Here is a 47,316-nt window from a genome sequence, read left to right on the forward strand (position 1 = left end):
CCCATCGCACCCAATGTCACCCGGACCGAGGCCGGGCATTAAATCGGGCAAGTCCACACTCCCCAACGCCGGTTTGATCAAAGCAAGGCCACAAGATGAAAACCGGAGGGCGGACTTTCGGCGACAGCTCCGCGCACAGCGCTCTAATCCGTCGAGGATCTTCGGGAACGACGGACGGCGGTGCATCGCCCGGCAATCCGACGGAGCTGGCCCTCGCGGTTCGCGGGCCCATTCAAAGCGGTCGTAGTCCCACCGACTGCACGCTTCTCCCCACGCCCGCCACCAAGGCATCTCGACCACTCTCGACGACCTTATTTTGGTGGTTACAACCCTGGCGCTGCACGCCACGAACTCCGCCGCGCGCATCGAACAGATGCGTGCCAATGGATTCATCTTCGTTGCGGCGAATTCCTTTTCCTTGTCGCGATCGTAAACCGCTTTGAGGCCGTGGCTTCGGCCTTTCTGACTCGCTCTCGTAGCTCGATGAGCTGACGGTACTCGGCTTCCAGCGGGTCGCGATAGGAGAACTGCGCGGCTGGTGCACGATAGTTCGAATTTCCATACGACGAATATCGAATCATGGAAATCGATGCCTGTTCTCAGGCAACCCCCGCTAACTGGTGGTTCGGGAACAAAAATGCCCGATCGATGCGACGATATTCCGTCTCGGCAAGTTGGCAACGAATGTCACTCGTTAAGCTTGATGCTACCGAGATGCGTTAAACCTGGAACTGCTGACCAGAAATGGATCTGCACGTGAGGCCGGCTAGCTATACGAACACGCGAGATCGAAAAGCTCCGAATACTGACGACGCCAAACCACGAACATAATACCGCAAATATCCGTTGCGAGTTGCGGCCACTTCTGTTTGAGCTGTGGAGAATAGTGAAAACCAGAAGAAATAAGAGCGCAGCTCGCATTTAATCCGACGCAGTGAGTCGGAGTCCCTGAAGTGCCGGACATTTGGTTTCCACTTCTCGCGACCGCCATCGTCGGCACACTCCTTTTCCTGGCGTTCCGACGATAGCCCGCCGTGTGGCAATGAATCCTCAGCGGCCGCTGAAATCGCGGTTCCCTACGTGATGCCTTTGACTGTGCATAAACAGGAAGGTTCACTTCCAAGACAGGAGGTGGACGTGAGTACCTGGTTGCTCATTTTTCTAGTTATTTTGAGCGTGGGCATTTTAACCGCCCACGCTATCGACGCGATGCGCTCCTGAATCGCCGGACGTCACTTGCCATTTAATTGGATTTTCGTGAAGAAGACCAAAATCGCGCACTTGTCTAATCGTAAGCGCTGCTCCGGCTCGAAATAGAGCGGCTGAGGGCTGAGTCTTCCCGCATCGGTCGTCAAGGCGAGGCAGACTGGTGAGTCGAGAAGCAAGACAAAGGAATGCATGTTGTTTTGGCACTAACGAGGCGAAGGCTGCCTTCGCGCAGCTATGCAAGTCGCAAAGCGTTCATTGTTCAGACGCCTAGCGGCCAAGTTTGCTCTCTCAAGAGAGAAGAAACCCCGTGGATCACCAGCCGGAGAGCGAGACCGACATCCGGCTGCGCCTTACGCAATCGAAGTACTGCTACCAGAAAGAGGGAGAACCACCGCATGAAAGCCGCGCAGATCGGCCGTTATTCGCAATGCTCAGCAGACGCCCTGAAACTAACCTCCTGCGAAACGATCAACCGCCCGATGGCAAAGAGCCGCGCGAGCCGATATTCGGCGCCGGAGACAGCCCCGTGTTGAGATCCACGCTCCTCCGCTTCCCCGCGCCAGCGTTTCGCGGCGCTCGCTTCCAGCTGTCGAACCGCGGGACCTTTCGAGACTAGGTAGCCAAGGCCAAGCAGAGATCTCGTCGTCATCGGCCGAAACGCGCGATCTGCCGATTTTCCTTGGCGCGGGATACTACATCCGGCTGATCCAAGCTAACGCGCGCAGATCGCGGCGGTGCCGGGGCCGTAGACGGTGCTGGCGGGCGGTGTTTTGTGTGATCGCGAGATCCAAGGCCCGGCCTTGTCTGCGGGCGGCAGTCGCCTGGAAGCCGTCCATTTTGCGAACTCGAAAACCGTGAGGCGCGAGCGGCGGGCCAGCAGCAATATCTTGCTTGCCGCTCGCAGCAACTCGACGCGTGGCGATCCACCGAGGGAAAGCATACAGCGAATGTGCGAAAGCGAACAGACCTGATGGGTCAATTTGACTAGTCTCGCGGTGGTCCCAATTGCGGGCCACGTCTTCTGGGGCAGTACCATAGAGGGGCGTGCAATGGACGCTCGTGCGCGACTGGATGGTTGGCATTTCGCTCTGCACCAACATTATGAGGCACTCGCCTCTCAAGTATCCGAACTTGAGACCCTTAGAGACCGAGTAGCCAAGGCCGAGCGCAGAATCGTCGGTGCGACACGCGAAACTAGAGCTGGGAAGGCGGTTTATGAGGGCAGCGCGGTCGGCCCGGCCAGCAACGCGATCATCTGATCAGCGTAAGGGTCCGGGCTTTCAAGACTGACTTCGCTGCTACCCGCCCCAGCCGGGGGCCGGACTGTGGACATTCGTGATTACCAACCGCAATTTGAGCAGATGTCCCTCGATGAGTTGTGGGCTCTCTACACCGACGTCGATCAGATTCTCGCCGCGAGGATCGTTGCCAAAAAGCAAGAACTCGACAGGCGGCTCGAACAGCTCCACCATACCAACGGACCTGGCGGTTCATCAGAGCTCACTAAGCGCGCATCATCGTCGGGTCGCGACCGGCTGTGACAAGGGCGCCGCGCTTGCCGCAAACCCAGCGCGCGAGCGAGGCTCCCCACCTAAGGTGATCGGGCCATCGATCAATGTCTGCCGGCGGTTGCTTCAGCTTGTGGCTGCACCTGTCGTCCTGGCAACAGACCAAGAGACCGCGGCCGCCGAGCCAGCTGATGTCCATAACCGGGAACAATGAAAATGCAACACCACAGCATCGCCGACGTCAGCTGCGTCATTCTTCAATGCCTGGATGCATATCAAGCCGCTGACGTTGAACCACTCGTGCTGAAGTGTTTCCCGGATCTCGACCGGCACACGCTTTGGCAAGCATACAACTTAGCCTTGGTGGCATACACGTCAGGCACAGGGCTCCACCACCAACGACAGCAAGCGGCAGCCGCGCAATAACCGAATTTGGAAAAACGCTCGTGCCTGCGACGTGCTAAGCACCGCAGGACCGAGCCGCATCACAGATCAACAGGTGGCGTACCAGCGATCCGGAAACGGTAGTAGAGGCCAGGTGCCTGCGTTATCATTCGCGACCGCAGGCATGACGTCGATGGTTGTCCGCCCACTCGAGGCACGCACCAGGCGCACGCCCGCGACGATGGGAGCATTGACCGGAAGGCGTCCGGCTCAGATCACGCCCACAATGATCAAAACTCCGACCTCGACCAATAGGAGCGTACCCGTTGCTGCGGAGATGAAAAACAAATCACCCAATGACAGGAACTGCATGATTCCCCTCCCAATTTGCCAAAGAAGCGGCCCCTACATCCTTTGGACGGCGTGAGCAGGGGGCAGGATGATGGGGGCCGCTTCCAAGGAGGTCCTTGACGCGTGCGTCCGGCGCCAAGCATTCGCATCCTAATCCAAATTTAAATCTCGTCCATTATTTAATTCATTTAATTTTATTTTATTACATAATATTTAGTCGCGCGGCGAGCTATCTCTCTGCTCGGCCACGCTAGTCGAGCGGAGGGCTCGGGCCTGACCTTATCGGGCGGCTGCCGCATGGGGTTGGAGGGGTTGGTATCGCACTGGGTCAAGGTCAAGAACGACAACACCCCCGATGTGCAGAGCGCCTTGAGCCTTCGAAGATCAGCGCTGTCGCCGAGCCCACGCGCTGGCTGGTTCGGTTGACTTACCGCGGCATGTCCGCTCAACCCGGAACAGCGTGAGGGAGCGTCCGTTGATCGACGTCGAAGAGCCCATCAACCGACGGAAAGCTGATTCGCGCGGAAGCGAAGGGCCCACACAACCTCATCGCGTACTCGCTTCAGCACTAGATTTTCGCGGCGCCTTCGCTGGCGTAGTTGATCCAACAATCGGCTTGGGATTTGCTCATGGTCGAGATCGGCCACGGGTTAGGGCGCACGCCAGCGCTTCCGCAAGCAGCAAGGTCGAGTAGGCCGCATTTGCGGACGTGTCTTCGCGCAAGGGGCGGGTTGGTCGTAGGTGCGCGGACAGCCCTGCCTGGTGTGCCAGCAAACCCCGTGCGATGCCCATCATCTGAAATTCGCCCAACCCAGAGCACTCGGCCGCAAAGTCGGTGACGAAATTTACCGTGCCATTGTGCCGCGCCCATCACGAGGAGCTGCATCGACACGGCAACGAGGGGGCTTGGTGGGCCAACCTGCAGATCGCGCCGTTGCCGGTCGCGCAGGAGCTGTGGGCGGCGAGCCCCCTCCACGGTCCGGCCGACACCGCGATCGGCACCGCGCCGTTTCCGGTCAACCTTGGATCGGAGGCCTCAGTCCGATGAACGGCCTCGTCCAAACGGCGCGCGAGCTGACCGCGACCGCGCTGCCGACCGAGTTTGAGGCCTTGGCGCCGCCGCCCCTGCTGCTGCCCGGCGAACACCTCGACCAATACCACGCGGTGCGGCAGGCGATCTTCGCCGACCTAGCGCCGCGCTCCGCCATCGAATGGCTGCTCGCCATCGACATTGCCGAGCTGTCCTGGGACATCCGCGCCTCCCTCTCGACCGATAGCGCACAGGCACGGGTCGGTCGTCCGCTGACACCGGTGAGCGTTGCGGGTGTTGCACGCCGACAAAACCGGCGGGCTGCATACGGATACGGGGCGGGCGTTGTCGGTGCGGGCGTTGGTGCGGCGGCGGTTGCACGGCAGCCGCGGTCGCGGCCACCCAACCCCGGAACTGGGGTGGTACCGGATACTATGGCAGGCCATACGTGGGTAGCGGCGCATTGGCGGCCAACGCCTCTTATGGCGGTCCCATCGAGACCCAACCCTTCTATCTCCAGAGGGCTTACCCCGCGGATGGCCCCTGGTATGGCCATAGCGGATGGGCCGAGTACAAGGCGCGCGGCGGCATTGTCTGCGATCTCGGCACCAGCGATCTGATTGTTTGGATGGCTGCCGTCTGATCAATATATGTGACTCCGGCCAATCGAAGCTTGCAACACATTTAGAATAACTGGCTTAAGCGGGCGCTCGGCGGTGTTTCCTAGCGGCTGGCGGAGAAGGTTCGAACCCAGTCCTCTCCCTCCGCCACCCAGCAAAAACAAGCGGTTGCTTCAGCTTGTGGCTGCACCTGTCGTCCTGGCAACAGACCAAGAGACCCCGGCCGCCGAACCAGCTGATGTCCATAACCGGGAGCAATGAAAATGCAACACCACAGCATCGCCGACGTCAGCTGCGTCATTCTTCAATGCTTGGATGCATATCAAGCCGCTGACGTTGAATCACTGGTGTTGAAGTGTTTCCCGGATCTCGACCGGCACACGCTTTGGCAAGCATACAACTTAGCCTTGGTGGCATACACGTCAGGCACCGGCCTCGAACACCAACAAAAGGAAGCGGCAACCGCGCGATAATTGAATTTGGAAATGCACGGGTCGATCCCAAAGGACATTGCGATGACCAGCGCATCGCCAGATATCGTAGTTGTGGTCGGAGGCATTGGCGGCGGTGCGCTGGTGACCGTGTGGCTCGAACCTAAGCTCCTGCTTTCTCTTGACCACCTGCTCAAGCGCAACAGCCGCTATGGCGCGCTGATCTGCCAGGCGTCCCGACAGTTCACGCTTTTCAGCGTCGCTTGCCGGCCTGCGCATCAGGGCGAATCTGCGGTCGCCCACGAGTGCGGAATGACGCTCGCGTTTCACGCGCACTAAAGGGCGCCGGGATTGGCCAACGGAGCCGCGCCGTGAACGGCCGCAGCTGTTCGAGCGGCTCGATGAGACCTTGAAGACCGGCGTCCAGCAACGGGCGTCAATTGATCCCACGCGTCAGGAATGGCCCTTAGCATTCAAACGCCGGCGCCGCCGGCTTTCCGCGACGGAGCCCGAGGCTGGACCGATCCCGCAGCGACGGAGACCTCTCGGAATCTTGAGCGCGCAGCGACGAATGTCTGTGAGCACCGCAATCCAACGTTGTTGAGAAACCAAGGGCCCGAACGGACGTGGCGTCTCAGGGTCCGCCGGCACGAATATGCGGGGGTGGAAGGTGGGGCGGGCCGAGTCAGCACTCGCCGCTTCACCGTCGACGGGCTCCGGTCGGGCAACCACTCTATTAGAGGCCCAGAATGTCCCGATTCGAATAGATGGAAGCGGCCATCCCGTGTCGCGAACTCCGCTCAGCACGCACGATCGTCAGCACGTTGTCCATCCCGAATGGACAGGCCCATTGAAACTTTATATCATATTTCAATGAACGCATACAAGCGCAATCAGGTCGAGGACGCTATTGTGGCCAGGTTTGGCGCGCATGACGCCAAATCAAAGACGGCCGTGCTGACGCGCCTGAAACGGTTATTAGACACCGACCGCGCGCTTGACGTGCGTCCCCAGTCGGACAAGGCCGAGCTAACAAACTACGCTTTTTTCAGCGGCGACGCTCCGGGAAAGGGCGGCGAGACCCAGTTTTCCGACTATCAGAGCTTTGCCCTGCTGATTGGCTTGCAGATGCTCAATCATAAATGGCCACAGAAGTTTGTCGTCGAATCGCTCCGGCGCATCAGGCCGGCGCTGGAACGCCAACATAAAAAGATAATGCGGCGCGATCCGAGCAAGTTCGATCCGGATCAAATCCGGCTTCAAGCCAAACCTGGAAATCCGGCCGGGCTGGACTCATCACTGGTCTTTTTGCTGATCTGGTCGGACCAAAGGACGGCTGAAGACCCCGCCCCAACCGTCGAGATTTTCGAGGACTCTCGCGCGGCATTCCTGCGTAGCCTCGAAAAGCCGGGCCGTTCCACCACTTGGGTCGAACTCGCGCGATCAGCTCATGCGTTGTCTGAACAGTTGTCCAAGGCGCTGCCGCGCAAGCGAGGGCGCAGCTGAATGACCGTACAGAAGGAAAAATGGGATGCGCTCACGCTTAATTGAAACCTCTGTCGATACTTCAAAAGACAATTGCGCTACTCTACGACTATGCGGCGCCGAAAGCTCCGCTCAAGCGCGCAAACGAGCATGGCTGAACTAGCCGAGCCAGAAGAACAACAAGATGCATTCACGTTAATTTGAAACCCATATACATGTTTCAAAAGTACGCGCGGCTAAACGTTCGCGCCGTGTACAAGATTAACAAAGGAGTCAACAATGACGGCAACATCGAAACACAACGAAATCTTCACGGAACTGGGACCGGTCGAGCGTCTCGCAATCAACGCAATTTCGCCGCCTGCGCGATCACTTCGCAAGCACACCGATCGCCATAAGAAACAGTATGCAAAATGCATCGAGGTATTGGGCTTGCTCAGCCCTATTATCATCGATTCTTCAGGGGTCATCGTGGCCGGCCTGATCTGGTACTTCGGCGCGCGCCAGCTCGGGTTACCTGAACTCCCCGTCATCAGGGTAACGCACCTCACTCCTGAAAAACTCGAGCTCTACCGCATTGCAGAGCAGCGGCTGAGCGAGCTCGCCCCTTGGGACGACCGGGCCGTGGCGGTAACCTTCAAAGAGCTCTCGCAGCTCGACCTTGGGTTCAGTCTGGAGGTCACAGGCTTTTCCCAAGGAGAGATTGATTTTCGGATCGAGAATCTAGAGTCTCTGCAGGTTGAGCCGTCTCCTGACCCTGCCGACCTTGTTCCTGCGCTTCTTCCAACCAAGGTTTCGGCTGTCAACGACCTTTGGCAAGCAGGTCACCATCGGATCCTGTGCGGAAGCGCGCTGCAAGCTGATTCATTCTCCGCCCTGATGGCAGGCGAGCGGGCCCGGGCCGTGATTACGGATCCGCCGTTCAACGTTCCAATCCAAGGGAACGTCTCCGGCAAGGGACGCATTTGCCACGGCGAATTTGCGATGGCGTCCGGCGAAATGTCCAATGAGGAATTCACCGGTTTTCTGAGCGGCTTTTTTCGCCGCGCGATAGAGCACCTCACCCCGGGCGCCCTACTCTATCTGTTTATGGATTGGCGTCACTCCGCTGAGATTCTTGCCGCCGCGAGGGAAGTCGGACTCGAACTCAAGAACATCTGCGCCTGGGTGAAATCGAACGCTGGTATGGGATCATTCTATCGCAGCCAGCACGAACTCGTCTTTGTCTTCAAGTACGGCAAAGCGTCCCATCGCAATAACGTAGAGTTGGGTCGACATGGTCGATTCAGAACCAACGTCTGGCAATATCCGGGGTGCAATAGCTTCGAGCGCAAAGGCGAAGAAGGCAACCTGCTTGCCTTGCATCCAACTGTAAAGCCGGTTCAGTTGCTTGCTGACGCAATTCTCGACTGCACCGAGCGCAATGACATTGTTTTGGACAACTTCCTGGGCAGCGGGTCGACGTTGCTGGCGGCCGAACGAGTCGGCCGGCGCGTTTTTGCGACGGAGCTAGACCCGCTTTACGTCGACGTCGCGATCAGGCGCTGGCAACGCCACACCGGCCAAAAGGCGGTTCACGTCCAAACCGGACGCCTGTTCGACGAAATCGCCGCAGATCCGGATCGGGAGGGGGTGGAATGACCAAGCGCAAATCCGGAAACTATCAAGTTGGCTACGGAAAACCTCCGAGAGAGCGACGCTTCAAACCCGGCCAGTCCGGCAATCCACGGGGCAGGCCGAAAAAATGTCCGACTATGCTCGAGCTTTTTGCCCACGAGTTGAAGCGGACGCGAACCATTGTCGAAGACGGCCAACGGCTGCGCATCCAGACGGACAAGATACTCGTCAAGCGAATAGTCGATCTCGCTCTCAAGGCCAATGTGTGGGCCTTGAGGACGAGCATGGCAGTGATAGAGCAGGTTCGCGAAATTGAAGGTGCAAAACTCGAACGCGATTGTCACGCCATGACAAGGGAGGAGCTAATCACGTATTACAATCGACTGCGGGAGATAAGGCCGGCAGACCACGCCCGCATCAAGAAGATCAAGGGTTCTTTTCCGTAACTTGGTCAAACTTCATGCTGTCCAGCTTAGTTCCTGTGCAACAGCAAAAGGATCTCGGTCGTCCCAACAGGAGCTAGTGCTGCCGGAGCTAACCCATACTGACCGAACGAGCCCAGTACGGCTGGGATGAGGTCGAGCGACTTAGGATGTCGACGGCAATTTCCATGCTCGTTCTGACAGCCACTCACCAACCCATCAACGATGACGGATATTCGCTCCGGACCGTACATGTCGGCCCATCGCTGCAAGGCACCCGCAATAACATGAACCGAGCGGGGCAGCGCTGTCGAGGCGCTTTGAAGCGAAACTGCAGAACGAAGCCAAGTGACCGTGCATCAAGCTCGCTCGAGGCTTAGCAGTCGAAGCGCCCGCTTTTGCTGCACCAAAGCGGCGCGCTCGTAGCGCTCAAAACCTTTAAGGTGTTTTAAGTCTACCGGAATTGGGCCGGTCAAAAGTGCGGCCAACGTGTCCTGCCGCAAGCTGCGGATGCGCAGCAGCGCGAGCTTGGAACGTGCGAGCCCCATCGCCGAAGCCGGTGTAACCTGATGCTCGAGTCCCAACGCAATCGCCGCTGCAAAGTTCTCGATCTCGGCAGGATCGCTGATAACGCTCCGCGCCAGCCCATGGCGCACCGCATTCTGGCTGGACCTTGCCTTTCCGGCCGTCGTGTTCGGGCCGGTGCTGCGCTTGGCGTTGGCGCGATTGGCTTTGATTTGTCGAATTGACGCCATCTGCGAGCTCCTTGTCCGAGCCTGGTTGCGGCACTCGGAAACATCGCTCTAACATCTTGGTTCATCAAGATTTTTCGGGCTAAAAAACAGCAACATTGCTGCAGAAAGGACTGGCATTCCCGCGCCAAAGGAGCGTTAATAATGGCAACCGGGCCTTCGCCGTTGGCCCCGGTCTCCTTCCTCGCCAGTGCGGGGCTTTTGGTGGTGCGGCGCCAAGCCGCGTTTGCCAAACCAAGGAGAGACCGGTGATCCCGATTGCAACCAACGGCGCCGAGGCGCCACATCGCATCATCAAGTTCGACCCTATTGATCGGCGCGCCTTTGTCGGCGGCTCGGACGCCCGCATCATCATGGGCCATGACCAAGACGACCTCACGCGGCTGTGGCGGGAAAAGCGCGGCGAGATGGCCCCGCAAGATCTGTCGCAAAACCTGATCGTGCAGCTCGGCAGCGTGACCGAAGACCTCAACCGCAGCTGGTACCAGCGCGCGTCGGGCGTAACAATTACGGATATTCAGAAGCGGATTCGCCATCCGGTCCACAGCTGGATGGCCGCCACGCTCGATGGCATTGTCGCAGAAACCGGCGCGGTGTTCGAGGCCAAGTTCATGCTGCCCTGGGCCTTCACCGAGGAAGCCGCGGCCGACAAGCACATGGCGCAGCTCCAGCACAACATGTGGGTGGTCGCAGCCCGTTCGGCGGTGCTGTCGATCATCACCGGCGGCGGCAAATGGGTCGAGCTCACCGTGCATGCCGATCCGCTCTACCAGCACCTGCTGCTCACGGCCGAAAAGAAGTTCTGGCGCTGCGTGCAGAGCGGCGAGCCGCCGCTGCTGTTTGGGATCGAGGCGCCGCGGCCGCGGCTGGCCGCGGTCAAGGTCGTCGACATGAGCGCCTCCAATCTATGGGCCGCATGCGCAGCGACCTATCTGCGCACCCGTGAGGCCCATGGCGAGCACGAACTGGCCAAGACCGAGCTCAAGAAGCTGCTACCCGAGGACGCCAAGGAGGCGTTCGGCCACGGTCTTCGTGCCAAGCGCTCCAAAGCCGGCGCGATCAGCTTTGATCCGGTTGAGATGGAGCGCGTCCATGCACCAGGCCAGTGAGCACATCGGGGCGATCGCGGCGGCGCTGGCCCGCGCCCAAGCCGAACTGACCAACCCGGAAAAGACCCTGACCGCGCAGATCCGCTCGCCGTTCCTGCGCGATGACGACCACACCTTTCGTTATGCCTCGCTGGCGAGCGGCCTCGACATCGTGCGCAAGACCTTGAGCCAGCAGGAGATCGCCGCCATCCAGAGCACCCGGGTCGAGGCCAGCACCGGCCACATCCACCTCACCACCCTGCTCGCCCATTCCTCCGGCGAGTGGATCTCCTCGGACTGGCCGGTCTGCGCCTCAAGGGACATTGAGGCGCCGCACCGCATGGGCGCGGCGCTCACCTACGCCCGACGCTATGCCCTGTTCGCGCTGGTCGGGATTGCCGGCGAGGATGATCTTGACGCCCCGGATGCGGCCGCTGGTCCCGCCGCACCACCTAACCCCAAGGCCTCGCCCGGCAAGGGCGCTCTCAACCGTGCCCCGGTGCTGCGGCCGGGCGAGTCCGCCGCACTCCGGGAGCAGCTATTGCGCCAGCTCGAAGCGCTGCCCGCCAGCACCGATCTGCTCAGCTGGGCCATGGCGAGCCTCCCGCTCAAGAACAGCCTGCAGGAGCCGGATGCCCGGCACGTCGAGGCAGCTTATCAGGCCAAGCTTGAGGACGCTGGCCGTGCTCAGGCCGAGCAGACGGCCGACTTGAATGGTACGCCAAGCCTGTCAGCAGCGCCTGCTGCTGACGCCGAGGCCGCGCTGCAGCCAACGCTACCCGAGGCCGGGCTCACCTATCCCAAGGAGCCGTCCCGCAAACGCAGCAAGACACACCTGTTGTTTGTTAGGGGGCAGCCCTGCCTGGTGTGCCGGCAAACCCCGTGCGACGCCCATCATCTGAAATTCGCTCAAGCCCGGGCGCTCGGCCGCAAGGTCAGCGATGAGTTCACTGTCCCCCTGTGCCGCGCGCATCACCAGGAGCTGCATCAGCACGGCAATGAACGGGCGTGGTGGGCGAACCTGCAGATCGCGCCGCTGCCGGTGGCGCAGGAGTTGTGGGCGGCAAGCCCCGTCCACAATCCCGCCAACGTCGCCGTCGGCGCGGCGTCGCTTGCGGCAAACCTGGATTCGGAGGCCGCCGGATGAACGGTCTGTTCCAAACCGCGCGCGAGCTCACCGTCACGACGCTGCCGGTCGAGTTTGAGTCCTTGGCGCCCCCGCCACTGCTGCTGCCGGGCGAACAGCTCGAACACTACCAGGCGCTCCAGCAGGCGATTTTTGCCGACCTCGCGCCGCGGTCCGCCATCGAATGGCTGCTCGCCATTGACGTCGCCGAACTGTCCTGGGATATCCAGCGCTACCGCATGTTGCGGCATAAATTGCTCGAGACCTATCGCCAAAAGGCGGTTGAGGCGGCGCTGCGGCGCATCGACATGGTCGGAATTGATCCCGAGTTCGAAGCGGAGGCCGAGACCTACACGCTACAAAATGCCCTGAGCTGGCGGTGTGATCCCGTCGCTGCGTCCGAGATAGAGGCGCGGCTGAGGACCTATGGCTTCGACCAACGCGCCATCACCACCGAAGTCTACGTGCAGGCCCGCGAGGTCCTGGTCTTGTTCGAGGGGCTGCTCAACGCAGCACAAACCAAGCGCATGCTGCTCCTTCGCGAGATCAGGAATCATCGTTTCCTCAGTGGACCGCTGCGCCGGTGACGCCGCTCGGTTTCGGCCGATCCCTGCCCGCTCGATCGGTGTGTGTGGCGTCGCAACTACGGGCATGAATTCGCGCTATGACGGCCGTTTCTACACGGCAGTCAGAACCACACGCGCTCGACAGTCGCGCGCGCCTCGAATTTGATCGATGGTGGCGCGTTGGACGACGGTTCGGTTGCTGCACTCGCCGATCGGCTCGGGGTAAGCTCGCGCCACCTTGCGCATCTGTTCGAGCGGTATGTCGGGGCCAGCCCCCAGTAGGGAGCAAAAACCAGGCGTGTACAGCGGGCAAAGCGCCTATTTGACGAGACAAATGATCGATTGGCCCAAGATCGCCTACCGGGCCGGCCTTGGCAGCGTGCGCCAGTTCAACGCCGCCTTTCGGGAGCTCTATGGACGCTCCCGTCCAGCATTCGCCACCGCCGCAAAGTATTCGCGTGAGACAGGCATCGGAGCGTTGGTCAGCTTCTGGGCCCTTAGCCGACCCGCCGTGTGAATGCGGTTGGGGACCGCCTGTGACCCTACGCGGACATTGGGCAGCGTCGTGGCCTTTCCGAAGCCCTATTGGAAGAGCTATAATCACCTCCCCACTCTAAGGGGCGCTGAGCTAAGAAGCGGTCGCGAGTTCATCAGCTTATTTTGGGGAGTGGTTGCCGCGTTGCGGCGGATGCAGGTTGCTGGTTCTCCGCGTAGCTTTGGCACGCAAACTGTGCTGATGAGGTGGTCGAATGAAGCGACGAGATTTCGTGATAGCTGTTGGGGCCATTGCCGGTCTGGGCACGATGGCTAAATCCAAAGCTCAAGTCCGAACTCGTCGTATCGGTGTGCTCACTTTGGAAGGGCCTGCGAAGCCGCTTCTCGAAGAGACCCTCAAAAAGCGGGGTTGGATGCTTGGTCAGGACCTCAAGGTTGAGTACCGGATTTACAACGGGGATACCGATCTGGCGCACCGTTATGCCCGCGAGCTAATCTCCCTAAAGCCAGATGTGCTGTATGCTGTAACCAATACCTCAATGGCGGCGTTTCAGTTGGAAGGCTCGACGATTCCGACCGTCTTTGCGATGGTTAGCGATCCGGTCGGGAGACACTACGTCGATAGCTTTCACAGACCGGGCCGCAATGTGACAGGCTTTACGCCATTTGTGCCGTCGCTGGGGGGCAAATGGGTTTCCATTCTGAAGGAGGTTGCACCGGACATCCAGCACGTTGGTCTCATATACAATCCTGAACCTGGGAATAATGCCGCTGCATTTCGCAAATCGATTGATGAGACTGCGAGCCTGACAGGGATTGTGTCGGTGGAAGCGCCCAGCGGCGACAGCTCCGGTATCGAGCGTCTAATCATTTCCCTAAAGGAGAAGCCTGATAGTGGGCTGATCTTCTTGCCTGACGCCTTTACTTGGGTTCAACGGAGGCATTTGACGGACCTGATCGGACAGTGCGCACTTCCGGCAATATATCCGCTCCGTGGCTTCCCTGAAGCAGGCGGCCTAATATCGTACGGTATCGACATGAATAAGATATATGTCGGCGCGGCCACTTACATTGACCAGATTTTGCGTGGCGCTAATCCCGCTGAACTGCCAGTTCAAGCCCCAACCGAATTTGAGCTGATCGTCAATCAAAAAGCAGCAAAGCAACTCGGCCTTCGACTGCCGCCGACGCTGCTCGCCCGCGCTGACGAGGTGATCGAATAGAGAAGCTGATTGTTGCGGTGCATGAGTCTGGTTGTGGCCCGTGGCTGACCTCAGCCCGGAGCGCGGGGATGTCCGCTTCGGGCAACTGATCCGACCAAGGCCATGCTGGCTGGAGAGGGCAGCCTTTGACCGAAGCGGACTACCTTTTAAAGGGCATTAAGTCATACTGCCAGGCATGAAGCATCGGACGCGCGGATGGCCGTCTATGTAGTGCCTCCAGACCATTGTGCGGCCGAAACGGTTTGGTTGTGTGATAACCGCGCCGTCAGGTACGATCACCCATTCGTCGTCGATGAGGACGCGGTAACGCCCACGAGTGGACTCCCAATCCGCATCGGACACTATGTATCCGTCGGCATCGGTACAGCACTTTCCAAATTCGCTCTGCAGGCTTTCGAACCATGGCTTCAGCGGAGAGTGGTCGTATCGGCCATCGTCACGTGCCAGTACGGGTGTCAGTAGCCACGCTGAGCCAAGCAACGATGCCGCAAGTTTCGCTGGAAACATCTCTTTGCCTCCGCGATATTCACCGGCCGATCCGCTGGCTTGGTGCGGCTTAGGCTGGCAACCCGGAAACTAAGTCCGTTGCAACTGCCGCTGATGAGTGACGGTAGCCAAAATCGCTCGACGCTGTGATGGGACAGTTCATCCCCATCGTCTACTGACGTGAGTCCGGCAATTCGAGCGAAGGTTCAAAAACGACAACAGTTCAACTAAAGGTCAGTGCAGCTGCTTCTTTGGCCCAGCCTGTCAGGACGGCTTGAGTCGACTCGGCCAATTGACCGCTGCTGGGCCATCGGCGAAGTAGCAGCGCACCGGTTGAGGTCCGCTCAGTGAGGCATGGTGGACCAGATTTGCTCGCGTTGAGTTCTTCGCATTTTGACCCATGCCAGACATCATGGCCCAATAGACATGCCCAAGGTCCGACCATAGGCTTTCTGCTGATACTTCGGTGCGGATGGGCTGAGCCGTCCCGCGATCTTTTCTATGGCGTCACGGAAGGCACGACAATGGCTGAACTTATCAAGGTTGGCGAAATGCAATTGCGGTTTCTGCGCACCAAGTATGATACCAGCGGGGCGCTTGATATGTTTGAGGTGGTGATCCCGCCCAACTCCCGCATGCCAGTCCCGCACCATCACCGTGACTGGGAAGAAACGATCTATGGTCTTGAGGGCGTCATCACCTGGACGGTCGCCGGCAAGCGCGTCGAGATCAAGCCCGGAGACGATCTCTTCATCCCGCGCGGTGTTGTCCACGGGTTCGTCAACGAGACGCAGGCGATTGCGAAAATGCTTTGCGTTCTCACGCCAGGCGTTCTCGGGCCGGAATTCTTCCGAGAAATGGCCATAGCCATCGGCGGCCCTGCGCCTCCTGATCCTGCCCGGATGGGCGAGATCATGAAACGTCACGGCCTGATACCTGCGCCGTCTTAATTAAGTAGGCCGGCTGCATTCGCGCTCTGCTCGCGAACCGCGTGTTATTTGTGAATGTCGCTTGTTGGCCCGAAGGCGAAGATCGCCATCGTGTCCCGCACGTCGGCCGTCGGGGCCAGAGCGGACCTCGAGAACACGCTGGCAAATTGAGGCGAATGACCCAAAGCCGATCGGTCCTGCACCGCATTTGCGATGCAGCATTTGCATCGGGTGCGACGATGTGCACCGGCTGCCACAACTAACACCTGATAACATTTAACCGGCTCACTATCTTCGAGGCCCAAATGAGGCGACGGGAGCTCATTGCGCTTTTCATGATTGCAGTAGCGATGTCGCCGTGTGCGATATACGCCCAGAAGAGCCCGCTTCCGATAGTAGGCTACCTTGGCTTCGATTCCGCCGAGAAAAGCAAGGAACTGCTCGTCGCTTTTCGCGGCGGGCTGCGCGCCAAGGGTTTTGTTGAGAATCAGAACGTCGCAATCGAGTACCGCTTCGCCGAGGGAAAGTATGATCGGTTTCCGGAGCTGATAGCTAACCTCGTCCAAGGCCGTGTTCAGGTAATTGTCGCCGCCACTGGCACCAATGGAGTCTTGGCGACAACCTCCGCAACAAAGACAATCCCCATCGTGTTTGCAATTGCCATGGACCCTGTATCCCTTGGCGTCGTTTCCAGTTTGAACAGGCCCGGAGGCAACGCCACCGGTGTGAGCATGTACACTCCACAGCTTACGGCCAAGCGACTTGAGCTCTTGGCCGAGTTGACGCCGGGAGGCGGTTCGATCGCCGTGCTGATCAATCCGACAAACCCTAACGCAAATGTGGTCGCCTCAGACGCTGAGGCTGCCGCTAAGTCGCTCGCGCGGGCGATTCACATTCTGAAGGCCAGCACAGACGAGCAAATTGCTGCTGCCTTCAAGGAGATCAGAGACCAGCAGCATGTTGCACTTCTCGTTAGCCCAGACGCATTCTACATCGCGCGGCGAGAGAGACTTGCCGCGCTGTCCGAGCAAGGTCGGATTCCTGCGATCTACGAGTGGTCTCTTTTCGTAAAATATGGGGGGCTTATGAGTTATTCACCGCGCATCACCGATGTTTCCTACCAGCTTGGCGTTTATGCAGGAAAAATTCTGAACGGCGCTGCACCCGCCGATCTACCCGTCGAGCAGCCTACTAGGTTCGAGTTGGCGATCAATCTGAGAACTGCAAAGATAATCGGCCTTACCATCCCGCCCCATCTTCTCGCGCGCGCCGACGAGGTGATTGAATAGCGGGCAAGCTACGTCCGCTCGTGGCCTATCGGCGACCTCAGAGCCCATCCGCTCTTCGGCCGATGTTGGCGGTAAACCGCACATCAGGCAGCCAGCCTCTTAATGAGTACCTGGGGCCGTTTTGAACTTTCGCTCCATCGTTCAAGCCGGTCCACAACCATGTCTAGAGGCATTGCCATCGCGCTATTTGGAATGGGCATCTTTTCGCAGCTTGATCGAGCGTTCTTCTATGGCCGCAATACCGACGCCGTGCTCAAGCTTGCGCGGTAGATTGGCCGAGGCTTTGGGCTGTAGGTTAGCCGCGCTGCGCTCAAGATCGCTCGGGGACTACTTCTTCAACAGCAGTCCCAACGTTCGCGCCATGCGCCTCACCGATCCGGCGTGGCGACCGAGATCGGCGGCTATCCTCGATGTGCCAACTCCCTGCCGGGCCAGCCTGACCAACCGTCGGACCTCCTGCTCGGCCCATTGCTTTGGCTTCGGTGTTTTCATGATGCGGCGCTCGATCCGCACCAGTTAACCAGCGAGCGTTATTACCGACACTTGGGAAATTTACGGGTGGGCTTCCTGCCTGAGGCCGGCCCTCGCCGTTGAACGGCAATTTAGGCGCCTTGGGCCGTAGCGAGCTTGTCGTTCGTCCTAACCATGATGAACAAGTAGGCCATCGCGCGCGTCGAGCAAGACACTTTCATCTGTCAAATGCGTCAACTTGCCTGTCTTTCCCGACCGCATTCGCCGCATTCTCGAAGGAATGCCGCCTCCGTCGTCGATGATCAAAGTTGGCGCGCGCCAAGCCGTGCAAAGTGGCATATACTCGCAAGCCGGTAGTATTACAGCCTAACGAAAGAATGCCCCTCGGAACAAATGCAACGCGACGTCCTACGCCAGGAGGACGTCGCGATGCAATTGTGCATCACAACCAGAGGGGAAGTTGTTATGAAGCGACGTTCATTGCTCTTGGCATTGTGTTCTTCCGCTTTCATCTCTGCACCGGCACTGGCCGATGAGGTCAAGCAGGAGGCCGAAAAATTAGCCGTCGCCTACACCGACTGCGTCGCCAAGAAAGACGCGGGCTGTGTCGCTGCGCTCTATACAAAGGACGGGGTCCAGATCAACCCGGGCGGTGTGTTTTCCGATCTCAAGACCGTATACGAAAACAACTTCAAGAACGGCACCGATCATATAGAGATCAGAGTCGGCAACATGTCGGTCATCAACAACGATCTGGTCGTTGCCAACGGCGAGACCGACATCTTCGGTAAGGACCCTAAGAGCGGCGACGCCACCAAGGTCACAGTGTTCTGGGGCGGCATCGACATACGTGAAGGCGGCGCTTTAAAAATCCGCCAGTTGACCGTCGGCATGAAGCCGCCTCCAGCTAAGGAAGCCAGCGCCGAGAAGAAGTAGGACGTCATCCTGTCGTAAGTCACCACGCGCCCATCCTCTTTGAGGGTGGGCGTTTGATCTTGCTGCACGTCGCTCCGAAAGCGAAATACGTTGCCTCGAAGCGCACACCGCTCGCGCGATATCTGCAAGTGGCCCATAGCTGCCTCTCTACGCCGGCGTCCTCACGTCCGCTTGCGGGGTGCAAACGGACCAAAGAACGATATTGCCCCGACGCCCGCGGAGAACGAATGAGAAGTTACCCGGCGACAGATCACGAACGCGGGGCGTCCGCGGCATCTTCCCGCTCATCCGCCGGTGTGTCCGGTCACCGAAACGGTGGCTCCGCACCGGATGGGCGCCGCGCTGAGCTATGCCCGCCGCTATGCGCTGTTCACGCTTGTCGGCATTGCCGGCGAGGACGACCTCGATGCGCCGGATCTGATCGCCGATCAGCCGCCGCCCACCACGCCGCTGCGGCAGGCGATCTTCGCCGACCTAGCGCCGCGCTCCGCCATCGAATGGCTGCCTATCGCCAAAACGCGATTGAAGCGGCGCTGCGTCGCGTCGATCTGGTCGGGATCGATTCCGAGTTCGAAACGGCGGCCGAGTCCTACACTCGGCAGAACGCATTGAGCTGGCGACTTGATCCCGTCGCTGCGACCGAGAGCGACGCGCGGCTTGCGACCTATGGCTTCGACCAACACGCCATCACTACCGAAGTCTACGTTCAGGCGCGCGAGGTCCTGGTCCAGTTCGAGGGGCTGCTCAACGCCGCAAGCGCATACTGCTCCTTCGCGAGATCAGGAATCAGCGTCTCCTAAATGGAATGCGCCGGCCGCGCTGAAGGATCACACCGCGGTCCAGGGCGCGACGGCTTGCGCTCAAGGATTGTTAAGTTCCGCTCCCTGGTCATGTGCGCGCGCTCAAAGGCTTACGTATTCCAGGAGCTATGCACCAGACAGCTAAGGTGGACGGACGGCGCAACCATTTCTGCACGACCAAGGCCCGGGCACCTGATCATTCTGGGGATTTCGTGCGGCCGCTCCGATGTAGGTAGAAATGAGAGTTATAGCACCAAGCCGTGACACGGAAGTGAGAGTAAGCGTCTTAGAGCCGTTAGCGCCTTAACTCGAAACCTTTGGCCTAGTTGCTGCCTTTCGTCGAGATCACCCCGATAACGACATTGTAACCGAATTGACAAGGCAAGGAACGAGGCAGAGTTCGCACGCGTTCAAGTACCGCCAACAGATCCAGCCGTGCGTCGCCGCACTATCAAAGGTCATAGACCTCTTGTGTAGTCCTCATATGTGCGCCTCAATCCGTCTCGAAGTGAAGTCGTCGCGCGCCAGCCGAGCCTTGCGAGACGGCTGACATCGAGCACCTTGCGTGGCGTCCCGTCCGGACGAGAGGTGTCGAAGGTGATCTCTCCGCAATAGCCGATGACCTCGGCCACCACACGCGCGAATTCGGCAATGGTGATATCCTCGCCGGTGCCGATATTGATCAGCTCAGCACCGGTATAAGTCTTCATCAAGTGCACGCAGGCATCCGCCATATCGTCAACATAGAGGAACTCGCGCCGTGGCGTGCCGGTGCCCCAGACCACGACGCTCTTAGCGCCTGCTATCTTGGCCTCATGGAAGCGGCGGATCAGCGCGGCGACGACGTGGCTCATCTCAGGGTGATAATTGTCGCCGGGGCCGTAGAGATTGGTCGGCATCACGCTAATGAAGTCACAGCCATATTGGCTGCGGTAGGCTTCCACCATCTTGATGCCGGCGATCTTGGCAATCGCATAGGGCTCGTTGGTCGGCTCCAGCGGGCCGGTCAGCACCGAATCTTCTTGGAGCGGCTGCGGCGCCAGCTTCGGATAGATGCAGGACGAGCCCAGAAACATCAGCTTCGCGGCGCCGTTTTGATGCGCAGCGTGGATTACATTGGCTGCGATCGCGATGTTATCGTAAATGAACTCGGCGCGCAGCGTATTGTTGGCGACGATGCCGCCGACCTTGGCGGCTGCGAGGAACACGACTTGCGGCCGCGTTTTCGCAAACCAGTCGAACACGGCAGCCTGGTTGCAGAGATCGAGCTCGCGCCGGTCCGCCGTCACCAGATTCACGTCCTCGCGCGCCAGCCGGCGCACCAGCGCGCTGCCGACCATGCCGCGATGGCCGGCGACGTAGACGCTTCCGCCCTTCAGTTCAAACGGTGCGTGTGGCACTGTCGGCGTCCCGTTTTGCTTCGGCCAGATCGCTCGCCATCATCTCCGCGACGAGCTGGCTAAAGTTCCGCTTCGGCTTCCAGCCGAGCACCTCGCGCGCCTTGCTGGCGTCGCCGACCAGGAGGTCGACCTCGGTGGGACGGAAATAGGTCGGATCGATCTTCACCACCGTCTTGCCGCTCTTGGTATCGATACCAGTCTCGTCGACGCCTGCGCCCCGCCATTCGACGCGCCGGCCGACCTGCGCGAACGACAATTCGACCATCTCCCGCACTGAGCGCGTCTCACCGGTGGCGAGCACGAAGTCGTCGGGCTTGTCGGCCTGGAGGATCAAGTGCATGCCCTCGACGTAGTCCCTGGCATGACCCCAGTCGCGCTTGGCTGAGAGATTGCCGAGATACAGCGTCTGCTCCAGACCGACCTCGATGCGGGCGACGCCGCGGGTGATCTTGCGGGTGACGAACGTCTCGCCCCGGATCGGGCTCTCATGGTTGAACAGGATGCCGTTGGCCGCGAACATGCCGTAGGCCTCGCGGTAGTTCACCGTGATCCAGTAGCCATACAGCTTTGCGACGCCGTAAGGCGAGCGCGGATAGAAGGGCGTGGTCTCCTTCTGTGGGACCTCCTGCACCAAACCATAAAGCTCGGAGGTCGAGGCCTGGTAGAACCGCGTCTCCTTCTCCATGCCGAGGATCCGGATCGCCTCGAGCAACCGCAGCACGCCGACCCCATCGGCATTGGCGGTGTATTCCGGGCTCTCGAAGCTGACGGCGACGTGGCTCTGGGCGGCGAGATTATAGATCTCGGTCGGCCGGATCTGCTGCACCAGACGGATCAGATTGGTCGAATCCGTCATGTCGCCGTAATGCATCAGGAACGGCACATTGCCGACGTGAGGATCCCGGTAGAGATGGTCGACGCGCGCGGTGTTGAAGGAGGACGAGCGCCGCTTGATGCCGTGCACGACATAGCCGAGCGACAGCAGATATTCGGCGAGATAGGCACCGTCCTGGCCGGTAACGCCGGTGATCAAGGCAATCCGATTTCTCATCCCAAGCCTTGCTCCTAAACAAACACGTCGGGCGAACAGACTGAGCCCCATTACCTTACGTGAAGAACAGCGAAAATCCGCTTCTTCTTGGCAATGTCGGCTGCCCAGGTCAACCCTCCACATCCGGGCTGGGCTCTCCAGATTTGCCACTCGGACAATCAATCAGCGCGACTGCGCCCTGATTTCCGAGCTCGCACGAAGCCGCAACATCCGCCGTGCTCGCTATGATCCAGGCTTGGCCCTACGGATTCGGAATCAGCGCATGGCCAGACCTGCGGTGCTACAGCCTGCTCGCAAACCTGCCCATCGCGGTTCGTTTATCTGACAGCCGACAGCCATCGATTATGCGCAATCACCCGCCCGTCCGGCACAATTCGTCACCACCAAGCATTTTTGATGATTGATGTCCTGTAGTTGCGCTCGGGCAGCCCGGCCATGCATTCGGCTTCCAACTTATACGAGTGGGTCTCGATTAAGAGGGCAACATCTGCCTGGTCGAGAAGATCTGCTGCGCTCTCGAGGACCTCGATCTCGGCACCATCCACATCGATTTTGATAAAGCCCCGCCCTTGCAGGGGGCGAAGCAGGTCCGCCAGAGGAACCATCCCTTCGCCCCTCCCGACAGGGCAGTTAACGATTTTCGCAGGCATCCTTCGAAAATCCGTTGAGCTGCAGGTGGTGTCGCAGCGCATCCACCTCCGCCGGATCCGGCTCGGCTGCGATCGCCTTGATTAAATTGCCCTGGCGCAGGAAGTAGCGCGTCATTTCTCCGCTACCTGCTCCAATATCGAGCAACCATTGGACATTGGCGCCCGCAGCTTGCACGAAAGCGTAGGTCTCCCTCTCTCAAAGTCCGAGCATCATCTGGGTCGGCGAATGCAGGTTGAGATCGAGCACAACATCCTTGTACAGACCGGATCCAACGCGTCGCGGGCTCCGGCCTTCGGGGACCATCAAGTTCTTGGTAAGCGAAAGCAGACGAGGCGGGACCAAATTAACCATCGACGTAAGATTTCCCGTTCACCAATGCGATCTGTTAGAGACATGCTACGAGCGACAAGATGGCCACCCTGTCAGACTCGCGCGGTGGTTTCTTCGAGTTTGCGAATTTGTATTAACGCCGTAACAAGTTGCGGGGACCAACTGCAGTGACAACCGTCGCCCTTGACTTCGCCGCTGTTCGGCAACGGATTCGTAGCGCATTCGCTGCCTATTTGTTCGCGCGAACCATTCGGGTAGCCGAGCAAATCATTCTTGTCCCCTTGTTTCTGTCCAGCTGGGGCGCCCAATCGTATGGCGAATGGCTTGCGTTCGCGGCCCTGGCCGGCTTTGCGGCAATGGCAAATCTCGGAGTTGGGCCAGCAGCCGCCGCCGAAGTCGTGCTGCAATCAACGCGCAACGAATTCAGCAAGGCATCGTGCGTCGTCGTTACATCGCTCGTCATCATTGTGGCGAGTATCACCGTCGGCCTTATCAGCCTGGGACTGATCGTTGCCGTTGCCGATCTGCGAGCTCTCGTCGGGATGGGGCTAGATGATATGCCTGCGCCCGCGCTTTTAGTCATTATGCTCGCAGGAGCCACCCTCATCACGTTTCTGAGCGAGCCCCTCGCCGGCGCGCTTTCGGCAGCGCACGGCGCCGCCGTGCCGAATGCAATTGCTGCAATTTCCAAGACCATCGAGCTCGTCTGCATCGCCATCGCACTTCGTGTTGGAGCTGGTCCTCTCGGTATCGCCGGAACCATGCTCGCTGGAGCTGCTCTTAATGTCACGTTTCACTTGGTCTGGGCCTTTCGCCGCGTGTCATGGCTTTCATTTTCGCGGGCGAATTTTGAGCTTGAGATTCTGACCCGCACCTGGCGTTCCGCGGCGGGCTTCTTCCTGATCTTCGTCTGCGTCAACGTTCTGGGCGTCTATCTGCCGCGGTTGTTGGTGTCACACAGCCTCGGCCCAGTGGCGCTGGCGACCTTTAGCGTTCTGGCCACCTATACGAAGACGGCGCGGAATCTCGCCACCATGACCTCGCAAGCCACCCAGGTAGAAATCGGTCGATTGTGGGCAATCGGCGAAACCAAAAATGTTCGTCGGCTGGTTCGGGGAACGCTCCGCAATGCGACTCTACTCGCTGCAGCGTTGCTGGTTACCGAATTGGTTCTGGCACCCACAATTGTCCCGCGGTGGACCGGAGGACATATCCCGCTGGATTGGGAGCTCATGATGGCACTTGCGCTCGTCGCGCTACTGGGGTGCTATTTCGACGGGATCCTGCTTACGGCGAGCGCTCTCAACCAAGTCGGGTTGATCGCGTTTGGCTACGCACTAGGACTTTTCGTTGGCATCGTAGGCGCCGCAATCCTGCTGCCATGGACCGGGCGCCTTGTGACAATTGGGATCTGTCTCCTTCTGCCCGAAATCGGCGGTGCACTCTCTGGTAACAAGATACTCAGTCGAATAGCGCGGCAGTCGAAATGAGCGATCGATGTGGCCTGCGGTCTACATGGGCTGCTTCGGAAGCCGCGAGCCAATCACAGCGGCCGGGTGACCACCGACGATTGTTCCGGCGGAAACGTCCCGCATCACGACGGCGCGGGCCTGGACCACGGCGCCACGCCCGATCCTGACCCCTGGAGCGATGAAGCATTGTGCCGCGACCCAAGCCTCGGGCTCAATGACAATGGGACGGACGAAGATTGGAAAGTCAGGAGTCCGGTGATCGTGCGATCCGGTGCACACGTAAGTCCCTTGAGAGACGACGACGTCATGGCCGATCTCGACTTCGCCGAGACTATAGAGATGCACGTCGTCTCCGATCCAAGAATTCGCTCCGATCGACACTTTCCAAGGATAGACTATGCGCACCGATGGTCGGATCAGTACACCTGGACCGATCTTGGCGCCAAAAAGCCGCAGAATAACTCTTCGCCAAGCAAAGAAGACCTGCGGCGTCGGCCGGACCAGAAGCGCCTCGACGACCCACCACAATTGCACCCATAGGGCCGACCGGCCGCGGAGCCCCTTGGGATTTGCATACTTTGAGAGATCTTGAACGCGGACGCCCTCGGCATCTGACGTCGGGAGAGCGCTCTTTTGCTGGTAACCACACATCGAAATCCCTCGGAATGCTCTAAGATGGGTATTTCGTTAACGGGACATACCATCTAAAGATGAGCCTCACGCCGACCCTTTGGTCGCTCGGGTACTGGGGGCCATCATCCAATATTCCGGTCCGGACCGCACAGCCTAATGCTGAGGGGTGTCTCTGCAGGTGGCGCTGCCAAATTAGACTTTTTTCATGAAGATTTTGGCGTACGGCCTCAATTATGCTCCCGAGCTGACAGGAATCGGGAAATATTCGAGCGAGCTGTGCGAGTGGTTGGCCTCGCGCGGCCACACGGTCGAGGTTGTAACGGCTCACCCCTATTATCCCAATTGGGTCGTTGCCGAAGGTTACGACAACCGGTCCTATCAGCATGAAACCAGGAATCTGGTCAAGGTCCGCCGTTGCCCACTCTATTTGCCCCGGGTTGTGCCCTCCGGCAAGCGCGGCCGGATCATGAGCCACGCCTCGTTCGCAATTTCCAGCGTCCCCAAGCTGCTGGCCTCGGTGCGCCAACTGCGGCCGGACGTCCTACTGGCTGTGACACCATCATTCCTGATCGCGCCCATGGCTCTGGCCGTTTCGAGATTGTTTGGAACTCCGAGTTGGCTCCACATTCAGGACTTCGAGCTAGACGCCGCCTTTGAACTTGGGATGCTCGCGGGCAACAATCTTCGCCGCGCGGCCACATCCGTCGAAGCTGTCATTTTGCGCAGATTCGATCGAATATCGACAATCTCACCTCGGATGATGGATCGGTTGCATACCAAGGGCGCTCCGCCGGGAAGCACCGTAAAATTCAGGAATTGGGTCGACACGGATGCGATCAGTCCGGCGAATCGAATGACCGGTTTTCGGAAACAACTCGGCTTGTCCGATCGCCACATTGTTGCTCTCTATGCAGGAAGCATCGCAGCCAAGCAGGGCATCGAAAGCCTTGCAGAGGCCGCAGCTGAGCTCCAAAACAAGGCACCCGAGGTCGTGTTCGTATTTTGCGGTGGCGGAGCGTTGCTGAAACATCTGGTCGAGCTAGCAGCTCCGCTCTCGAATGTCAGATTTCTTGATCTGCAGCCGGACGAGCGAATGAGGGAGCTACTTGCGACCGCGGACATCCATTTGATTCCACAACGCGCCGAGGTCTCCGACCTCATGCTGCCCTCCAAGCTGGCTCCTATTCTAGCCTCTGGAAGACCAGCAATCGCGATGGCATATCCTGGCACGCAGCTCGCGACTGAAATTGACGGCGCGGGCATTGCGGTGCCGCCATCTGACCGCCAGGCGCTATCGGGTGCGATATTGAAGCTTGCGAGAGACGCCGGCATGCGGATGCGTATGGGCGAGCACGGACGGGCGCTGGCATGCGCGCGCTGGGACAAGCAAACCATTCTGAGCGAATTCGAAGCCAAACTTGTCGACATCGCCAGCCGCGGGCGCAAGAATGGCTGACATCGCCGCGCCAACGGTCAATGTTGCGGTCTGTGGCGATTTCAAACAGCTTCAGCTCATTCCCGAATTGAACAAGGTCGCGGATTTGGGCCGCGTCTATTACGCCGCGCGGCTATCGAGCAACGCCGCGCGACTACAAATCGAGCGATCCCAGGCCCGGAACCTGTTCTTGAAGGAATACCTTCTTCAATTTCATGCCCGATACCTGAATCACGCCTTCGCGGATACGATCTATCCTCTCTACGACTCGCTTTGGCTTGCGGCCGCCCATGCCGCGTGGCGGCGCTGTGACGTGCTGCATGCCGTGATTCAAGGCAAGGCCGTCGGCCTCTTGCAAAGAGCCAAGCGCGAGGGCGCCGCCATCCTTGGACATCCCATCGTTTGCCATCCTGCGTTCTTTGAACGCGAAATGCGCATCGAACTCGAGCGCTTGTCGATCGCGCCTGGCCCTTACGTCGCCGATGTCAGCAATAGCCTCGCCGAAATCGAACTCTGCGATAGAATCTACTGCCTCTCGACTCTTGTTCGCGACAGCTTCGTTGACGCTGGCTTTTCGACCGACGCCATCGATATCATTCAACTGCCGACGGACCTTGAGACGTTCGTGCCCGCACGCAACCCTGCAGCCGACTTGCCCTTTCGGGTGCTTTGCGTTGCGGAACTCAATCCGATCAAGGGCCACGTCTATCTGCTGGAGGCCTGGAAACGCCTAAACTTACCGCGCTCGGAACTGATCTTCGTGGGCACCATGAGACGCGAGATGAAACGAGCGCTCCAGCCCTACGAGGGAATATTCCGCTATCTCGGACCACTTGGCCGCGGAGATCTCGTGCGGCTCTACCAAAACAGCTCGCTTCTTGTCCTACCGTCGGTTCAGGACGGATTCGGCTTTGTGGTAACTGAAGCGCTCGCCTGCGGCCTGCCGGCGATCGTCACTGAGCATGTCGGCGCCCGCGACGTCATCAGAGCAGGCGTGAACGGATTTGTCGTTCCGCCCCGTACACCTGAAGCGCTTGCCAATACCATAGGCAAAATCCACGCATCCCGATCACTGCGGCAGAGCTTGCGCGAAGGAGCCATTGCAAGCCGCGACGCGTTTCCAACCATGACCGAAACGGCGGAGCGGATCGCCGCAGCCTATCATCGGACCTACGCTGCGCGCTCCGACAGCCCGAAAGCCACCGGACACTAGGCTTACGAGCAAGGCAACTCCAAGTCGGCAATCGCACAGAGCAGATTGCCGTAATCTGCAGCGGCCGTTGCCCGAAGCGCGGTGAACCGCTCCTTCGCAGCGGCCTTCGCGGCCGCGAGCGACTTCCGATCATCGCTCCAACTCTTGATCTGCGCGCAAGCGGCCGACACAAAATCATTGGACGGATCGATGATGGAACCACAGTTTCCGTTCACATCCTCGCTCAGACAGCCTCTGGCAAATGTGATCACTGCCGTGCCCGCCGACATGGCTTCGAACACCACATTCGGTTGGGCTTCGTTGCGGTACCCTGTTGGAAACACAAATACATCGAGCCCCGCAAAAAACTCGTCCTTGTCGGGACCATAAAGCGCACCGACATGGATCAGTCGCGCTCCAAGCTGGCGCTGGGCGGCCTCCACTGCGGCGCGGTCCTCTTCGAACTGGATCGGGCCCGCCAGCATCCCCGTGATCGGAAGGTCGCATTGCACGCACGCTCGCAGCAGATCCAAGAAAAGATAAAGTCCCTTTTCCGTGGTAAGGTTGCTCAGCAGCCCAATCCTGATCTCATCATTTCCCGGCAAGCGCGTGTCCGGGGCGGCGGAGAGATGTACAGCATTTGACGAGACAAGCCCCCTCCACTCCCCTCGATAGCTTTTCCGAAATCGAAGTTGCATCGTCTGGCAGAGAAAGACGTGGACCGCGCCATTCCCGGCAATTGAAACCAGAGCGGACATCAGCCAGCGCCGCTGGTCGATTGCGGAGAAGCTGTGGTGATGAATGACAATCGCCTGTTGCGACAGGCGCGCCAGTCCTGTTAGGAGGATCGTGTAAATTAAACCCAGGCCGCCGTCCGCAGGAATGTAAAGGCAAGGGTTCGGACGCAGCCCGTTGCGCAGGACTCCGACTGCTGCCGCGAGGACTGACGAGATCCTCCGCCAATGGTAGCTCCATGAACGTCGCAGAGAGCGAGACGACAAATCGCAACGATGGACGTATGCGAACTCGGCAAGGTCCGATGCAATCGACTCGGATATCTTCGCCAGTCCGTGTAACGGCGGGGGAAACGCCGCTGCAATGACGACATTCCGCTTTTCGCCAATCATGCCCAATTCGCCGTTGCGCTCGTCTTACCCATGGGGGAACACTAGACTAGAGGATTCGGCTCAAGCCATCAAACAGGCAGCGGCCGGCACTTGTACTGCAAGTCTGTCAATTGACGCCGGAGAGACAGCAGTGCTGAGAAAAGCTCGCGTGATCGCTTCCGTCCTCTTGGGTTGTGTGATGTTCGGCACGGTCGTCCATGCCGAACGGTCGCCGGTGCCTCGTATGGTCTTCGCGCATTACATGGTCTGCTGTCCAGCGAGCGGATCGGGGGCAACGGTTGACGACTTGAAGCGGGAGATCCAGACCGCCCAATCCTACGGCATCGACGGATTTGTGCTTAACATGCCGAGTTGGCGGCGCGAGCCAATCTATCGCACCATCAGCCAGCGGATTTTTGCAGCCGCCGAAGCAAGCCCTCTAGCCTTCAAGCTCTTCGTATCCTTTGACGATGTTTCGGTTGAAGACACTGTTTCGATGCTTACCGAACTATCGCGCAGCCCTGCATACCTGCGGGTCGACAACCGTCCCGTCGTTAGTACATTTTCGGGGGTACCGGAATGGGGCTCCTCACTCTCACAAAGGCTATCATCGTTGGGGTTAAGGCCCTTTCTTGTGCCGAATTATCAATATCTCTCCGGATCGCCGTGGGCGAGAAACTACAGCCATCCTACAGCGGAATTTCTTGATCGACTGTACCGAGAACACCCCGAGATGGATGGCTACTTCAACTTTGGGCCTGATCTCGGCCATGCGCCTCCACCAAGCGACGGCCGTCTCGTCGCCGAACGCAGCCGAATTGCCGGAAAGGTCTCAATGATCGGCATCTCACCCTATTATCGTGGCCTGAGTCACAACTACCGTGTGTTCGAAAGCGGAGGTTTCGAAGGCATGGCAGCCCAATGGACCGCTGCCATTGAGAGCGGAGCGAACTTGGTCGAAATCGTGACCTGGAACGATTGGGGTGAAGCGACTTATGTTGCCCCGTTCGGCGACATCCGGCAGCAAGACCTGTGGAACTACCATTGGGGTCCGCTGCTCAGCCATGAAGCTTTCCTTTCGGCTAGCCGTTACTTTATCGCATGGTTCAAATCGTCCGTCCGCCCGGTGATCGAACATCCTGCTATTTACTACTTCTATCGGCTTCATTCCAAGTTCGCCCATGGCATCGCTTCCATTGAAACGGGCAAACAGGGACGCCCTAAGGGATGGGAGAACCTCGTCGACGGAATCTATGTGACGGCATTCTTGCCCCGAACGTTGACGGTGGAGGTAGCCGTCGGTGGAAGGCGTCAATCCGCAGTGCTTCCCCCCGGTGTCCAGCACCATCGGTTTGAACTCGCAGAGGGACCGGTTGCAATCCAAATTCTGGAGGATGGCCGGGTGATCGGTCAGAAAGAGCTGGAATTTCCGATCACAAAACTAGGGCAAATCGGGAATTTTAATTATTTCGGAGGTGATATCCGATTACCATGATCAACAAAGGTCCTTTACGTCGCCCTAGGCGACCAAGTCCACCACGGTTCGGATGATCGAAATCGCGCTCATCATTCACGTCCTCTTCTTTATAGGCCTCCTCGTCGGTCTGCGCGCGCGCGGCTATCTAAACATCTATTCCGGACTCTTTATCTACCTCGCGTTTCATTTCTTCGTATTCGTGCAACGCCCGGTCGTCGTGTATCTGTTCGATATTCGCTCCGAATTTGAATTCATGATGTTCATGCCCGACGATGGCATCTTTCTCAAGACGCTGTTCGTTGCTGACCTCGGATTGCTGAGCTTCATTCTTGCTTACTTGGCGGTGCTTGGTTTTAGGCCGATAGAGCCGACGTTCAACTCCATCGAGCTCACGCGCACACAGATGCGCTCGTTTCAGCTCGCATTCCTTTTGCTATTGCCTCTGATCGCCTATTCGTTCCTCCTTGCTCTGACCATGCGTCAAACGTACGGCGTGGAAGTGTTTCTGGAACTGGGAAAGATCAATATGACGGTCGATCCGGCGACAGGCCAAAAGCTTTTTAGCGACAGCACGGCGTATGTCGTTAATGCTCGCGAGTTCGCGTTCCCGTTCGCAGCCCTGCTCGTTCACGTGACCCGCGCTCGCTGGTGGTCCTTTCTCGCCATCTTCTTCTGCGCATTTGTTGCTCTGCAGCTTGGCGAGAGATGGGAGATTGTGATCTCGACTTTGGTCGCAAGCATGATGACGCTGTATATCCACAAGCGGCACACATTCTCCTGGAGCCACTACGTAGGTATGGCCATCGTCTTGGGGTTATTCGTGGCGATCGGCCAAAATCGCGACAGCCTGGTCAAATTCCTGACCACCGGGGAGTTTGAATTCAGCTTCGACATAGCGAAGTCCTCTTTTGGCGCCCATCCAGACTTCGCCAATTTCGACTTCCTAAGCTATGTTATCGCCAAGGTTCCAGACGTCAGCCAGACCTACTCCTACTTCACCCAGTATCTTGGTATTTTTACGCAACCGATCCCTCGCGTGTTGTGGCCCGACAAACCCGTCGGCTCACCGGTGCAGTGGGTGAACCTCGACGCCTACGGACGCTTCACCTCCAGGACCACCTCTCTCGTCGGCGATGGCTGGATTAGCTTCGGCTATGCTGGCGTGGTCATTACCATGGGATTATGCGGAGCATTTTTCGGCGCCATCTTCAAACGCTTTTGTCGGCCGTCGATTTCGGTTTATTTTTACTTTTCCTATTTTTGGATGGTCAGCCTGCTGCTGCAGTGGGCGCGCGACGGCAGCCATAAAATTCTTGACTTCTTTTTGTTCTGTATCGGTCCACTTGTCTTCGCCTACTGCATCGAGCGGATCCATTGGGGACGACAGCCGGGTGTCACCAACCGCGCTCGGGCCTGAGGGCGCTTGGCTGACCATGCGATGGGACCCGTGGCGGGCGAGATCAAGCCGTGGTCGAAGACCCTCGTGCGGATCCCGTCGCCGAGGATGCCTACCTATTGGTCGGCGGTTGGCAATGCGCAGGTATCAGCCTGCACCTGAACCTCGCCTGACGCGCCCCGGGGAACACAATTAGCCCGCACCGCTGGATGAGATCCGAGACGTCACGGCGGTTGTTCGCACCTTATCTCCGTGTGCCGCTGCGCGCTCTTTCAGCCGGAGCAAGGCTCCTCTATGCTGCATGCGATTTTAACCGTGAGTCTTGGTACCGATCGCTTGCGCCGCGCCAGGACGCTATCAATTGACGATCGCTTCCGCAACGCGTCTCGGATAGGCGACGAAAGGATCTGAATTGATCAATTGGGCAGGTCCCGGACAATATCGATTGCTGCTCGCGCTGATCATCGTCGTCACCCATGTCTCGCGCTTCAATCTCGGGCACGCCGCCGTCTATAGCTTCTTCTCTCTCAGCGGTTATTGGGTGTGCTCGATGTGGCACGCCAAGTACGCGGCCTGTCGGCAACCCTACGTAACGTTCCTGATCTCGCGGTTCTGGCGGCTCGGGCCGGTGTTTGCGATCTGCTCAGTCGCGGGGTGGCTGATCGCAGTGCCCAATGACGCACCGGTCATTGGGCCCGTGGTCTCCTTGGCCGAAGCGTTTTCGAGCATCTTCATTCTCGGCTACGCGAGCCTGCCGATCCAGCCGAATGTACCTGCGTGGTCGCTTGACATCGAGATGCAATTTTATCTCGTTGCCCCTTTGATCGCGATCTGCGCGGTCTACGGCTGGCGCGTGACCATCGTCGCCAGCCTTTGTCTCTCCGTCGCCGCGTGCCTCGCCACGCCGTCCGGCCTGGTGCTGCGCTATTTAATCTTCTTTTCTGCCGGCGCTGCCGCCTTCGCGGCGCAATGGCATCCGTCACGATCCCTGGCCCTCCGCAGCGTCGCGCTGGTCAGTGCGTCGTTGCTGGCGCTGGCGATATGTCCCTATCGCGACATCCTCTTGGGTGGCGCGCATCCTGGCCCATTGTTCAGGTTCAATGAATATCTCAACATTGCAGTCACGGTGGCAATTCTGCCGTGGACGATCTACACGACCCAGCAGCGGACCCCAGCGCTGGACCGCATGTTGGGCGACCTGTCCTACATCGTCTATCTGGTCCATTGGCCGGTGCTGCACCTGATTGACGTGGCGAGCGGATCGATGGCGACACGCCTGATCCACGTCGCGGCCGCCGTGACGGCAATCGCCGTTTTGAGCTGGCTCATTTGGAAGCTAGTGGACGCGCCATCTAACCGCTTGCGCTCGCGGTGGGTCGCCGCGCGGGTTGGCCAGTCCAAACACGCCGATGTGTCAGACGCTGTAGCGCCTCTTCCGGCCGGAGCCGTGTTCCAGGCTCCCGCGCCGCGGAGGGTCGAGGGCGAGGTTTGACTGGCGGCAACTTCCGCTCGCCCAAGCGACCCCTCAAGCGATCGGGCTGGATATCGCCGCGTGATGCGGCCTGGGACCTAACAGCGTCCACGGCACTATGCATCGGCGGAGCCCTCGAAGGGTGGGTCGCGAGATCGTTTAGCACCTGCTCGATCGCGTCGTTTGTTATTCGCCGTTGCTCTGCTGCTCGCCGTCGCCGAGGCGCAGCTGCGGCTTCGCCGCTACGATCTGCCTCACCATAGAGCGGGATCGGCGTCCTTTGCCTTCGTTGGAGATCTCACAAGTCGTCGGCAGCTTCAGCATCGGCTTTGCGATCTGCGATGCCGCGACATAGGTGATGACCTGTTTGCTTTCCGCGCACGTCGAGCAGATCGCGCTGCTGCGGCGGTACTCTGAAGTAACACCAAGGGTGGCGGTGACCAGCTGCACCTGCTGGCGCCAGCGGAGCCCCAGCCGCTCCTGAATGCAATGATCGCAGTAAGCCCGGCCGCCACAGCGGACGAGGAATTCATTGATCCGTTCTGGCACAGTTCTGCCACTCATCAGGACGCCCCTAATAACTTCAAGCCGGCGTGGCTCGACTCAGCAAGGCTCACGCCAACTCTTCAATAGCTTAATGGTCGCAACATGGTTGTGACACGCGCCAAACGCACGTGCTGTCATTTCGATAAATTTGACCTGATTGCCGCGAGGTCCCCAGACGTTTCGGAAAAGCATTTCGTTCGAAAAATTGCCACGGCGAAGATCAGCGATTACAAACTATCTTGCGGGAAACGATGCCCGGCCCGCAATAGTCATCTTGTCTAATGAGTGTCTACGTCTTTTCGCGAAGTTCATTGGTTAACTTCACGAATTCGTCAGCCGATCGCCCGCTCGTAGGGCGGCCTTGGAGTTTGACACAGACTCAGAGCAGGCGCTGTAACCGGGATCACACAATCGAATGGCTGCCACATCGGCTGGCCTTGGAGCGCACCATCGCGATCCAAACTATGCCAAGACAGGCCGACTAAATGCTCGCCAGGAAGCGACCTCAGCCTGCTGCGGCTCCGAACGGCTGCCCGGGCTCGAGCTTCAAAAAGGCGTCGAGCTCATCGGCCAGCGCGCTTTCCCAGGCGGGCGGCTCCAGGCCATAGGCTTCCTTCAGGCGACTCAGGTCCAGGCGGGAATTGGCCGGCCGCGTTGCCTTGGTCGGGTAATCCTCGGTGGCGATTGGCGCGACCTCGGCAGCCTTCAGCGGCACGCTGCGCGAGCGCAGGCCTTCCACGATCGCACTGGCAAAGCCGTGCCAGCTGGTCGAGCCGGAATTGGTGAGGTGGATGAGCCCCTTTGCCTGGGCGAAGACCGTGCCCAGATCTGCCTCGCCTTTCCGCAAGATCTGAACAAGGGTAGACGCAATCGTATGCGCCGTGGTCGGCGTTCCGAATTGATCTGCCACCACCCGCAGCGACTCGCGCTCTTTGGCGAGACGGATCATGGTGCGCATGAAATTGGCGCCCTGCGCAGCATAGACCCAGGCGGTCCGCACCACCAGATGCGCCCCGCCGGCGCTTCGAACCGCGCTCTCACCTGCAAGCTTGCTGCGGCCGTACACCGAAAGTGGGCCGGGCGGGTCCTCCTCGCGCCACAGGCGACCGTCGCTGCCGTCGAACACATAATCCGTCGAGAAATGGACCATCGGCACGCCGTGTGCTGCGGCCCAACGGGCGAGAGCAGCCGGCGCGTCACCGTTGATCACGAAGGCGAGTGCAGCCTCATCTTCGGCCTTGTCGACGGCGGTATAGGCTGCGGGGTTGATGATGAGATCGGGCTTGAACGCATCGAGCTTGCTGGCCAGAGTGTCTGGCTTCGACAAGTCGAACTCCTCAAGCGGCGGCGCAAGGACGGTATGCTGGTCTCGCAGCAGGGGCAGCAGTGCACCACCCACTTGTCCCGCAGTTCCGGTCAAGAGAATGCGCATCAGATTTGCCCGTAGATTGGAAGGTTCTTGACTGCGGTGAGCAGCGGCGCGGCGGAATCCTTCGCCGAGAGCGAGGGTTGATCGACGCCCCATTTGATTCCGATTGCGGGGTCATTCCAGCGGATGGAGACCTCGTCCTTCGGACTGTAGAGGTCATCGCATTTATAGAAGAAATCGGCCGTTTCGGAGAGGACGGCGAAGCCGTGGGCGAAGCCGCGGGGCACCCACAGCTGGCGGCGGTTCTCTTCGCTCAATTCAACGGCAACATGCCGCCCAAAATTCGGGCTGCCGACCCGGACATCGACCGCGACGTCGAGCACGCTGCCACGCAGCGCGCTGACCAGCTTGCCCTGGGTGCCCGGATTTTGCAGATGCAGCCCGCGCAGCACGCCGCGGACCGAGCGGGACATGTTGTCCTGAACGAAAGGACGATGTATGCCCGCTTCTACGTAGCGTTGAAACTGATAGGTTTCCAAAAAGAAACCCCGCTGGTCCCCGAATAATTTTGGCTCGATAATCAGGACTCCCGGTAGCTCAGTCGCAATAACATTCATATTCAGCGCCTAAATATTCCTGCGTTCTACGGTTTACCCTAGATTGATAACAAACTTGTGCAGTGCACGCTATCTGCTACTTTCCGAATAGTAAATTTTGTGAGGGGCTATGAAGGGGATCATTCTCGCCGGCGGCACGGGCTCGCGCCTTTATCCGGTTACAACCGTGGTATCGAAGCAGCTCCTGCCGGTTTTCGACAAGCCGATGATCTATTACCCGCTGTCGACGCTGATGCTGGCGGGCATTCGGGACATCCTGATCATCTCGACCCCGCAGGACAAGCCGCTGTTTCAGCGGCTGCTCGGCGATGGTTCGGACATCGGGCTGCGATTCGAGTATGCCACCCAGGAGACCCCGCGTGGGCTCGCCGACGCCTTCATCGTCGGGCGGGAATTTGTCGGCACCGATTCGGTCGCGCTGATCCTGGGCGACAATATCTTCTACGGCCACGGCCTGCCGAGCATGCTGTCGAGCGCTTCGTTCCGCAAAACGGGCGCAACCGTGTTCGGTTATGTCGTCAACGAACCCGAGCAATATGGCGTCGTCGAGCTCGACGCCACCGGACGTGCGCTGTCGATCGAGGAGAAGCCGAAGCAGCCGAAATCCAACGTCGCGGTGACCGGGCTCTACTTCTATGACAATGACGTGCTGGACATCGCCGCCAACGTCAAACCGTCGGCGCGCGGCGAGATCGAGATCACCTCGGTCAACAACGCCTATCTCGAGCGCGGCGATCTCTTTGTCGAGGTGCTTGGCCGCGGTTTTGCATGGCTCGACACCGGCACGCACGCCTCGCTGGTGGAGGCCAGCCATTTCGTGCAGATCCTGGAGCAGCGCCAGGGGCTGCGCATCGCCTGTCCCGAGGAAATCGCGCTTCGGCAGGGCTACATTTCGCTGCGGCAATTCGAGATCGTAGCCGAGAAATCTGCCAAGAGCAGCTACGGCGAATATTTGAAATCGGTCGCGCGCTCCTTCGCGCGCTGATCATTGGCGGGGGCACGCATGCGTTTCAAGGGTTTCACGATCTTCGTCACCGGCGGTGCCGGGTTCATCGGGTCGGCCGTGGTGCGGCACCTGCTTCGCGACACCCACGCGCGGGTGGTCAACGTCGACAAGCTGACCTACGCCGCCAATCTCGAGTCGCTGCCGGATGCGGTCGGCAACCCACATTACAGCTTCGAGCAGCAGTGCATCTGCGAGGCGGCGGGCCTGCGCAAGCTGTTCGAGAAGTACCAGCCCGACGCGGTGATGAATCTCGCGGCCGAGAGCCATGTCGACCGCTCGATCGACGGCCCCGGCGAGTTCATCCAGACCAACATCGTCGGCACCTTCACCATGCTGCAGGAGGCGCTGCGCCACTGGCGCAGCCTCTCGGGCGAGAAGCGCGACCGCTTCCGCTTCCTGCACATCTCGACCGACGAGGTGTTCGGCTCGCTCGGCCGCGACGGCCTGTTCACGGAAACCAGCTCCTACGCGCCGAACTCGCCCTATTCGGCGAGCAAGGCCTCGTCCGACCATCTGGTGCGCGCCTGGCGGGAGACTTACGAGCTGCCGACGCTGGTGACCAACTGCTCGAACAATTACGGGCCCTATCATTTCCCCGAGAAGCTGATCCCGCACATGATCATCAAGGGCCTCGCGGGCGAGAAGCTGCCCGTCTACGGCGACGGCTCGAACATCCGCGACTGGCTCTATGTCGAGGATCACGCCAAGGCGCTGACGATGGTGCTGGAGCGCGGCAAGCCGGGCGAGACCTACAATGTCGGCGGCCGCAACGAGCGCACCAATCTGCATGTGGTGGAGACGATCTGCGACCTGCTCGACGAGCACGCCCCGCGCGCGGAGGGCCCGCATCGGGCCCTGATCTCGTTCGTCACCGACCGCCCCGGTCACGACCACCGCTACGCCATCGACGCGACCAAGCTCGAAACCGAGCTCGGCTGGCGCGCCGAGGAAAACTTCGAGAGCGGCATCGAGAAGACGGTGCGCTGGTATATCGAGCAGCAGCTGTGGTGGCGGGCGATCGTTGAGCGGGGGTATCAGGTCAAGCGGGTGGGGCTGAGCAAGTAGTCGCGCGCCCCTCGTCCGGGGGGGGGCGGAGGGCCCGAAACAAAAAAGTCGCGAAAACAACCCCATGCACAGTAGCCAACCCATTGATCCCTCAAGAAAAGTCAAGGGCAGCGTCGCGACTACGCCTCTTTGGCGCATCGAAGCTCGACCGCGCCCTCGGCTGGCGCGTCGAGGAGAATTTCGCGAGCTGCGTCGAAAACACGGCGCGGTGGTTTGTCGAGCAGACGCCCATAACGTCGGGACTTCTGGAAGCTACGTGCTCGCGAATGGATCTAGTATAGTCTTCGAGGCCAATACCCCCCGTCAAGCCACTACGATTTGCCTGCAGCCGATGAGACTCGATCATTTGCGGACCGCGACAGGTACGTCAATAGACTAGCGTGGAAAGCTTCAGCTTATATTCGTTCGCAGATGACGTTCATTCGATGTTGCTACGATTGGGCGAGTCAATGTCCTACCGCTCTTGATACTGCGGAGAGTATTGTATCGTCGGGGCCATACTCGCTCCAGCTTGGGCACAGGGCGCTCCCGCCCTCATCAAACTCGTTCCAAGAATAGATAATTCCTCGCCGAGCCTCACATACTCTAGGATTTCTCTGAATGAAGTCCACAAGTGCTCTGATGTGATCGGCAATTTCCTCTGGAGTTCCAGGCGCAACGTATTGATCCCTTGAGCCCTTAACCGGATCGAAAGGCGGCGCCAACTCGATGCGGGGTCGTAAATCCCAACCGGTCATCCCGTTTGGTACAACGGGAATTCCGGTATCCGCCAATTCAGACCAAAAGCGGCGAACGCTCTTATCCAAGTTAGCATATGGAACTGGTCCTTTTGAAACCGGTGGTGCAAAAGCGTAGGCACTTATAGCATCAGCGCCTATGTGAAAAGATTCCAATGCTCCAAGGTTTGCCACTGAGCACTGCAACACAACGTACGGCGCGCGTGAGTTGGCGGAAAGACAAGCTTGGCGCAGTTGCTGCAACGATCGAGCCGCTTTGTCGAGGTTGGCCTTCTCATGCATGATAAAAATCAATGGACGACCATTTACCTTCTCATACTCAGGCTCGCGGAAGTAGTTCATCAATTCCGAATGGCGCGGAAACACTTCCGCCAGCGAATTAAGCCCGATCAACACGCACCAATTTACTAGCCCTTTTCGAGGACTGCTGGAATAGAACTCCCAGCCCTTGTGAAGTGGTCTTCCAGACGGGTACCAGCCGAACGCCCAGTATGCGATTCCCGCGTTTGCGGCATAGAGAATTTCAGTCTCCATATCTTCTTTCGTGCCATCGATGATCAACCGAGATGCGTCCACCCGCTTGGCGAAAAAGGGAGCCCTATGCTGGTATTGAGGAGGATCGAGATCGTGCGCAGCGTACCATTCCGATGATTGAGGAGCGCTTTCTGGACCATACCACGCATCCCACCGAATTGCTCCGATCCGGATACCCCAATGCGTGGAAGCGGAGCCGCTCCGTTTCTGAGAAACTGAAGCGGCGAGCGTTCCCAGTAATGCCTTGAGAATTGAACGGCGATCTAGAATGCGCATCGTCCGCTGAACGTGAATGACTGAGAATCAACTTCTTGCAAGAGAGTAAGGCTTGGAAACAACCAGCGAGTTATCAGCCATATATCGCAAGAAGTTACGATAGTAGTTCGCGAAGTTAGCCCCGAAATTGACCGTTTGCTCCTTTGAATACAAGGAAGCAATATCGATATCTCGGTTCATTGGAATATCCTCCCAGCGAATCCTTGGGATCCCCATGATGTCCGCCATCTCTACTGTACGAGAGTCATGGACCAATAGAGTTGCTGGTGTTCCAGCGATCAGCGCAGCGACCGTTCCGTGTATTCTGGTACCGAAGCAGAACGATCGTCCCTTCATGTACTGGATCCAATCAGCATAGCGCGTAAATACGCGACCATGATGTTCGAGGAAAGATTCGATGCTTGCTGCATCATTTGATCCGTATGCGGCAGTAACTGCCATCTCGGCTTCCTGGGGAATGGGTTCTTTGGTCACATCCCGGAGTACATAGCGCATATCAGCCACCTCTGACTGAAGTATGAGGTCGATCTGACGATTGAACGCTTGACGGTATAAGAAGGTTTGAAATTCATCCGACTGGCGAAAACCATGGCGAGTGGAGTGCATACAACAGGCATGAAAACTAGGTGACTGCGCCAGCGAAGCTGATGGTCCATCGGGCCCTACCAGCAAGAGAGACGGGCATCCCGTTGGCTGAACATTCTTGATCCCATAGCGTTCAAGAACCTCGCAGCTGAATATTCCTCGAACAGAGATCGTTGTAGATCGATCTTGCACAAGCTTCAGTAAGCGAATAGTTCCCTCGGTAACTTTAGGAATTTGCTCCGAATTTGCAGCTTGGGCCCCCACTCCAATGAGAAACACCGGCAGCTTCGATCTCTCCAGACGATCCGCCAACCAACCAAAATCGTCGAAATCATTGACCCAGTTGGCGGCAGCCAACACGATAGCATCATGACCTTCTGTCTCTTCCGGAGAAAGAGAGAATGAGCCCCACTCCGCTCCGTCGATGAAGGTACAGAGGGACTGAGTGAACATCATGTTCCCAGTATTCTGCCCCAAGCTCAGCATGGCTTGATCAATGGTCGCTCCGCCTTCCTTAAGTTCAATTTGGCGGACGCCAACCACTAGTGGGTTTCGAAACATTCAAACGACTCCGATCGATTGGCTAGGGCCAACAGGCCGATTCGACCAATGATACCAAACTCTTAGGCGGGGACGGCGCATCGCACAAGCCTTGGAGGTTGGCTCATTTGGACGCGATATCCTCCCAGACTAAGCACCAACTTGGATTTCCTCGTGTGAACCCCGCGATTCGCCTTGAATCTTCCCGTAAGCCTGGGACCTATGGGATAGCTAACTGTGCTCCCCCACGTTTGGCCACGAGAATATCCGACAACCTTCGGAGCCGTTCTCAGGTCCGGCCTTCGGAAGAGGCCATTACTCGCCTGCAAACATCGACGTAGAAATCGGCGAGATTCCGCATATCGAAACGCTTTCCGGCGTTACTTGCGGCATCCCGCATTTTCTTCAAGACACCGGCGTCCTTCGCTGTGCCAACGATTGTTCCCACCAACGCGCCGAAGTCGGGTACGCCTTCCTTAACGTCGATGAGTCGACCAGGCAGGACGCCGTCAGGGGATTCGAATAGCTGCGGTATTTCCCCAATCCTGCTTGCTATTACAGGGACGCCCTGCTGGAAGCACTCGAGGATGAATAGTGGAAAGGTCTCACCTTTGTAGTAGCTTGGGAATACCGCCGCGTCGAAGCACCTGAAGTAGCGGATAGGATTGTCGACGTGTCCCATGAAGGTGACGTTCTTGTCATCGCGAAATTCCTCGCGTAGCGCGGTCAACTCGGGACCATCGCCGATGAGTACTAAGTGGATGGGTCTTGCGGCCGCCTTGGAAGCTTCCCTGACAGCCAGAATCGAGTCCCGCCATCCCTTCTCCTTGATAGCACGTGAGCACTGCACGAGCATCAATGACTGTGGCGAGATTTTGTGCTCGGCCAGGAACGAGTTTCGATCGACGAATGTGCCTTCAAACTGTGGCACTGCATTGAAGCTCTTCTCGAACGACTCGCGGGCAAGCCCGCTGCCCGTCAGAATGCTTACATTCTTTTCCGCAAGGAAGAGCCACTTCGATACAGTCGTCGAAAGGAATTTTGAGAAATCACCCTTCAGCAGTTCAGCGACGGTCTCGTACCCTCCGTGCAACGATGCGATGTATGGCCGATCGAGTTTGATCCCACGACAAAATAGCTGATACTCGACACTCACATTATGCGAGTTGAAGACCTGAATGCCGTATTCATCGAGAAAAGAATCAAACCGGTTCTGAACCTCGTCCCAATAGACGACGCTGATATCCGATCTCAACCTCGACCGTAGATTCGACAAACTACGTCCCTCCTCCATGACGAGATAGGTGACGTGATGACTTAGGTCGTGCAAAGCGTTGGCGAGCGTTACGGGCAATAACTCTCCACCTCCGATCTCGAAGCTGTGAGCTGCGATACATATGCGCAAAGGCTTTTTCGTTTGCGCACTTGTATTCTTTCCAGCAAATAGCTTCTCCACTTCTGAAATGGGCTTGTCCGGAAAATGGACGGCCAATGATCGAGCGTGAGCAATGACGGCTTTCTCTGGCACGTCATACAGCGCTCGGAGATCGTCGATCACCATCTGGTGCTCGGCCAAATGCCTATCAGTGAAGAAAGCACTCCGAGATGCGCTCCCCTGGCTCACCCGGAAGTATGATCTCGCATCGCGAGAATAGCCCAGCTTGCCACCTCTGAGCAGGAGGGCGTAAAAATACCAATCCCCTGCAAACTTGTATTGATAGAGGCGCTCAATCTGGGCTTGGGTCAACGTGGGCTTCCTGAACAGAAGCCCCGATGCGTTTGGAATCACGTTCTTTACTGTGAAATCGAACTCAAACGCCTTAAACGCAGACACCACCGTGCTGCTATTCCAGTCGAATAGCTGCAGATCATCATAGTAACCGTCTAAATCGCGCGACCTCTTGCCTTCTGCATTGATGAAGGAAATCCTGCCGTAAGCGGCCAGAATGTCTTCCCGCTCAAGCAACGGCGAAAGGTTCTCAAGGAAGCGGCGGTCCGCACTGTCGTCCGTTTCGGCAATCCAGATCCATTCCGAGGAAGCTTCTTGCAGTCCTTTTGTCCACTGCTTGAAAACATTTCCCGAATTCTTCTTATTGACGATGATCTTGTGGGGAATGTCTGACTTCTCCAACAAACCTCGCGCCACCTCGACGCTGTTGTCGGAGGAACAATCATCGAGAAAAATGATTTCGTCCGGCTTTACGGTTTGCTTAAGTACAGATGAGATCCGCTCCGGAAGGAACTTGGCGTGGTTGTAGTTCGGGAAAATGACAGTTACCGCGGGCTTGGCCTTCTCAAGTGAGGACGTTGGAGGTGAAACCGAAACGGCGAGCCCAGCCTTAATAGCGCGAGCGGTTGCGTTTAGATAAGCTGCCCCGAAGTGAACGTCAGGCTCGAGATACGCGCCCTCAGCCCATTCATTCCAAGCGTTCACGGCCACGACAGTCCTGCCGCCAATTCCACCAATCTTCGACGAGCTCAGTGCCCGCGAGATCAAGCCTGTCAGCCAATTCTGGTACTTCGACGGGGTGGCGCGTTCGAGCGACAGTCCTCGATTCGGACGCCGTGCTTCATTGTCCCAGCTTGGGACGATGGTTTTGATGAGAGGATAATTCGGCGGTTCTTCCGCGAGCGAAACCTTCACGAAATCATCGTACTCAATGACTCGTCCCGCGAAATCCGGAGAGTAAGCGTCCGGTGTTGGGCGACCAGGCAGTGTGTCGGATAGCTTGTGAGGCGGAAATTCGATGGCTCCGTCCAAACCAAACACGCTCGGGTCCCTCATCCCAAACGTTTGCGCCATAAACATCAGGGGATTGATGTCGTACTTGGATTCGAGAATTCGTCGCCAACGCGCGATCGTTCGCTTTGGATTAGGAATCAGCTTCGGATTGTAAATAACGAACAGGGGTCTACCATCAATTGTATGATAACGTCGATCTTGAAAGTGCCTAACCCAATCCGCGATGAGCGCCTCCTCATCATCAACGCTGTAATCCTGCTTTAGCAGAATCTCAGATTCCGACCCGTCCCACGTCCGGGTCCAATTCTCATTGGCCCAGATCAGCATGAACTTCATCTCGACGCCCGATCGAAGAAAAACTTCGATCGGTTCATCCAAAATGCGGGTTCTATTGAACCAATAATAGTAGAATCCAAAAACGTTCACCCCAGCCGCCTTTGCGAGCGAGGCTTGGTGTGTCATCGGCTCGACGCTGGTGAGCGTATAGAAACCCAAGTCGCGAGGAATGCGAGGCTGATAGTGGCCTTGATAACGCGGCACCCCGCGCGCAAGCTGACGCCACTCCGTAAAGCCATTACCCCAAAATTTGTCGTTTTCCTTGATAGGGTGGAATTGAGGCAGGTAGAACGCGATCAAATCGATTTTGGATCGATCGACGCCTTCCAGGATCATAGGGTCGAATTCCTCGAACTGATCGCCGGCGCTCGTAAAGTTAGCATGCTCTGCATAGAGCATAGCAACGTCGCCCCGCCCGGGAATTGTCCGTTCGTTCTCTGCCTTTTTCGGGAGATGCTGCGCGTTTTGGAGATAGCCGTCGGCCGGAGCCAATATCCGAAATTCAGGCCGAACCTCGTTCTTGATTGGTTGATCGAACGAGATTTCGAAGCCATATACTCCTGTACCCTTGCCGTGCGCCTTCAGATCCTCCCGCATACGGTTCGCAACCGTGCGTCCGATAACAACACCTTCATGGACTGCTTCCACCAGCGCGGCTTCATTCGGGGAATTGGGAAGCCAAGCCCAACCCATAGCCCCCCAGCGGGTGAGCCGGTCAATATGTCCTTCAAAAGTGACCGCAGAGCTCTTGGACCCTCCCTTCTCGTCTACTGACGAGCTTTTGAGGAACTGACTCGGGATTTCGACAGGCTGCGTTACGGAACCAATCTTGGCAAGAACGGTGATCTCGCGAGGATCACACGATGGCAAAGCAAAAGAGTATCCGTACTGACCAGTGCCTACTCCAGCGTCCTTCAGGTCCTGGCGCAAAGTCTTGGCGGCGCCCTGAGCGATCGCTTTCCCGGCGCGTAAAACGAGAATCTCAACAGAAGCTTTGGGATCGCTCTCATCCCAAGCCCAACCGCTGACCACATTCGGGTGTATCGCGTCGATATAGGCGCGGAGTTTGAAAGCACCAGCACCTTTGTCCGCCTTAGCTTCGAGAGAAGACGGAGCTGCATCCTTCCCAGCTTCTAACGGTTTTTCAACAGCTTGAGGCTGCGCTATTGATTGGACTTCCAACTGGGGCGCATTTGGGAGGTTCTTGGTTTGGAGCTTTTCTGGTTTGGTGGCCTTATCCGCGGCCGTCTTAGTTCGATTCGCCGGCTCAGACACTAGCGCGGAGGCTGCTACTGCATCTGGCTTGCCATCGACTTCAGCGTTGAGTTGCGAACGCTCAGCCGTTGGCTGGATTTCAGCAAAGAAGACGTCCGCGACACCACTACGATCTGCCTCGCTAGTATCTTCGTCGGACTCGAGTAGCAGTTCGTATCGTTCACCATCGAAACATTTAACGTGCAAGACGAGAAGCCTTTGCCCCCGGCTCGCCCGAACGTCCCATCTAAGCGTGAACCGGTGCTCGCGGGGATCAATCTTGGCGCTTCGGCTTCTCATCTTTGGTGTGGCAGTTGAGCCGATCGATCGGCCATCGATATCTAGCGATAGTTGCAGCGCCGAAGTTGGGGAGCGGCCATCTACCAGCCATCCTTGTATCCCTCCTGCTTCAAGCTTAAGCTCGCCACGAAGGCGAGGTGCGCTATTCAGATTGTCAAGCGACGCTGAAAGGTCCCCATCGTCCACGGCCCCAAATTCGTAATCGACGCCCTTCTGCGCATCCATGTTCATCGCTACTTAATCTTACCGGATTTCTGGGAGAGAAAAGTTAGAGGAGCGGAGGACACGCACCTACTCGAGCACTTCGCTCGGCCCGCATCGCGCGCGAGCTTTGATAGGAAGTCAGCCATTTCTACACAATCTTTGATCGAGTACCGGTGTTATTTCGCAATCAGTACATTAGGGCAATGTGGCTGTCACGCATATGAAAGCTAACCTTAATTCTGTTCAAAAATCGGCTTCAGCTTGCCCGAACTTGCATCGGCTCGCCCAAGATTCATCCACCGCTTGATGAACTGCAATAACAGCTCCTCGGTCAGCTCCGCGCCTCAATTGTCACTGCAACGTCATTCTTCGATGAAGCGATCGCGCCCAATCTCTGCCGCGCCACCTCATTCCCCTGCCCTGCCGCCTTCTCGTACCACGCCCTCGCCGATTCCATATCCTGCGCCACGCCATTTCCGGTATAGAGTGCGTCCCCCGCCGCAATCTGCGCCGCGACCATGCCCTGCTCGGCCGCGTGCGCGAACCATTCGAACGCCTTCTCGGGATCCTGCGTGCAGCCCTGGCCCTTGGAGACCATCACGGCCAGGTTGAATTGCCCGAGCAAATGGCCCTGCTTGGCGGCGGCCCCGTACCAGAACACGCCCTTCTCGAGATCCATCTCGACGCCTGCGCCGGTGCAGTACATCACCCCTAGCTGGAATTGCGCGAGCGGTTGGCCGGCCTGGGCGGCCTTCGCGAACCAGCCGGCAGCGGCTTTCGGATCGGCTATGCCGCGCGCCGGATCGAGATAAAGCTGGCCGAGCGCCAGCATCGCGTCGGGCAGGCCGGCAGCGGCCGCGCCGGCATAGGCCTTCGCGGCTTGCGCCCAGTCGGGCGTCCCGCCGAAGCGCCCGGCATGCAGATTGCCCAGCTGAAAGCTGGCCGCGGCGTGGCCGGCCTCGGCCGCCAGACCCAACAGATCCGCGGCGCGCGCGATCGCCTCGGCGCTCTTGTCGGACTGCAGCAGGAACATCGCATAGGCGAGCCTGGCGTCGGGATCACCGCCACCTGCGGCGGTCTTCAGCCATTGCTCGGCGACATCGTGGTCGCGATCGACGCCTTGGCCGGTAGAATAGAGTTGGCCGAGCTGGACCTGCGCGGCCGGAATGCCGGCCTTGGCGGCGAACTCGAACCATTTGATTGCGGCCGTGACATCCTGGGCGATGCCGGTGCCCTTTAGATAGAACACGGCGATATTATAGGCCGCGGTTGGGTGGCCGTTCTCGGCGGCGCGCAAAAACCATTTGGCGGCCTCGCGAACGCTCGGAGCGACGCCCTGGCCGGTGGCGTAGAAGCGGCCGGTGAAGAACTGCGACTGGACATCGCCGCGCTCGGCGGCCTGGAGGTACCAGTACGCGGCCTCGCGCAGGTCGGGCTCTGTGTCGGCGCCTAGCGAATAGAACTCGCCAAGCGTCAGGATCGACGGCAGATGCCCGCGCCGGCCGGCCTTGCGCAGCGCGGTTTCGGCCTTGCCTGTGGATTTGGGCAGGCCGTCGCCGCCAAGCTGCATCAGCGCGATGTTGTACAGCGCCGTCACATCCTCGTGGCGGGCGGCCCAGCCGAACAGCCGTGCCGCCTCGGTGCGGTCCTGCGCGACGCCGGAGCCGTTCAGATGCAGGAAGGCGAGCGCCACCTGGGCGCGAACGTGGCCCCTCTCGGCAGCCTTGCGATACCAGCCGGCGGCGGTCTCGGGATCCTTGGGCACGCCGAGGCCCTGATAGTAGACATCGCCTAGGCCGAATTCCCCGGCCGCCAAATTCTGCGCGGCGGCCTTCTCATACCATTCCCGCGACGCCGCCTTGTCCAACTCGCAGCCGCGCCCGTGCCGATAAAGATCCGCAAGCAGCGCCTGCGCTTCGGCCCGTCCGGACGAGGCCGCCCTGGCGATCCAGGCGAAGCCGCGCTCGGGATCCTTCTCGACCGACAGCCCGCGCGGAAACACGACCGTTGCGGTGGATGCCTTGTCGTTTGCCTTCGCCTCGACCGCCTGGCGCCAGGCCTCCGGCGAATTGCCGCCGACCCCTGCCGCCGCGCCGTCGAGCAGGATCATGCCGAGCTGAAGCTGCGCATCGACATGCCCTGCCTCGGCGGCCCTCGCATACCAGGCCACCGCGTCCGGAACTGAACGCGATACGCCCTGACCGCGCATGTAGAGTTGGCCAATGCGGAACGCCGCCTCGGCGGCGCCCCCCCCCCCCGCCCCCCCCCCGGGGGGGGGCCCCCCCGGGGGGGCCCCCGGGGGGGGGGCGCGGGCCCCCCGCCGGACCCCCCCGGCGGGGGCCACCCCGGCCCCAGGGGTGCGCCCGCGCCGC

Annotated in this window: 38 protein-coding genes and 2 pseudogenes; 25 read left to right on the plus strand and 15 right to left on the minus strand. The window is 58.8% G+C overall.

The window, feature by feature from the left end; genetic code table 11:
* Positions 1 to 2,534 precede the first annotated feature (2,534 nt).
* The 7 genes and pseudogenes from AC0L30_RS16935 to AC0L30_RS16965 all read left to right on the plus strand — a co-directional run bounded on the left by AC0L30_RS16935 (position 2,535) and on the right by AC0L30_RS16965 (position 9,081).
* The gene (locus AC0L30_RS16935) at positions 2,535 to 2,750 is read left to right on the plus strand and encodes a hypothetical protein (protein WP_473255665.1); all 216 of its coding nucleotides are present in this window, start codon (positions 2,535 to 2,537) and stop codon (positions 2,748 to 2,750) included.
* 1,443 nt (positions 2,751 to 4,193) lie between these two features.
* Positions 4,194 to 4,500 (plus strand): annotated as a pseudogene (locus tag AC0L30_RS16940) (DUF968 domain-containing protein); the annotation flags it as partial.
* A 430-nt stretch (positions 4,501 to 4,930) separates the two neighbouring features.
* Entirely contained in the window at positions 4,931 to 5,125 is a 195-nt protein-coding gene (locus AC0L30_RS16945; protein ID WP_473404741.1) for a hypothetical protein, read from the plus strand.
* Positions 5,126 to 5,617: 492 nt separating this feature from the next.
* The gene (locus AC0L30_RS16950) at positions 5,618 to 5,872 is read left to right on the plus strand and encodes a hypothetical protein (protein ID WP_473404742.1); all 255 of its coding nucleotides are present in this window, start codon (positions 5,618 to 5,620) and stop codon (positions 5,870 to 5,872) included.
* A gap of 534 nt (positions 5,873 to 6,406) precedes the next feature.
* Positions 6,407 to 7,039 (plus strand): hypothetical protein, encoded by a 633-nt coding sequence (locus AC0L30_RS16955; protein WP_473404743.1) that lies wholly within the window; start codon positions 6,407 to 6,409, stop codon positions 7,037 to 7,039.
* 258 nt (positions 7,040 to 7,297) lie between these two features.
* Positions 7,298 to 8,659 carry a DNA modification methylase gene (locus AC0L30_RS16960; protein ID WP_473404744.1) on the plus strand — a complete coding sequence of 454 codons (1,362 nt, stop codon included), beginning with the start codon at positions 7,298 to 7,300 and terminating at the stop codon, positions 8,657 to 8,659.
* Positions 8,656 to 9,081 (plus strand): DUF5681 domain-containing protein, encoded by a 426-nt coding sequence (locus tag AC0L30_RS16965; protein ID WP_473404745.1) that lies wholly within the window; start codon positions 8,656 to 8,658, stop codon positions 9,079 to 9,081. The genes AC0L30_RS16960 and AC0L30_RS16965 overlap by 4 nt, the downstream gene beginning before the upstream one ends.
* 335 nt (positions 9,082 to 9,416) lie before the next feature.
* Here the strand turns inward: AC0L30_RS16965 and AC0L30_RS16970 are convergent, their stop codons facing one another.
* Complete coding sequence (locus tag AC0L30_RS16970) at positions 9,417 to 9,812, minus strand: hypothetical protein (protein ID WP_473404746.1); 396 nt, start codon at positions 9,810 to 9,812, stop codon at positions 9,417 to 9,419.
* Between the two features lie 245 nt (positions 9,813 to 10,057).
* Here AC0L30_RS16970 and AC0L30_RS16975 point away from each other — a divergent pair, with 245 nt between their 5' ends.
* The 5 genes from AC0L30_RS16975 (at position 10,058) to AC0L30_RS16995 (ending at position 14,307) form a co-directional block, all read left to right on the plus strand.
* Entirely contained in the window at positions 10,058 to 10,918 is an 861-nt protein-coding gene (locus AC0L30_RS16975; RefSeq protein WP_473404747.1) for a YqaJ viral recombinase family protein, read from the plus strand.
* A complete protein-coding gene (locus tag AC0L30_RS16980; RefSeq protein ID WP_473404748.1) occupies positions 10,902 to 12,044 on the plus strand; it encodes an ERF family protein in 1,143 nt (380 codons plus the stop codon). Before AC0L30_RS16975 ends, AC0L30_RS16980 begins: the two co-directional genes overlap by 17 nt.
* Positions 12,041 to 12,610, plus strand: a complete 570-nt coding sequence (locus tag AC0L30_RS16985) for a hypothetical protein (protein WP_473404749.1) — start codon at positions 12,041 to 12,043, stop codon at positions 12,608 to 12,610. The genes AC0L30_RS16980 and AC0L30_RS16985 overlap by 4 nt, the downstream gene beginning before the upstream one ends.
* Before the next feature lie 313 nt (positions 12,611 to 12,923).
* Positions 12,924 to 13,106, plus strand: a complete 183-nt coding sequence (locus tag AC0L30_RS16990) for a hypothetical protein (protein ID WP_473404750.1) — start codon at positions 12,924 to 12,926, stop codon at positions 13,104 to 13,106.
* 232 nt (positions 13,107 to 13,338) lie between these two features.
* Positions 13,339 to 14,307, plus strand: coding sequence for an ABC transporter substrate-binding protein (locus tag AC0L30_RS16995; RefSeq protein ID WP_473404751.1), 969 nt, complete (start codon positions 13,339 to 13,341; stop codon positions 14,305 to 14,307).
* A 156-nt stretch (positions 14,308 to 14,463) separates the two neighbouring features.
* Here AC0L30_RS16995 and AC0L30_RS17000 read toward each other — a convergent pair whose 3' ends face one another.
* Entirely contained in the window at positions 14,464 to 14,814 is a 351-nt protein-coding gene (locus AC0L30_RS17000; protein ID WP_473404752.1) for a hypothetical protein, read from the minus strand.
* A 503-nt stretch (positions 14,815 to 15,317) separates the two neighbouring features.
* Between AC0L30_RS17000 and AC0L30_RS17005 the strand changes: the two genes are divergently transcribed.
* From AC0L30_RS17005 to AC0L30_RS17025, 5 genes and pseudogenes are all read left to right on the plus strand, one after another.
* A complete protein-coding gene (locus AC0L30_RS17005; RefSeq protein WP_473404753.1) occupies positions 15,318 to 15,743 on the plus strand; it encodes a cupin domain-containing protein in 426 nt (141 codons plus the stop codon).
* 284 nt (positions 15,744 to 16,027) lie between these two features.
* Positions 16,028 to 17,011 carry an ABC transporter substrate-binding protein gene (locus tag AC0L30_RS17010; protein ID WP_085349988.1) on the plus strand — a complete coding sequence of 328 codons (984 nt, stop codon included), beginning with the start codon at positions 16,028 to 16,030 and terminating at the stop codon, positions 17,009 to 17,011.
* 936 nt (positions 17,012 to 17,947) lie between these two features.
* Complete coding sequence (locus AC0L30_RS17015) at positions 17,948 to 18,418, plus strand: Cif family virulence factor (RefSeq protein ID WP_085359852.1); 471 nt, start codon at positions 17,948 to 17,950, stop codon at positions 18,416 to 18,418.
* A 291-nt stretch (positions 18,419 to 18,709) separates the two neighbouring features.
* A pseudogene (locus tag AC0L30_RS17020) lies at positions 18,710 to 18,859 on the plus strand (ERF family protein); the annotation flags it as partial.
* Positions 18,860 to 19,026: 167 nt separating this feature from the next.
* Positions 19,027 to 19,218: a hypothetical protein gene (locus AC0L30_RS17025; RefSeq protein WP_473404754.1), complete on the plus strand. Its 192-nt coding sequence runs from the start codon at positions 19,027 to 19,029 to the stop codon at positions 19,216 to 19,218.
* Between the two features lie 458 nt (positions 19,219 to 19,676).
* Here AC0L30_RS17025 and fcl read toward each other — a convergent pair whose 3' ends face one another.
* The 4 genes from fcl to AC0L30_RS17045 all read right to left on the minus strand — a co-directional run bounded on the left by fcl (position 19,677) and on the right by AC0L30_RS17045 (position 22,494).
* A complete protein-coding gene (gene fcl / locus AC0L30_RS17030) occupies positions 19,677 to 20,618 on the minus strand; it encodes a GDP-L-fucose synthase (RefSeq protein ID WP_473404755.1) in 942 nt (313 codons plus the stop codon).
* Entirely contained in the window at positions 20,599 to 21,669 is a 1,071-nt protein-coding gene (gmd, locus tag AC0L30_RS17035) for a GDP-mannose 4,6-dehydratase (protein WP_473404756.1), read from the minus strand. Before gmd ends, fcl begins: the two co-directional genes overlap by 20 nt.
* Before the next feature lie 377 nt (positions 21,670 to 22,046).
* Positions 22,047 to 22,274 carry an FkbM family methyltransferase gene (locus AC0L30_RS17040; RefSeq protein WP_473404757.1) on the minus strand — a complete coding sequence of 76 codons (228 nt, stop codon included), beginning with the start codon at positions 22,272 to 22,274 and terminating at the stop codon, positions 22,047 to 22,049.
* A 25-nt stretch (positions 22,275 to 22,299) separates the two neighbouring features.
* Positions 22,300 to 22,494, minus strand: coding sequence for a hypothetical protein (locus AC0L30_RS17045; protein ID WP_473404758.1), 195 nt, complete (start codon positions 22,492 to 22,494; stop codon positions 22,300 to 22,302).
* 323 nt (positions 22,495 to 22,817) lie between these two features.
* Here AC0L30_RS17045 and AC0L30_RS17050 point away from each other — a divergent pair, with 323 nt between their 5' ends.
* Entirely contained in the window at positions 22,818 to 24,140 is a 1,323-nt protein-coding gene (locus tag AC0L30_RS17050; RefSeq protein WP_473404759.1) for a polysaccharide biosynthesis protein, read from the plus strand.
* Positions 24,141 to 24,161: 21 nt separating this feature from the next.
* Here AC0L30_RS17050 and AC0L30_RS17055 read toward each other — a convergent pair whose 3' ends face one another.
* The gene (locus AC0L30_RS17055; RefSeq protein ID WP_473404760.1) at positions 24,162 to 24,773 is read right to left on the minus strand and encodes a WcaF family extracellular polysaccharide biosynthesis acetyltransferase; all 612 of its coding nucleotides are present in this window, start codon (positions 24,771 to 24,773) and stop codon (positions 24,162 to 24,164) included.
* Between the two features lie 187 nt (positions 24,774 to 24,960).
* Between AC0L30_RS17055 and AC0L30_RS17060 the strand changes: the two genes are divergently transcribed.
* Both AC0L30_RS17060 and AC0L30_RS17065 read left to right on the plus strand, forming a co-directional pair.
* Entirely contained in the window at positions 24,961 to 26,211 is a 1,251-nt protein-coding gene (locus AC0L30_RS17060) for a WcaI family glycosyltransferase (RefSeq protein ID WP_473404761.1), read from the plus strand.
* Positions 26,204 to 27,403, plus strand: a complete 1,200-nt coding sequence (locus AC0L30_RS17065; RefSeq protein ID WP_473404762.1) for a glycosyltransferase family 4 protein — start codon at positions 26,204 to 26,206, stop codon at positions 27,401 to 27,403. The genes AC0L30_RS17060 and AC0L30_RS17065 overlap by 8 nt, the downstream gene beginning before the upstream one ends.
* A 2-nt stretch (positions 27,404 to 27,405) precedes the next feature.
* On the opposite strand, the gene AC0L30_RS17070 is transcribed toward AC0L30_RS17065, so the two are convergent.
* Positions 27,406 to 28,509, minus strand: a complete 1,104-nt coding sequence (locus tag AC0L30_RS17070; protein ID WP_473404763.1) for a glycosyltransferase family 4 protein — start codon at positions 28,507 to 28,509, stop codon at positions 27,406 to 27,408.
* Positions 28,510 to 28,639: 130 nt separating this feature from the next.
* Here AC0L30_RS17070 and AC0L30_RS17075 point away from each other — a divergent pair, with 130 nt between their 5' ends.
* The 3 genes from AC0L30_RS17075 (at position 28,640) to AC0L30_RS17085 (ending at position 32,853) form a co-directional block, all read left to right on the plus strand.
* A complete protein-coding gene (locus AC0L30_RS17075; protein WP_473404764.1) occupies positions 28,640 to 29,983 on the plus strand; it encodes an endo-1,3-alpha-glucanase family glycosylhydrolase in 1,344 nt (447 codons plus the stop codon).
* Positions 29,984 to 30,035: 52 nt separating this feature from the next.
* A complete protein-coding gene (locus tag AC0L30_RS17080; RefSeq protein ID WP_473404765.1) occupies positions 30,036 to 31,382 on the plus strand; it encodes an oligosaccharide repeat unit polymerase in 1,347 nt (448 codons plus the stop codon).
* A gap of 391 nt (positions 31,383 to 31,773) precedes the next feature.
* Positions 31,774 to 32,853 (plus strand): acyltransferase family protein, encoded by a 1,080-nt coding sequence (locus AC0L30_RS17085; RefSeq protein ID WP_473404766.1) that lies wholly within the window; start codon positions 31,774 to 31,776, stop codon positions 32,851 to 32,853.
* A gap of 165 nt (positions 32,854 to 33,018) precedes the next feature.
* Here the strand turns inward: AC0L30_RS17085 and AC0L30_RS17090 are convergent, their stop codons facing one another.
* From AC0L30_RS17090 to rfbC, 3 genes are all read right to left on the minus strand, one after another.
* Positions 33,019 to 33,381: a hypothetical protein gene (locus tag AC0L30_RS17090; RefSeq protein WP_473404767.1), complete on the minus strand. Its 363-nt coding sequence runs from the start codon at positions 33,379 to 33,381 to the stop codon at positions 33,019 to 33,021.
* A gap of 502 nt (positions 33,382 to 33,883) precedes the next feature.
* Positions 33,884 to 34,810: a dTDP-4-dehydrorhamnose reductase gene (gene rfbD / locus AC0L30_RS17095; protein WP_473404768.1), complete on the minus strand. Its 927-nt coding sequence runs from the start codon at positions 34,808 to 34,810 to the stop codon at positions 33,884 to 33,886.
* Complete coding sequence (gene rfbC, locus AC0L30_RS17100) at positions 34,810 to 35,364, minus strand: dTDP-4-dehydrorhamnose 3,5-epimerase (protein WP_473404769.1); 555 nt, start codon at positions 35,362 to 35,364, stop codon at positions 34,810 to 34,812. The genes rfbD and rfbC overlap by 1 nt, the downstream gene beginning before the upstream one ends.
* 109 nt (positions 35,365 to 35,473) lie before the next feature.
* Between rfbC and rfbA the strand changes: the two genes are divergently transcribed.
* Positions 35,474 to 36,349, plus strand: a complete 876-nt coding sequence (rfbA, locus tag AC0L30_RS17105; protein ID WP_473404770.1) for a glucose-1-phosphate thymidylyltransferase RfbA — start codon at positions 35,474 to 35,476, stop codon at positions 36,347 to 36,349.
* Positions 36,350 to 36,367: 18 nt separating this feature from the next.
* A complete protein-coding gene (gene rfbB / locus AC0L30_RS17110; RefSeq protein WP_473404771.1) occupies positions 36,368 to 37,435 on the plus strand; it encodes a dTDP-glucose 4,6-dehydratase in 1,068 nt (355 codons plus the stop codon).
* A gap of 446 nt (positions 37,436 to 37,881) precedes the next feature.
* On the opposite strand, the gene AC0L30_RS17115 is transcribed toward rfbB, so the two are convergent.
* The 4 genes from AC0L30_RS17115 to AC0L30_RS17130 form a co-directional block, all read right to left on the minus strand.
* A complete protein-coding gene (locus tag AC0L30_RS17115; RefSeq protein WP_473404772.1) occupies positions 37,882 to 38,733 on the minus strand; it encodes a glycoside hydrolase family 71/99 protein in 852 nt (283 codons plus the stop codon).
* A 276-nt stretch (positions 38,734 to 39,009) separates the two neighbouring features.
* A complete protein-coding gene (locus tag AC0L30_RS17120) occupies positions 39,010 to 40,128 on the minus strand; it encodes a polysaccharide pyruvyl transferase family protein (protein ID WP_473404773.1) in 1,119 nt (372 codons plus the stop codon).
* Between the two features lie 268 nt (positions 40,129 to 40,396).
* On the minus strand, positions 40,397 to 44,965 hold the full coding sequence (locus AC0L30_RS17125) for a glycoside hydrolase family 99-like domain-containing protein (RefSeq protein ID WP_473404774.1): 4,569 nt from the start codon (positions 44,963 to 44,965) through the stop codon (positions 40,397 to 40,399).
* Between the two features lie 310 nt (positions 44,966 to 45,275).
* Positions 45,276 to 47,288 carry an SEL1-like repeat protein gene (locus AC0L30_RS17130; RefSeq protein WP_473404826.1) on the minus strand — a complete coding sequence of 671 codons (2,013 nt, stop codon included), beginning with the start codon at positions 47,286 to 47,288 and terminating at the stop codon, positions 45,276 to 45,278.
* Positions 47,289 to 47,316 lie beyond the last annotated feature (28 nt).

It is taken from the genome of Bradyrhizobium sp. MI1.11, from assembly GCF_055811255.1.

Bases quoted from the DNA above. Each gene is read 5' to 3' on its own strand.
- AC0L30_RS17065 (WP_473404762.1), top strand. From the start codon at position 26,204: ATGGCTGACATCGCCGCGCCAACGGTCAATGTTGCGGTCTGTGGCGAT.
- AC0L30_RS17010 (WP_085349988.1), top strand. From the start codon at position 16,028: ATGAGGCGACGGGAGCTCATTGCGCTTTTCATGATTGCAGTAGCGATG.
- rfbD (WP_473404768.1), bottom strand. From the start codon at position 34,810: ATGCGCATTCTCTTGACCGGAACTGCGGGACAAGTGGGTGGTGCACTG.
- AC0L30_RS16985 (WP_473404749.1), top strand. From the start codon at position 12,041: ATGAACGGTCTGTTCCAAACCGCGCGCGAGCTCACCGTCACGACGCTG.
- rfbC (WP_473404769.1), bottom strand. From the start codon at position 35,364: ATGAATGTTATTGCGACTGAGCTACCGGGAGTCCTGATTATCGAGCCA.
- AC0L30_RS16950 (WP_473404742.1), top strand. From the start codon at position 5,618: ATGACCAGCGCATCGCCAGATATCGTAGTTGTGGTCGGAGGCATTGGC.
- AC0L30_RS17125 (WP_473404774.1), bottom strand. From the start codon at position 44,965: ATGGATGCGCAGAAGGGCGTCGATTACGAATTTGGGGCCGTGGACGAT.
- AC0L30_RS17070 (WP_473404763.1), bottom strand. From the start codon at position 28,509: ATGATTGGCGAAAAGCGGAATGTCGTCATTGCAGCGGCGTTTCCCCCG.
- AC0L30_RS16965 (WP_473404745.1), top strand. From the start codon at position 8,656: ATGACCAAGCGCAAATCCGGAAACTATCAAGTTGGCTACGGAAAACCT.
- AC0L30_RS16960 (WP_473404744.1), top strand. From the start codon at position 7,298: ATGACGGCAACATCGAAACACAACGAAATCTTCACGGAACTGGGACCG.
- rfbA (WP_473404770.1), top strand. From the start codon at position 35,474: ATGAAGGGGATCATTCTCGCCGGCGGCACGGGCTCGCGCCTTTATCCG.
- AC0L30_RS17005 (WP_473404753.1), top strand. From the start codon at position 15,318: ATGGCTGAACTTATCAAGGTTGGCGAAATGCAATTGCGGTTTCTGCGC.
- AC0L30_RS16970 (WP_473404746.1), bottom strand. From the start codon at position 9,812: ATGGCGTCAATTCGACAAATCAAAGCCAATCGCGCCAACGCCAAGCGC.
- AC0L30_RS17015 (WP_085359852.1), top strand. From the start codon at position 17,948: ATGAAGCGACGTTCATTGCTCTTGGCATTGTGTTCTTCCGCTTTCATC.
- AC0L30_RS16980 (WP_473404748.1), top strand. From the start codon at position 10,902: ATGCACCAGGCCAGTGAGCACATCGGGGCGATCGCGGCGGCGCTGGCC.
- rfbB (WP_473404771.1), top strand. From the start codon at position 36,368: ATGCGTTTCAAGGGTTTCACGATCTTCGTCACCGGCGGTGCCGGGTTC.
- gmd (WP_473404756.1), bottom strand. From the start codon at position 21,669: ATGAGAAATCGGATTGCCTTGATCACCGGCGTTACCGGCCAGGACGGT.
- AC0L30_RS17000 (WP_473404752.1), bottom strand. From the start codon at position 14,814: ATGTTTCCAGCGAAACTTGCGGCATCGTTGCTTGGCTCAGCGTGGCTA.
- AC0L30_RS16955 (WP_473404743.1), top strand. From the start codon at position 6,407: ATGAACGCATACAAGCGCAATCAGGTCGAGGACGCTATTGTGGCCAGG.
- AC0L30_RS17040 (WP_473404757.1), bottom strand. From the start codon at position 22,274: ATGGTTCCTCTGGCGGACCTGCTTCGCCCCCTGCAAGGGCGGGGCTTT.
- AC0L30_RS17080 (WP_473404765.1), top strand. From the start codon at position 30,036: ATGATCGAAATCGCGCTCATCATTCACGTCCTCTTCTTTATAGGCCTC.
- AC0L30_RS16995 (WP_473404751.1), top strand. From the start codon at position 13,339: ATGAAGCGACGAGATTTCGTGATAGCTGTTGGGGCCATTGCCGGTCTG.
- AC0L30_RS17060 (WP_473404761.1), top strand. From the start codon at position 24,961: ATGAAGATTTTGGCGTACGGCCTCAATTATGCTCCCGAGCTGACAGGA.
- AC0L30_RS17055 (WP_473404760.1), bottom strand. From the start codon at position 24,773: ATGTGTGGTTACCAGCAAAAGAGCGCTCTCCCGACGTCAGATGCCGAG.
- AC0L30_RS16990 (WP_473404750.1), top strand. From the start codon at position 12,924: ATGATCGATTGGCCCAAGATCGCCTACCGGGCCGGCCTTGGCAGCGTG.
- AC0L30_RS17120 (WP_473404773.1), bottom strand. From the start codon at position 40,128: ATGTTTCGAAACCCACTAGTGGTTGGCGTCCGCCAAATTGAACTTAAG.